42 protein-coding genes and 2 pseudogenes are annotated in these 45019 nt (G+C 61.3%); 22 read left to right on the forward strand and 22 right to left on the reverse strand.

Annotated features, from left to right (window positions below; all coding sequences use genetic code 11):
- Positions 1-8: 8 nt before the first annotated feature.
- Positions 9-317 (reverse strand): hypothetical protein, encoded by a 309-nt coding sequence (locus FJ960_RS29645; protein WP_181174346.1) that lies wholly within the window; start codon positions 315-317, stop codon positions 9-11.
- A 69-nt stretch (positions 318-386) separates the two neighbouring features.
- The gene (locus tag FJ960_RS28045; RefSeq protein WP_140718369.1) at positions 387-755 is read right to left on the reverse strand and encodes a hypothetical protein; all 369 of its coding nucleotides are present in this window, start codon (positions 753-755) and stop codon (positions 387-389) included.
- A 649-nt stretch (positions 756-1404) separates the two neighbouring features.
- Here FJ960_RS28045 and ligD (FJ960_RS28050) point away from each other — a divergent pair.
- The 11 genes and pseudogenes from ligD (FJ960_RS28050) to FJ960_RS28105 all read left to right on the forward strand — a co-directional run bounded on the left by ligD (FJ960_RS28050) (position 1405) and on the right by FJ960_RS28105 (position 12767).
- Positions 1405-3177: a DNA ligase D gene (gene ligD / locus FJ960_RS28050; RefSeq protein WP_140718371.1), complete on the forward strand. Its 1773-nt coding sequence runs from the start codon at positions 1405-1407 to the stop codon at positions 3175-3177.
- Positions 3178-3579: 402 nt separating this feature from the next.
- Positions 3580-3699, forward strand: a pseudogene (locus FJ960_RS30100) (Crp/Fnr family transcriptional regulator); the annotation flags it as partial.
- A 669-nt stretch (positions 3700-4368) separates the two neighbouring features.
- On the forward strand, positions 4369-5079 hold the full coding sequence (locus tag FJ960_RS28060) for a Crp/Fnr family transcriptional regulator (protein ID WP_246672989.1): 711 nt from the start codon (positions 4369-4371) through the stop codon (positions 5077-5079).
- Between the two features lie 110 nt (positions 5080-5189).
- Positions 5190-5684 (forward strand): annotated as a pseudogene (locus FJ960_RS28070) (plasmid partitioning protein RepB C-terminal domain-containing protein).
- A gap of 482 nt (positions 5685-6166) precedes the next feature.
- Positions 6167-6892: a GntR family transcriptional regulator gene (locus FJ960_RS28075; RefSeq protein WP_140718377.1), complete on the forward strand. Its 726-nt coding sequence runs from the start codon at positions 6167-6169 to the stop codon at positions 6890-6892.
- 2 nt (positions 6893-6894) lie between these two features.
- Entirely contained in the window at positions 6895-7929 is a 1035-nt protein-coding gene (locus tag FJ960_RS28080; protein WP_181174344.1) for an ADP-ribosylglycohydrolase family protein, read from the forward strand.
- Complete coding sequence (locus FJ960_RS28085) at positions 7926-8900, forward strand: PfkB family carbohydrate kinase (RefSeq protein WP_140718381.1); 975 nt, start codon at positions 7926-7928, stop codon at positions 8898-8900. Before FJ960_RS28080 ends, FJ960_RS28085 begins: the two co-directional genes overlap by 4 nt.
- Before the next feature lie 39 nt (positions 8901-8939).
- Positions 8940-10019, forward strand: coding sequence for an ABC transporter substrate-binding protein (locus FJ960_RS28090; RefSeq protein WP_140718383.1), 1080 nt, complete (start codon positions 8940-8942; stop codon positions 10017-10019).
- A gap of 26 nt (positions 10020-10045) precedes the next feature.
- On the forward strand, positions 10046-10915 hold the full coding sequence (locus FJ960_RS28095; protein WP_140718385.1) for an ABC transporter permease: 870 nt from the start codon (positions 10046-10048) through the stop codon (positions 10913-10915).
- Positions 10915-11703, forward strand: a complete 789-nt coding sequence (locus FJ960_RS28100; RefSeq protein WP_140718387.1) for an ABC transporter permease — start codon at positions 10915-10917, stop codon at positions 11701-11703. The genes FJ960_RS28095 and FJ960_RS28100 overlap by 1 nt, the downstream gene beginning before the upstream one ends.
- Positions 11703-12767 (forward strand): ABC transporter ATP-binding protein, encoded by a 1065-nt coding sequence (locus FJ960_RS28105; protein WP_140718389.1) that lies wholly within the window; start codon positions 11703-11705, stop codon positions 12765-12767. The genes FJ960_RS28100 and FJ960_RS28105 overlap by 1 nt, the downstream gene beginning before the upstream one ends.
- Positions 12768-14326: 1559 nt before the next feature.
- Here FJ960_RS28105 and FJ960_RS28115 read toward each other — a convergent pair.
- Positions 14327-14605, reverse strand: coding sequence for a hypothetical protein (locus FJ960_RS28115; RefSeq protein ID WP_140718391.1), 279 nt, complete (start codon positions 14603-14605; stop codon positions 14327-14329).
- A 178-nt stretch (positions 14606-14783) separates the two neighbouring features.
- On the opposite strand from FJ960_RS28115, the gene FJ960_RS28120 reads away from it, so the two are divergent.
- Positions 14784-16127: a phospholipase D-like domain-containing protein gene (locus tag FJ960_RS28120; RefSeq protein WP_246672991.1), complete on the forward strand. Its 1344-nt coding sequence runs from the start codon at positions 14784-14786 to the stop codon at positions 16125-16127.
- Between the two features lie 230 nt (positions 16128-16357).
- Here the strand turns inward: FJ960_RS28120 and FJ960_RS28125 are convergent, their stop codons facing one another.
- The 7 genes from FJ960_RS28125 to ligD (FJ960_RS28150) form a co-directional block, all read right to left on the reverse strand.
- Positions 16358-16597: a hypothetical protein gene (locus tag FJ960_RS28125; protein ID WP_140718393.1), complete on the reverse strand. Its 240-nt coding sequence runs from the start codon at positions 16595-16597 to the stop codon at positions 16358-16360.
- 144 nt (positions 16598-16741) lie between these two features.
- Positions 16742-17176: an FAD-dependent oxidoreductase gene (locus FJ960_RS28130; RefSeq protein ID WP_181174345.1), complete on the reverse strand. Its 435-nt coding sequence runs from the start codon at positions 17174-17176 to the stop codon at positions 16742-16744.
- A gap of 150 nt (positions 17177-17326) precedes the next feature.
- Positions 17327-17791: a hypothetical protein gene (locus FJ960_RS28135; RefSeq protein ID WP_140718397.1), complete on the reverse strand. Its 465-nt coding sequence runs from the start codon at positions 17789-17791 to the stop codon at positions 17327-17329.
- A 506-nt stretch (positions 17792-18297) separates the two neighbouring features.
- Positions 18298-18432: a hypothetical protein gene (locus FJ960_RS30230; protein ID WP_281406157.1), complete on the reverse strand. Its 135-nt coding sequence runs from the start codon at positions 18430-18432 to the stop codon at positions 18298-18300.
- Positions 18433-18496: 64 nt separating this feature from the next.
- Positions 18497-19351: a PRC-barrel domain-containing protein gene (locus FJ960_RS28140; protein ID WP_140718399.1), complete on the reverse strand. Its 855-nt coding sequence runs from the start codon at positions 19349-19351 to the stop codon at positions 18497-18499.
- 796 nt (positions 19352-20147) lie between these two features.
- Complete coding sequence (locus FJ960_RS28145; RefSeq protein WP_140718423.1) at positions 20148-21854, reverse strand: DNA polymerase/3'-5' exonuclease PolX; 1707 nt, start codon at positions 21852-21854, stop codon at positions 20148-20150.
- A 91-nt stretch (positions 21855-21945) separates the two neighbouring features.
- On the reverse strand, positions 21946-23838 hold the full coding sequence (gene ligD / locus FJ960_RS28150) for a DNA ligase D (protein WP_140718401.1): 1893 nt from the start codon (positions 23836-23838) through the stop codon (positions 21946-21948).
- Between the two features lie 746 nt (positions 23839-24584).
- Between ligD (FJ960_RS28150) and FJ960_RS28160 the strand changes: the two genes are divergently transcribed.
- The 9 genes from FJ960_RS28160 (at position 24585) to FJ960_RS28200 (ending at position 33194) form a co-directional block, all read left to right on the forward strand.
- A complete protein-coding gene (locus tag FJ960_RS28160; protein WP_140506207.1) occupies positions 24585-25688 on the forward strand; it encodes a GSU2403 family nucleotidyltransferase fold protein in 1104 nt (367 codons plus the stop codon).
- A gap of 817 nt (positions 25689-26505) precedes the next feature.
- The gene (locus tag FJ960_RS30105) at positions 26506-26931 is read left to right on the forward strand and encodes a hypothetical protein (protein ID WP_246672993.1); all 426 of its coding nucleotides are present in this window, start codon (positions 26506-26508) and stop codon (positions 26929-26931) included.
- 117 nt (positions 26932-27048) lie between these two features.
- Positions 27049-28083, forward strand: a complete 1035-nt coding sequence (locus tag FJ960_RS28170; protein ID WP_140718403.1) for an ABC transporter substrate-binding protein — start codon at positions 27049-27051, stop codon at positions 28081-28083.
- Between the two features lie 10 nt (positions 28084-28093).
- Positions 28094-28861, forward strand: coding sequence for an ABC transporter permease subunit (locus tag FJ960_RS28175; protein WP_140718405.1), 768 nt, complete (start codon positions 28094-28096; stop codon positions 28859-28861).
- On the forward strand, positions 28861-29547 hold the full coding sequence (locus tag FJ960_RS28180; RefSeq protein ID WP_140718407.1) for an ATP-binding cassette domain-containing protein: 687 nt from the start codon (positions 28861-28863) through the stop codon (positions 29545-29547). Before FJ960_RS28175 ends, FJ960_RS28180 begins: the two co-directional genes overlap by 1 nt.
- The gene (locus tag FJ960_RS28185; protein WP_140718409.1) at positions 29544-30719 is read left to right on the forward strand and encodes an ABC transporter substrate-binding protein; all 1176 of its coding nucleotides are present in this window, start codon (positions 29544-29546) and stop codon (positions 30717-30719) included. Before FJ960_RS28180 ends, FJ960_RS28185 begins: the two co-directional genes overlap by 4 nt.
- On the forward strand, positions 30707-31669 hold the full coding sequence (locus tag FJ960_RS28190) for a PQQ-dependent catabolism-associated beta-propeller protein (RefSeq protein ID WP_140718411.1): 963 nt from the start codon (positions 30707-30709) through the stop codon (positions 31667-31669). Before FJ960_RS28185 ends, FJ960_RS28190 begins: the two co-directional genes overlap by 13 nt.
- On the forward strand, positions 31666-32391 hold the full coding sequence (locus FJ960_RS28195; protein ID WP_140718413.1) for an ATP-binding cassette domain-containing protein: 726 nt from the start codon (positions 31666-31668) through the stop codon (positions 32389-32391). Before FJ960_RS28190 ends, FJ960_RS28195 begins: the two co-directional genes overlap by 4 nt.
- Positions 32388-33194: an ABC transporter permease gene (locus tag FJ960_RS28200; RefSeq protein WP_140506191.1), complete on the forward strand. Its 807-nt coding sequence runs from the start codon at positions 32388-32390 to the stop codon at positions 33192-33194. Before FJ960_RS28195 ends, FJ960_RS28200 begins: the two co-directional genes overlap by 4 nt.
- On the opposite strand, the gene FJ960_RS28205 is transcribed toward FJ960_RS28200, so the two are convergent.
- The 11 genes from FJ960_RS28205 to FJ960_RS28255 all read right to left on the reverse strand — a co-directional run bounded on the left by FJ960_RS28205 (position 33195) and on the right by FJ960_RS28255 (position 43263).
- Positions 33195-33611: a c-type cytochrome gene (locus tag FJ960_RS28205; protein ID WP_140718415.1), complete on the reverse strand. Its 417-nt coding sequence runs from the start codon at positions 33609-33611 to the stop codon at positions 33195-33197.
- The gene (locus tag FJ960_RS28210) at positions 33592-34470 is read right to left on the reverse strand and encodes a cytochrome c oxidase assembly protein (protein WP_140718416.1); all 879 of its coding nucleotides are present in this window, start codon (positions 34468-34470) and stop codon (positions 33592-33594) included. Before FJ960_RS28210 ends, FJ960_RS28205 begins: the two co-directional genes overlap by 20 nt.
- Positions 34467-34685 carry a hypothetical protein gene (locus tag FJ960_RS30110; RefSeq protein ID WP_246672994.1) on the reverse strand — a complete coding sequence of 73 codons (219 nt, stop codon included), beginning with the start codon at positions 34683-34685 and terminating at the stop codon, positions 34467-34469. The genes FJ960_RS28210 and FJ960_RS30110 overlap by 4 nt, the downstream gene beginning before the upstream one ends.
- A 122-nt stretch (positions 34686-34807) precedes the next feature.
- Positions 34808-35413 (reverse strand): cytochrome c oxidase subunit III, encoded by a 606-nt coding sequence (locus FJ960_RS28220; protein ID WP_027145372.1) that lies wholly within the window; start codon positions 35411-35413, stop codon positions 34808-34810.
- A complete protein-coding gene (ctaD, locus tag FJ960_RS28225; RefSeq protein ID WP_140718417.1) occupies positions 35410-37383 on the reverse strand; it encodes a cytochrome c oxidase subunit I in 1974 nt (657 codons plus the stop codon). The genes FJ960_RS28220 and ctaD overlap by 4 nt, the downstream gene beginning before the upstream one ends.
- The gene (gene coxB / locus FJ960_RS28230; protein WP_140718418.1) at positions 37380-38393 is read right to left on the reverse strand and encodes a cytochrome c oxidase subunit II; all 1014 of its coding nucleotides are present in this window, start codon (positions 38391-38393) and stop codon (positions 37380-37382) included. Before coxB ends, ctaD begins: the two co-directional genes overlap by 4 nt.
- Complete coding sequence (locus FJ960_RS28235) at positions 38390-38923, reverse strand: c-type cytochrome (RefSeq protein WP_140506179.1); 534 nt, start codon at positions 38921-38923, stop codon at positions 38390-38392. The genes coxB and FJ960_RS28235 overlap by 4 nt, the downstream gene beginning before the upstream one ends.
- Positions 38920-39759 carry a substrate-binding domain-containing protein gene (locus FJ960_RS28240; protein ID WP_140718419.1) on the reverse strand — a complete coding sequence of 280 codons (840 nt, stop codon included), beginning with the start codon at positions 39757-39759 and terminating at the stop codon, positions 38920-38922. The genes FJ960_RS28235 and FJ960_RS28240 overlap by 4 nt, the downstream gene beginning before the upstream one ends.
- On the reverse strand, positions 39740-41491 hold the full coding sequence (locus FJ960_RS28245; protein ID WP_281405567.1) for a methanol/ethanol family PQQ-dependent dehydrogenase: 1752 nt from the start codon (positions 41489-41491) through the stop codon (positions 39740-39742). Before FJ960_RS28245 ends, FJ960_RS28240 begins: the two co-directional genes overlap by 20 nt.
- Positions 41492-41613: 122 nt before the next feature.
- Positions 41614-42396, reverse strand: coding sequence for a heme-binding protein (locus FJ960_RS28250; protein ID WP_181165883.1), 783 nt, complete (start codon positions 42394-42396; stop codon positions 41614-41616).
- A 639-nt stretch (positions 42397-43035) separates the two neighbouring features.
- Positions 43036-43263 (reverse strand): hypothetical protein, encoded by a 228-nt coding sequence (locus tag FJ960_RS28255; protein WP_140506173.1) that lies wholly within the window; start codon positions 43261-43263, stop codon positions 43036-43038.
- A 373-nt stretch (positions 43264-43636) separates the two neighbouring features.
- On the opposite strand from FJ960_RS28255, the gene FJ960_RS28260 reads away from it, so the two are divergent.
- Positions 43637-44533 carry an SIR2 family protein gene (locus FJ960_RS28260; protein WP_140718425.1) on the forward strand — a complete coding sequence of 299 codons (897 nt, stop codon included), beginning with the start codon at positions 43637-43639 and terminating at the stop codon, positions 44531-44533.
- Between the two features lie 132 nt (positions 44534-44665).
- On the opposite strand, the gene FJ960_RS28265 is transcribed toward FJ960_RS28260, so the two are convergent.
- On the reverse strand, positions 44666-45019 hold a 354-nt coding region (locus tag FJ960_RS28265), incomplete at its 5' end, for a metallophosphoesterase family protein (RefSeq protein WP_140718420.1).

Consider the following 45019-nt stretch of genomic DNA (forward strand, 5'->3'; position numbering starts at 1 on the left):
CGCGCTGATCAGCCCGGCCCATGCCGGAGAGCACGGCGACCAATGCCGCCAGCTACACCACGCCGCGGGACACGATCATCAGACCCGTTGCGTAATAGTTCGAACGTGACTTTTACCACAAAGAGCGGTTTGCTGGTACCCTCATGTACATGCAAGGCGACCTCTCGGAAGGTGCCGTCCGGCATTTTGTCCTTTGCTATTTCCAGCAGCGCCCTTGCTGCCTCATCTTCAGCGGATACCAGGCTCGGAAGGTCGGTGCCTTCGGTGTCCGGGTAGGCGGTTCCGTTATCGGTTAGATCGAAATAATAAAGCACCATTGGAGTCGAACAAAAAGGCGTACCCTTTGTTCCTTCGACCCTAAGCTCCACCGCGCGGTGGTTAGCGCCTTACTTCCTGATGATCCAATCCACCAACGCAGGCTCGACACGCTCGGACCCGGTAAACTCGTGAACCAGGTACTGAGCGACGGCGCGCCATTGAGACCTTGGCGTCTTCACTTCCACGACCAAATCCTCAAAGACCTTGCGGACGATGTCTGCATCCCACGCGGATACCCGGTGGTGCTCAGCGTCTCTGAGTGCCTCCCCTATCTTGCGCTGGCGAAGCCGCTTTAGAAGCTCGCGTGATGCCGCGATTGCGCGCCGGGTTTGGGCTATGTCACCGCGAAGTGAGGTAATGTCGGCCATAGAACGGTGCTGAGACAGGAAGCTGGCGTCAATCATCGCCTGCGCCATGTCTATATGGCTTACGATCATAGCTACCTCCCAATAGCTAAGACTCTAGCTGTGTAAGCTAATGCAGCCCGTAAAGGATTCAAATGTCGGTTTGATACCAAGGGAATAAGGGTGTGGCCCAGCTCAGTGTGGCTTCCCTGTACTCGTCGACGGAAATTCGAGGATTGTCGCAGGTCACTCCGGCTGCAGAGGCTCATGGCTAGGCACTTTACGCCAGAAGACTTGACGCAAATCCCGCCGATCGACCGGCTGACCGCATCCGGGACAATTCTAGGAAACGGGCACCTCGTGGAGGACGATCTTAGAGTGCAGCAGCCCCTGAGCTGCGCATCAAAATTCATGGAGCAAGTTAGCCAAAACCGATCACCCTCCCGGTCAGCGCCTCGTTGCTGACGTCAAAAGCGGCCGTTTCGCGGCCTCTCTCCCTTTTTGGCCTGACGGACGAATTAGCTGCCGGTGTATCGCACAAGTCCACCAATTGAGGATTGTATTAAAATGATACACCCGCGTACCGACAACCGGGGCACGCGCGGAGCTGCCCGACGTAGGTCGCGTGGCGCGGTTCTCCTCCCTTCAGACTGGCTCCGCAAGCCCGTTATATGCATTTTTGCTAAAGTTCTCGGAACTGATTGCCGTCGCACGGTTTGAGGGTTCCGGGAGTCGCGAGCACATGAGCAGGACCGAAGACCGGCTGTCGTTCATCGAGTTTCAATCGCCGACGCTGGTGGAGAAAGCTCCTGATGGCGGCAACTGGCTTCACGAGATCAAGTACGACGGCTACCGGACTCAACTTATCCTCGAAGGTGGAACAGCGCGAGCCTTCACCCGGCGAGGCTACGACTGGTCGCATCGGTACAAGAGAATTGTTCAGACGGCGGCGAGCCTGCCGGTGAAATCCGCGATCATCGATGGTGAGGCTGTGGTCTTAGGCGATACCGGGCTGCCGGACTATCAAGCCTTGGAACGGGAGCTAGGCAGTCCGAACTCGTCGAGGCTCATGTTCTACGCGTTCGACCTGCTTCATCTCAACGGGCGCGATTTCCGGCAGCAGCCGCTTTCGGAACGCAAGGCTGCGTTGGAGAAGCTGCTCAAAGATACAGCTCCGACCCTGACCTATGCCGAGCATCTGGAGGTAAGCGGGAAGGACATGTTCGCCCACGCCTGCAAGATGGGGTTGGAGGGCATCGTCTCCAAGCGCGCCGATTCCCCCTATCGCTCCGGCGTCCAGACAAGCTGGGTCAAGATCAAATGCATCAAGAGCGACACCTTTCCCATCGTGGCTTTTGTCGAGAAGCTTGGCGCTCACCCGCGTCGCATCGCCTCGCTCTACATCGGCAGGCCTGAAGGCGACCGGCTGGTTTATGCCGGGAAGGCGCAGAGCGGCTACAGCTTGATCACCGCGCGGCAGGTCCGCGAGCGGCTCGACCCGCTGATTATCGACAAGTCGCCATTGTCGGAGCCGATCGACAAGCCCAAGGCCACATGGGTTAGGCCGGACGTTCTGGCCGAGGTGCAGTTCAGCGGCGTGACCGACCGCGGCATCTTGCGGGAAGCGGTATTCAAGGGCCTTCGTGAAGACCTCGTCACGATCCCCGCAAAGCCGCCCGCCCCATCTAAGCGGCGGCACGAGGCCAACGAACGCGGTGTGCCTCGTGAGAACATCCTGCAGCTGCTGCCAGACGCGGTGTCGCCTTCCAAGCATGAGCTTAGGGGCTACTGGGAGCAGGTTGCCGACCAAGCTCTGGTTCATCTCAGCCACAGACCGTTGAAACTGGTCCGGCATGCCCATGGGGCGACTTTCTATCACAAGGGCCCCTTGCCCGACATTCCGAGGGCCGTGCATCAGTTACGCGTCCAGAAGCGCGAGGGAGGCGAAGGAGTGCGCGTGTGGGTCGACGATCTTGCTGGTCTGCTCGGGCTGGTCGAAATGGATGCGGTGGAGCTTCATCCTTGGAACGCCACCATTGATGACATCGATCGCGCCGATCGCGTGGTTCTCGACCTCGACCCAGGCGAGGGCGTCGAATGGAAGCAGGTGATCGAAGCGGCCCTGGCGCTTCGCGACATCATGGAGGCTGCAGGTCTGAAGAGTTGGCCTAAGGTCACCGGCGGCAAGGGCATCCATTTGATGGCGCCTATTGAACCAAAGATGACCCACGACAGCGCCCGGCAACTAGCCAAGTCGCTTGCCCGAAGTCTTATCAACGTTCAGCCCGACCGTTACCTTTTGTCCGCTGCACCGGCAGCACGAACGGGACGCATTTTCATCGACTACCTTCGCAACGGGAGAGGCAACACGGCCGTAGGTGCGTTCTCCCCACGAGCCCGCCCCGGGTTTCCAATCGCGCATCCAGTGACATGGGCTCAGGTTGAGCGGTCCATTCGGCCCGACGCCTTCACCATGGATCATCCGTTCAGGGCAGCCACTAGGAAGGCAGCCTGATCCGGCGAGGACCGGAGCAGCGAACCTGGATCAGAAGTGGGAGCTGCCGTCAGCAAATCGCAGCGAACCTCAAAGTTCCGCACGAGCTAACAAACCACGGGTTCGTATCGTAGCCGAGACGCGGTTTTCGTTTTCGGTTGGAGGCAATGCGGCTCTCCCGACGAGTTGGCGGGCTTGGGGATCGGTCCAGCCGCGATTCTCACCGCGTTCTTTGGCGGGTTATTCTGCCTGAGCGCATTTCTGGCTTTGGGATTGCTCCTCAGGGTGCAGGGTTCTCACCGACAGCACTGGCTGGGATCGTTTCCGCCAGCATTGCTGGCGGGTTGATCGGATCAATGGCAAGTAGACAGGGCGCGGAACCTTTCGAGGGGATCGTCTTAGTGACGGCGCGCATCAACGGCGCTAGCGACGGTGTTTTGGCTCTCTACTCTGATGGACGCAGCGAGCTATCGAGAGTGGGTCACCAACGTTGGAAGGCGCGACGCCTATGCTCGGACGGCGCACATTGTGTGCGAACTCATCGTCAGCTCGGTGTTACCCTCAAGTTCCGCTCACCAATGCTTGCCAGGTTCTACCCGTTTGGTTGAGGCGCGAGAGGTGGCGTATTCGGGTCCGGGCAACCAAGGGTCGACAATTGACCACATCGAGAGGGCCGATCGCCAACGCTGCCATAACGTTCCACGAGTTTTGCGAATCCGTAGGCGAACGCGAAAAGAAGCGCCAAGAAAACCACTATTCGGACGGCCATAAGGGATTGTAGCAGATCGGCACTGGCGCAGCAGTCCGCAAAAAAGCCTGCAACAGGAAGTGGGGCGACAGACGCCGGTTGGCGGGATAGACGCCGGTCGCCTTCAAGGATGGGGACCATGGATTCAGCAAACTGCGTCGCGATGGTCCTCGGACAAGTAGAGGCGATTCGCACAAGAATAGCAATTGGCCCGAAGTGCCTCTGTCCGGTCTTAAATCTCTGGGACAGATGGCTTGGCGAACGTCCGACGGAAGGAATAGCCTGAAGGGTAATGCCATAGGCTAGCTTGACGGTGATGTGCGGCCACTGGCTTTGCAAGCCGCTCGCGCTTTTTTAGCAGGCGCGATCGCCGAAAAGCGCCGGGAACATTAGTGCCCCATGCAAGTTCGGCATCTAACTCAATCCGGTCACTGAATTTGGCACATGTCCCTTCCCCGAACATTATGATCCGCAAGCTCCAGAACATCTCTGATCTCACGCAGTCAGACATCGCCGTTTTGGAGAGCATCCAATTCCAGACACGGGACTATCATGCCGATCAGGACATTGTGCGCGAGGGTGATCGTCCCACCAATTCATTCGTTGTCTTGGACGGTCTGGTAGGGTCCACCAAGCTTACAGGCGAGGGCAAGCGGCAGGTCACTTCGTTCTTTGTTCCGGGAGACATTCCCGATCTCCATGGATTGCATCTCTCGGTTTTGGATTGCACGTTCTCACCTCTCACGCGCGTCCGCGTGGGCCTCATGCGGCACGATGCCTTGCGGGCCATTTGCGACCAACAACCTTCCATAGCCACGGTGTTTTGGCGCTCGACTCTGATCGACGCAGCGATCTATCGAGAGTGGGTCACCAACGTTGGAAGGCGCGACGCCTATGCTCGGACGGCGCACATCCTCTGCGAACTCATCGTCCGCCTTCGCTCCGTGGGGCTCATCAGCGACCATGTAGCGGAGCTTCCGATCACGCAGGCGGAACTTGCCGATGCGGTAGGCTTATCCACCGTGCACGTAAACCGAACGCTTCAGGAACTTCGACGCAACGGGTTGATTGTCACCGAGGGTTCGCGATTTCACGCCGTTGATTGGGCCGGGCTCATTCGAGCAGGAGATTTCGACACCACCTACCTGCACCAAAAGAACGCGAGAACGTTGTGAGGGCGGGCTCGATGGCGAGATATTTCTTTGACGCCGGCGACAGCAATGCGGTCATCAAAGGTGAGGTAGGCATCGAATGTGATGGGATCGTGGCAGCACGTCGTGAGGCCATGGAAGGCCTGATCTTCGGCTTGCTGCGGCATGTGCTTCCGGCCAGGCAATTGGGGATCGCGAGGCTGATGATTGCCATGGACCGGGTCACATTCACATACGGGAAGATGCTCGTCGCCCTTACGCCACAGGGGATGCTGGCCGAGGGTTTTAATCCGGCGATGATTGCCAACGTGTCTGAAGATTAACTGGGAGCGCTGACGCCGGAGCTTGGCAGGCTAAGCCATGAGTTTCTGGGCGCTGTGGAACGACGTGGCTCTGTGAGCCTGGAACTGTTAGCGACCGGCCGCTACTTTGACCGGCTGATGGATAATTCCAAGGTGGTACGATATTTGGCTCATAATTTCCCGGCCAATTTGACGAGTTTTACAGCCTGTCGATGCCCGGCTTCAAGTCACCAGTTCGCTTTTGGCGTAATGCTGCTGACCTTTGCCCGTTGGCCTCACTCCCAACCGGAGAATGCTTCCATTCAACGTCCGGGTCCGTGCATGTAAGCAATCGCTTGTAGGGAAGGCCACGCGCGAAAGCCAGCTTATAGCGCGGCCACGCAAGGGCTGGACGTCGTGGACAAAGGTCTGGGCGATCACGACATCGAAAGGTGCTGGTGGGAGGCCGCGTGCTGCGTTTCCTGAAACTCAACGTCTCATGCTAGTTCGACGGCTCGGAACTGGTCAGCATCTGGCATTGGGATATCCGCAGGAAAAGTGGACTATGAAGATCGGGCCGACCGACTGGCAGCCTTTGCGCAGTCAACAGGCTGGCCCGTGAGACAGAGAGGCAGGCGAACTCGACCTATACCAGGAGCGGGTCCGAGCAGCGGTCCCTGGAGGCCGTAGCGAGGCGCTCCCGACCACGCCTGGGAATGCTGCGTTCGGCCGGCTCGCGCAAATACTGCGGGCAGGCAGTGCCCCGTTGACGGTTGTTCTCAGATAAGCTATTGAACAGGACCATACAGGTTCACTGAACAGGTATCAATATGGCTCGTCGCGCGATGCAACGCACTCCCGGCACGGGCAAGCCCGAGCAGATCGCCACGGTTCTGGAGCATGAGATACGCTCCGGCCTGCTTGGGTTCGGCGACCGCCTGCAGAGCGAAAACGAGCTCGTCCAGCGCTTCTCCGTCAGTCGCAACACAGTCCGCAAGGGGCTCGAAGAATTGTCGAGCCGGGGGCTCATCACAACCAAGGTCGGCATAGGATCCTTTGTCACCTTCGACGGCATGCCGGTCGATGACGCGATCGGCTGGTCGCGTGCGCTTGCCAATGCGGGCGCCAATGCCGAGACCCGCACATTGCGGCTCGAGATTATCGAGGACGCGGAACTTGCGGCCAGGCTCGGGGTTGGGAGTTGGTCCTTCATCGCCGTCGATCGCGCCCGCACCAATGCCGATGACGGCCACGCCATCTCGATTGAGCGCAGCCGCCTGCCGCTGTCGCCCGAATTGGAAGACATACCGCTGCGCGGCTTGCGCGAAGGCTCGCTGCACCAGACGCTGCGCGGGGCAGGACTTGTTCCCGATCATGGCGAGGAATGGGTCGACGTCGAAATGCTGAGCGCTGCCGACGCCGCGATACTCGGTTGTGCGCCCGGCACGCCCTTCCTGCGTACACGCCGCCTGACGCGCGCCGCTGACGGACGCGCCATCGAATTCGTCACCAGCCTGCTCAATCCGGCGCATTTCGCGCTCCATCTGGAGTTCTGAGCATGGCGGACGCTGCCTTGATGGATCGGGCAATGGGGGCGCTGATCGGCGGGGCGCTTGGCGATGCGCTGGGCATGCCGACACAACTTCTGTCGCCGTCTCGCATCGCCGAGCTCTACGGCCATGTCGAGGATTTCGTCGCGCCTGCCGCCGATCACCCGGTGTCGAAGGGGCTGCCCGCCGGCACGGTTACCGACGACACCGAACAGGCGCTGCTGCTTGGGCGCATACTTGTCGAGTCCGGCGAGCGCTTCGACCATGCGCGCTGGGTCAACGCGCTGCTCGACTGGGAGCGCGACGTCAAGGCGCGTGGCAGCTACGACCTGCTTGGTCCGTCGACCAAGCGCGCCATCGACGCCATCAACAGCGGTGTGCCCGCCGACGATGCCGGCCGCGGCGGCGACACCAACGGCGCGGCGATGCGCATCGCGCCGGTCGGCATCATGGTGCCGCCGGAGCCGCTCGATGCCCTCGTCGCCAAGGTCGCGCAAACCTGCCGGGCCACGCACAACACCTCGATCGCCATTTCATCGGCTGCCGCGGTCGCTGCCGCTGTCAGTCTCGGTATTTCGGGTGGCGACTGGCGCGCCGCTTGCGGCCACGGGGTCGCAGCGGCAAGACTTGGCGCCTCGCTCGGCCATTGGGTCACCGGCGGCGACATCGCTGCGCGCATCCTCTGGGCACAGGACCTTGTTCGCGGCAAGGGTGAGAAGGAAGCGATCAAGCTGATCGTCGACCTGGTCGGCACGGGCGTCGCAAGTCAGGAATCGGTGCCGACGGCATTCGCGGTGCTGGAGGTCGCGCAAGGCGATGCATGGCGGGCTGCGGTCATCGCAGCCAATCTCGGCGGCGACACCGACACGATCGGGGCGATTGCCGCCGGCATGGCCGGCGCCTGCGCCGGTCTGTCGAAGCTGCCGCAGGATCGCATCTGCGAACTGCATGGTATCGACGTCGCTGACGTCCGCACGTTGGCTCTCGATCTGGTCGCCGCGCGTCATTCCAAGACTGGCCCAGGCAAGGAGGACGCCGCATGAGGGGACGGCTCGTCCATGTCGGCAGCGCCGTGGTCGACTACGTCTACCGCATCGATGCCTTGCCGGCGGCGGGCACGGAAAAGACCGCGACGAGCTACGCACGGGTTGCCGGCGGCGGCTTCAACATGATGGTCGCGGCAAGTCGCACCGGCATGAAGGTGGTATTCGGCGGCCAACTCGGCACCGGTCCGGACGGCGACTTCCTGCGGGCCGCTTTCGCGGCCGAAGGCATCGAGACGCTGACGCCGCCGTCGCCCTCGATGGACAGCGGCAATTGCGTCGCCATGATTAGCGGCGACGCCGAACGCACCTTCGTCTCGTGGCCAGGGGCCGAGAGCCAGCTCACGCTGGCCATGATGGCGCCTGTCACGATCATGGCGGGGGACTGGGTTTTCACCTCGGGCTACACGCTGAGCTATCCCGACAGCCGCGATGTGCTCGCCGACTGGATCGAGGCGCTACCGGCCGGCATTCCTTTGGTCTTCGACCCGACGCCGGTGATCGCCGACATTCCGCGGCCAATCCTGAACAGGGTGTTGGTGCGGACGACCTGGCTGAGCTGCAACACCAACGAGGCCGCCGAAATCGCCGGCACCGGCGATGCCCAGACCGTCGCGATCCGATTGCTCGCCGAGCACTGCCCCAGGGCCGAAGGCGTCGTCATCCGCGCCGGTGCGCATGGCTGCCTCGTGCGCATAGCCGATGGCGGCACTCGCGCGGTGCCCGGTTTCGAGGTGGGGGCCGTCGATACCAATGGCGCCGGCGACACGCATATCGGCGCCTTCGTCAGTGCCTTGTCGCGCGGCATCCCGCCCTGCGAGGCGGCCCGCTACGCCAACGCTGCGGCAGCCCTTTCAGTCACCCGCCATGGCGGGTCCTCGGCACCCACGCATGAAGAAACCCAGGAATTCCTGACCCAGCACGCCCAAGCAACGACGGCGCATGGCCGGGAGGAAGCGACTGCAACTTAACAAGTCCATCAACCGGGCAAACAATGAGAGGAAGAAAACATGCGCATGCCCAGACTGACCGCTTTTCTGACGGCGACCGCCGTCTTCGTCTCAGCATTCATGGTTTATGCATTCCCTTTGGCTGCACAAGCGGCCGAGGAAGTGCATGTGCTCAACTGGAAAGGCTATGGCGCCGACGAGCCGTGGGCGGTCGCCAATTTCGAGAAGGCGACCGGCTTCAAGGTGGTCAACGACTTCTTCAACTCCGAACAGGAGATGCTGACCAAGATCCGGACCAATCCCGGCCTCTACGACGTCGTCATGATCAACGCCGCCTTCAACGACCAGGCGATGACCGGCAAGCTGATCCAGCCGATCGATGTCTCAAAACTCTCCAACTATGCCGACATCGCCAAGGACAAGGCCGGTTCGCCGATGCTTGACCATGACGGCAAGGTCTATGGTGTGCCCTGGGTGTGGGGCCTGACAGCGCTGGCCATCAATGACAAGTCGTTCGACAAGCCGCCGACGAGCATCGCCGAGATGTGGAACCCAGCCCATAAGGGGCGCGTCATCATCCGCGACGACGCCGTCGAGGCGGTGCAGTTCGGTGCGCTGGCTTCGGGACAGAACATCAACGACATCAAGGATATGGAAGCGGTCAAAGCGAAGCTCACCTCGCTGATGCCGCAGATCAAGACCTTCTGGAGCTCGGAGAACGACTGGAACCAGATGGTCGCCTCCAACCAGATCGACATCGGCACCTATTGGAGCGGCTCGGCCGATCGCGCCAAGACGCATTTCAAGTTGCCGGTCTCGCTGGTCATCCCGCAGGAAGGCTCGGTTGCCTGGCTCGACGCCTTCTCGATCCCGGTCGGCTCCAAGAATGTCGCCGGCGCCGAGGCCTTCATCAACTACATGATCGATCCGAAGTTCTACGTCGAATGGGTCACCAAGGTCGGTGCTCCTGTTTCCGCCAACACCAAGGCGGTCGAGGCACTGCCCGGGGATGCCTTCAACCGCAAGGTGATGGGTGATCCGGAGGTCGCCAAGCGCATCCAGTTCCAGGCGCCGATCACCGACGAGCAGCGCGAGAAGTACCTGGCGCTATGGCAGGAGCTGAAGGTCAACGTGAAGTAACGGGCCTCTTTCGGAGGAGAGGCAAAATGGCTGACCAGCTTGCGATCGGTTCGCGCCGTGGATTGAGGCCCGCCCTGCCGCTTCTCCTGCCCGTCTATCTGTGGCTGACGGTGGCGATCTTCTTGCCGCTGTCGGCGATGGTGTTCTTCTCCTTCATGACCGACCTGCCCCTGGCCGGGAAGGAGTGGTCGTTCACGCTCGGCAACTACACGGCCTTCTTTTCGCAAAGCCTCTATTCGAAACTGCTACTCGCGTCGCTGCGTCTCGGGCTCGAGGTCACATTATGGTGCGTCGTCATCGGCTACCCGGCAGCCTATGTGCTGGCCAAGGTGCTGAAGGGCCGCAGCCGCGAGGCGATCTTCCTGCTCGTCATCCTGCCCTTCTGGTCGAACGGGCTGGTGCGCATCTTCTCGTGGGCCATGGTGCTGCGCGAAGGCGGCATTCTCGATACGGCGCTCAACGCGGTGCTGCCGTTCAAGATCAACATCGATCTGATGTATTCCTATCCCGCCGTCATCATCGGCCTTGTGCACTCCTACGTGCCCTACATGGTTCTGACCTGTTACCTGACGCTGCAGGCCATCGACGACTCGCTGATCGAAGCCGGCCGGTCGCTCGGCGCCACGCGGCGGCAGGTGCTGTGGCGGGTGATCATCCCGCTGTCGATGCCTGGCCTGATCGCCGGTTCAGCGCTGATCTTCGTGCCGGTGGTAGGCTCCTTCATGGAGCCACGCATCCTCGGCGGTCGCACCGGCACCTTCTACGGCACAGTCATCGAGGACCAGTTCGTCGCCGTCTTCAACTGGCCGCTGGGTGCTGCGCTGTCCTTCATCCTGCTGGCGGTCGTGCTGATCATCCTGGCGCTGGCCGCTCCAGTTTTGCGGAGGGCAGGCTGATGGCGACGACGCGCATCCTCGAATGGCTGGGGCGCTTCTACATCGTACTGCTGCTCGCCTTCCTCTATCTGCCGATCATCATCATGGCGCTGATGTCGTTCAACACGTCGCCCTTTTACCAATTGCCGTTCGAGTGGACGACGGACTGGTACGCTTCGCTCTGGCAGAACGACCAGCTGATCGCGGCGACCTGGAACAGCATCGAGATCGCCGTCATCACCACGATCATCTCAACGGTGCTGGGCGTGATGGCTTCGCTCGCGCTCTACCGCTACGAATTCCGCGGCAAGAAATTCCTGCAGGCGCTGCTCTTCCCGCCTATCGCCATTCCGTGGCTGATCACCGGCACGGCGATGCTGATCTTCTTCTTCGGCGTCGGCATCGGTCGCGGGCTCGTCGCCATCCTGCTCGGCCATGTGGCGCTGGCGCTGCCTTATGTGATCGTCGTCGTCTCTGCCCGGCTGCAGACCTTCGCGCCGGAACTCGAAGAGGCGGCGCGTTCGCTCGGTGCCAACCAGTGGCAGGTGACCATGCGCGTCACGCTGCCCTGGATCATGCCTGGTGTGATCGCCGGCGGGCTGTTTGCATTCGCCGTGTCGTTCGACCAGTTCGTGGTCTCGTATTTCCTGTCGACGCCCGGCCAAACGACGCTGCCGGTTGAGATCTATGCCGCGATCCGCAAAGGCTTCACGCCCGAGATCAATGCGGTCTCGACGATCATCATTGTCGTATCCATGGCGCTGATGCTGCTGACGGCACGCTTCTTCAAATTCGGCGGAGAGAAATAATGGCCGGCGTCGAGGTAGCTAACCTCTCCCGCAGTTTCGGCGCGCACAAGGCGCTGGACGATGTCTCGATCGATTTTGCCGATGGCGGCTTTTACGCGCTGCTCGGCCCCTCGGGCAGCGGCAAGACGACCCTGCTGCGCCAAATCGCCGGCTTCGACTTTCCGGATACCGGCCGCATCGCCATCGGCGGTGAAAGCGTCGAGCGCGTGCCGGTCGAAAAGCGGCGCATCGGCATGGTGTTCCAGAACTATGCGCTGTTTCCCAATATGAGCGTCGCCGACAACGTCGCCTTTGGGCTTTCAGTGCGCGGGGAAGCGAAGGCGACGATCGCCACGGAAGTGCAGCGCGCGCTCGACCTCGTCCAGCTCGGCAAGCTCGGCGGCCGCCGGCCGCATCAACTCTCCGGCGGCCAGAGGCAGCGCGTGGCGCTGGCACGCTCCATCATCACCAAGCCGCGCGTGCTTCTGCTCGACGAGCCGCTCGGCGCGCTCGACAAGGCGCTGCGCGTCGACATGCAGATCGAATTGAAACGCATCCAGCGCGAGATCGGCATCACCACCATCTTCGTCACCCACGACCAGGAAGAGGCGCTGACGATGAGCGACCGCATCGGCATATTGCGCGACGGCCGGCTGGTACAGGAGGGGCCGCCCGAAGAAATCTACGACCGGCCGCAAAGCGAATTCGCCGCGACCTTCCTCGGCGACGCCAACATCTTGCGCGGCGATGCGACCGGCAACGGCATAAAGCTACCGGACGGCACAGCGATCGCTGCCTCTGTCGGCGCGTCCGTGCCCACGGGTGCAAAGGCGAGCTGCGCCGTGCGGCCGGAGCGCATCCAGATCTCGACTGGCGCGGGGAAGTCTGATCACGCCAATGCCAACACGCTCAAGGGCCAGATTTCGAAGCGCATCTTCGCCGGCAACAACAGCACCTATTTCGTCGAACGCGGTGCCCAGACGCTAAAGGTGATCGTGCAGAATACAGGTGCCGAAAGGCTGGCCGAGGGCCAGGAAGTTGTGCTGAACTGGTCGCCGGAGAGCACGGTACTGATCGCTGCCTGAACTCGCCGATCGCGTGGCATCAGGAGAGGCCTAAATCTCTGGAATGCTCTCGCGGAAATCTCCTGAAGCCGCGGCTGGTGGAGTTCGTATAGCTGTACCACTGACAGAGCAGGGCTCTCCAGGGAGCGTCATGCATAGGTGAAGCTCATCTGATTTGGAGAGGATCGGAGCCCGAGAACGTCCGCACGTGTTAGACTAGCTCGAACCAAGCGTGGGGGAGGGAACCGACGAGCTGGTGGAGCGTGTGAGCGCTACCGAGAGCGCGGTCTCAATGCCAATATGACCAGCGTCAAGGAAGTGACGGCCGAGGTGACGCGCTGGAACTTATGGGGCTGGGGGGCACTTGGCGTCACCCGCATGGCAGCCGCGGCCCTGGCCTCCCCGTCACCGCATATTGCTCGGATATCTGGCGCGTGCTGCTGGGAGGGTGAATTTGGAAGGGCGTATGACTGTTCCTCGATAGAGCCATCACAGTTCGTGTCGAGCGGCGCATGCGGGCTGCGACCATCTTGCCGTCATCAAGTTCGGCGCACGAACGGGCCGCGTACCCATCGCAACGGTGCGGTCCAGCGCCAGCTGGTTGTCGTACCGATGTTTGTCCACGTCCCGAACGCCCCAAAGGCAGAATGCGTCCGCCGCGGGGGAGAGTTCAAAACTGCAAACCGAAGCGGAACATCAGAGCTCTCTAACGGTTCTATCTTGGTCGATTTCCAAGGTAGAGGGGCGGCCGTGTCAGCGTTTGAATTCGTGTATTTTTCTGGTTTGACGGCGAGTGATCTCCTAGGCGGCGTTGTCTCCTTGTTGGCCTGTTGTGTGCTCTACAACGTTATCGCGGAGGATCGTCCGCACCGGTAGCGCGGGAGCCGAGCGCCTGGCCCGCTGGCTTCGCAGCACGTCCCGCGCGAGCGGTGTGCCTATCGACCTGCGCGCAAGAGCGCTCAACGCTTCGAACGCCTCGCTCACCCGCTTCTGCGGTGCTTCCAGGGAAGGATAGGCCCGGTCGAGTTCTACTCCGGAGGTCGCCAAGGCTGCATCGCGATCCAAGAGATTACGCTCGCTGACATCGACCGACTGGGCGATGAAGGTCCCCAGTTGACCTCCGTAGTCCCGGTTGACCTCCGTGAGTGTCGACGAGCCTATTCAGCAACTCGGCATCCCTTGCCGCCATAATGTCGGCGCAAGGTGCATAGAACGGACGGGCCTTGCGGACCCGACTTGGATTCCGCGCGAGCCAGCCAACAGTTGCCGGCAACGGAGGTGTGATCAGGCCCTGCACACGCGCGGCACGTGGATAGGCACTTTCGAAGCGCGCAAACGTCTCGAAAATCTCCCGCACCGCGGCTGGCGCCAGTGAGCCGGCCTTCGCCTGGAAGCGCTCGAGCAATCGCCCCTCGGCGCCTGAGGCGCGAAGAACCGTGTTTCCAGATCGTCCAGGCCTTCAAATATCATCTGCTCAAAGGCGGGGTTGGCCAGCCAGGCCGGGAAGCCGCGCAAGACCATCCCAAAGTTGATAGTCGAAGCCAACCTGGGCAATCTCGCCGCCTATGCTCGGGTATCGGTCAGAGCATCGCTTCCCTGCAGCGGGCCCGCGACTTCAACGAGAAGATCGCGGCCGTCACTGCCTCGCGGCCTTCACCGGCGGCCTTGCGAAAGAGGTTCTCGGCAACCTGTCGTTGGCCTTGGTCTGAGGTGATGAAGTTCCTATCGATGTCCTTGCGCAGAGTCTTGGGATCGATGCCGATCAAACCGGCAATGTCGGGTTCCGGCACGCGGTAGCCGGGCCAAAGCCTCGACCTGACGGCGATGAAACCATCGGGTGTATGCCGCGGCCTGGCCATCAGGCAGCCTCCTGAGCCCGCTCGGCGGCAGCCGCAGACGCAATCAGGCCGCTGCTCATGAACGATGCTGGCGGCGAGGTTCATCCTCTACAATGGTGCCCACTTGCTCGTATCGGCCTTACGAGGGGTGGAACCCGCATCAATTTCAATAGTTCTTGGCAGGTCAAAGGGGACCAAAGTGCGGCCTAAAAGTTTCGGTGCATTGTCGGCTTTCAGAAATGCCGTCCCGACCGGACGGAGGTTCGCCCGTTGCCTCGACGCTCTCAAGTATGTCGCGGTGGCAATTGCCACGTGTTTCTTCACCCTGGTGGCCATAAACCTCACAGCCGAACCGCGTGTCCTGCGATCCATCGTGCCGCATCGTTTTGACGCGACCGATCCACAATTCGCGCGAAGCATGGCCGCTTATTCGCAAGGACAGGTATTCGAGGCAAACGCTGTGCAAACGCTGGTCAATGGAGATGAGATCTTCCCAGCGATGCTGCAGGCCATCCATGCGGCTCGGTCGACCATCGACATGGAAACTTACATCTACTGGTCCGGAACGGTCGGCTACGAGTTCGCCAATGCCTTGGCCGCGAAAGCGCGGAAGGGCGTCGAGGTTCGTGTGCTGGTGGACGGGGTCGGCAGTCTGCCATTCGACGAGGATCTCATCCACATCATGACAAGCGCGGGCGTGCGGTTTCAGCGCTACCGGCCTATCTACTGGTACACGCTTGACCGGGTGAATAACCGGACGCATCGGAAGCTGCTGATCGTTGACGGACGGTTCGCCTTTACCGGCGGGGTGGGTATCGCAGACAACTGGCTGGGGGACGCCCGCAACCCTGATGAATGGCGCGACACCCACTACCAGATCGAGGGCCCTGCTGTCTCCGCCTTCCAGGCAGCCTTCGCTGAGAACTGGCTCGAGACCGCGGGCGAGACTTTGCAGGGAGAGAAGTTCTACCCGCCACCGGAAGCAGCGGGAGCACTAAATGCTCAACTGGTGCTATCTTCTCAGCCAAATGGCTCCGAAGGCATGGAGCTGATGATGTTGGCTGCGATAGCCGCCGCCAAAGAACACCTTCGGATAGGGATGGCCTATTTCGTCCCCGATAACATTGCCTTGCAGCAAATATTGGACGCCAGAAAAAGAGGGGTGGCGGTTGACGTCATCTGTCCCAACGGCCTGACAGATGTTCCCATCGTTCGAAAAGGCTCTCGCTATTTCTGGGGTGATTTGCTCAAGGCCGGAGTTCGGATTTATGAGTTCCAGCCCACCATGTACCACCCCAAACTCCTGATCGTTGACGATGTATGGACGAGCTTTGGTTCAACCAATCTGGACGAGCGGTCTTTGCGGCTGAACGACGAAGCCTCTCTGAACGTCTTCGGCCGGGATTTTGCGCGCACGCAAATCGACTTGTTCAACGAAGACCTCAAGCGATCAAAGGAGATCAGTTTGGACGAATGGCAATCGCGTCCATTGAGCGAGAAGGTCACGGACTGGATGGCCAGCAGGCTGCATTCACAACTTTGATGTTTAGTCCCGGCACTTGCTAAAGCTAATTGAATTTGGAGCGTCTCGTTTGTGATGCCACGCCTTGCATATGAACTCTAGGGTAGTTTGCCGCTCATGCTGGAGACATGATGGCTCCGAGTAAATGATCTCACAGCACATGGGCTGAGGCTCGCGGAGGACTTTTGCGGTTGTGGGTCCGACACTGGTCGAACTCGCACGTTATCGACCCGCCACGGTCAGGCCCGACTTCATCGAAAAGCTGCCGGTGGACGGCCTTTCAAGCAGGATATGCTGGTCGCGACGGAGATGGCCCCAGGCCCCATCACCCCGCGCTGGCGATGGATATTCGGCTCAGAGGAAAGCGGCATGGCGTCGACGCGGCCCCCCGCCCAATGGCGCAGTATGCGGACCTCGCCCAGCTGGGGGAACATATCCAGGCAGATGTTGGCCATGTTAGCCATCACCGGAAAATCGACCTTGAGCGACATACGTGGCCGTTCGTGCACTTCCGTGCCACCGACCACCTCGCCGCGCGAGGTCTGGTGGAAATACGCCAGGCTATCTATGAGCGCGATCGCCGGCTTTATGAAGGTGCTCCAGTGCCATCGCTTCGATGCGCATGCCGAATCCGTTCACGGCACATCCGCCAGAGATGCGATATCGCGGTTGTTGGGGCCGGCGCAGGCAACGACGCATTCCGCTTCGATCCGATGCTCCCCAACCAGCACGGCGGTCACCCTCGAGGCAGTTCGCACGATCCCCGTGATTTTTGTGCGATATCGCATCTCGATCTGATTGCGATGGCAGAAAGCGAGGAGTCCCTGCATTGCGGCATGGTGCGGCGCCACCCCCTCCGCGTCTGGTGCTGTACTGCCCTGACGCGGGATTTGTTGATTGCCGGGAGGAGCTCGTCGATTTCGCGACGGGACAGCCATCCGGCTCTTCACGCCGAAGCTCTGCTGAACCTTCAGCCTTCCAGGAGCATCGCTTCGCTTTCTCCCGCCCGGAGATGCAAGCGATAGGAAGCCCGGTCGGATGAGAATGAACCGGTCGGAGCCCTTCATCATGCCATTTGCCGGCTTTCGCCCGGGCATATCCGTACTTGACGCTCGCCCGCTATTGTCACAGGTAGCGATGTCGGGGTCCAAGATATACCGTCGTTCGTGTGCTTGGACCTTTTCCGGTCACCTGCCTATTTCAGCTTGCTCGGTCGCCTCTTACTCCCTCGCGTGAGTTAAAATGCGGAATACCGGCCAATGGGCAATCGCTTCGCGCAATTTGCTGAAAAGCTTGCCTTCTTTGTTGATGGCAGACCGAACTTGAACGGCAGCCCATCCGGCTTTCATCGTCCCGCCGACATGGCAATGGCAGACAATAGCGTGCAACTGCCAATCCGTAAGCTCGAAAAAGCGCTTCGCTTCGCCATACGTATCGTTCTTCAGCCCTTCAGTCGGCAAAGTTGGATCGGCGAAAGCGATGCTCAGCGCGGAGCCGAGGGACTGGGTTTTGTCGCGCACGTCCAAGGTCATGTATTCCGTCCCGGGGAAGGCGGCGAGGCACCGCTCGGGATTTCGCTCGAGCAGCATGGCCCAGTGTTCCAAACGCTGGCGCCGCGTCATACCCGGAAACGATGCTTCGACTTCCGCGACCCCATGCAGTTCCGCAAGTGTCTGATGTTTCATGGCCGTCTCCTGTTGGCGAGGCGCTCCGCCTGCAACAGGCCGAAGTAGCCTCAGTCGTCCCTATGCAGGCGAACCTGCAGTCCGTCGGGAAGTTCCACTGGCGAGAAAATTTGACAATGCGGCTGCTCCGATTTCCCGCTGTCTCGGTACGTTAGACCATCCCATGCAACGAGTTACTTCGATGCTTGGACCAAACGCCGGAGCAACGGGTAATCCTTCAGATCCTTATAAGGCGTGAGATCTAAATCCCCAGGCAGCGAAGCTGTTCGTCATCGATCGCTTTCTCATGGATCTTGATAACGCTTTGGTAGTGCCGCCAGGTCAGGCCAGCCCCTTTGACCGCGTCTCTTCGCGCGCGAAGCGATTAAATAGACGTGCAGATGATGAAGGCGCAACTCGTCCAAGAGCTTTTCAACAATTTCGTGGCACACCGGAAACGGTTCCAGGCGCACGTCCTCGCCTCTCCATCTGATGGTACGCCGGCAGGTGTCGGTCGATGTAAATTTTCATTCCATCGCTGCTTTATCCAGCAAAAACTGGTGGCTGACCTTAGCTCGTCGATGAAGCGCGGGTGCGACATCAGACAGAACGAGGTCGCTGATATCTTCAGAGCTATGACGGACCTCGTCGGCTAGTTTCACGTCCGCTCCTGCTATTTGGCTGCCGAAGCGCCCGCCCCAAGGCGAACGCTTCGAGATGACTTTTTTACTTATTGACGATGATACGCTGCTTGTCGCGGTTTTGTGCGTAAGTTGCCTTGTCGTAGGCAGTCTGCGCCTCCAGCTGGTCCTTGGTGAAGTTCGTATAGAGGTAACGGTTGCCGTTTTTGTCGGTCATGAACTTGAGGTTCTCCATACCGACGGCGACCTCCTTTTCGCCGATGCCCAGAAAGCCGCCTACATCAACGATTATCGAGTCGACCTTCTTGTCACCGGTCAGGATAACGTCGCCGATCTCGCCGACCTTCGCATCATCTGCGCCATAGACGTTGGTTCCGATCAAATTCGCGGCACTGATTTTGTCTGACGGCATTTCGGTCAAGGTCGACTTGTCGATCGAGGCCGTCGCAGTCGTATCGGTTTTGCCATTAGCCGCTTGGCTGTCGGCCATGCTGTTGGTCGGCTGGGCCGTTGGGATTGCCGCAGTATTGTAAGCCTTCGTATCGAAATTAGGCTGAGCTTTAAGCTCATCCTTGGTCGTCTTTGCGACCAACCAGCGATCGCCCTTCTTGTTGATCCATTCAAGCTTGTTGAAGTCGTAGGCCACATTTTTTTCGCCCACGCCAAGGAAACCGCCGACGCCAATGACGACGAGTTTGGCGTTCCCGTCCTTGTCCAGGACGATGTCATTAACATCGCCGATCTTCGTCGCGTCATCGGCGCTGCTGTCATAGACCGCGGCTCCCATGATCTTCGAGACGAGTTTGCCATCAATGACCGGGGCAACAGCCTCCGTCTGGGTAGCGGGCTTGCTGGTATTTGCGGCCTGTGCACCGGCCGTGCAGAACGCTGTCGACATGAGAGCAGCCGTCGCTATCGTAGTTAGGATCTTCCGCATCATTGTGAAATTCCTCCTGTTGCCTGGTTGGCGGCGTCGGTAGCTGCCAACGCCATTTCGACCAACGAAAACAAGGCCCCTAGGTTCCGGGAGTAGGTCTATGGTCCTAACGATATAGACTGAAGGCTCATGCAGAACCTGATGCTACGTTGGCGATAGGGGCGCCATCCCTGGGCCCGCAGGCGGCATAGCATCCCAGGCGGCGTTTCGCGCGGCGCCCGGTCCCCAAGCTGGCTCTCTCATATTTTGGATCCGAACGGGACTCCGAGTTGGCCAGTTCGCCAGCACCTTCACCCCGCGACGGTCGCTCGCGCTGCGCTACGCCAACGGCTCCGCGCCAGCGCCCGTCGCTCCACCCGCCCAGCAGGGCATACCCAACGCCGGAAACGAACTCAGAATTGGATAGAAACTGGGGGCAACGTAACGTTCAGCTCATATCCGGAACGCCAGGACCTCCGGTTGGATTTGGAGCCGGTGCATAGCTCCGCCTGTAGCGATGAAGTACAGCCGAACCGCATCGACCTGATTGACAAGCCCGGCCATGACAGGCCCACGACTTTGCCAGACGATTCCGAACCTGGTCCACTGGTTCCTCGCATCCAAAACGTAAAACGCCGGTCTAACGCCGAAAAGCAGAGCGCTTCTGCATGCTCTCGCTTAAGCTGCGAGGGGCATGTTGACCGCCACAAGAAAGAGAGCGTTATGAGGTTCTTTCATCGCGTTGCCAGCGCTCCGAGGGATCACACCAGGCAGCGACTGGTAGAACCGTTGCCTGTTTGCAGCCGCTAGAGCTCGGGCCTCATGCGACAGCTTTCCGCCCAGGCGAGCGGCGCTTGCCGTCGGCCTTTGACGCGGACTTGCGCTTTGAAAGGTGCGCAAGCAGAGCTGCCAAACCCAGCGCATTGAGAACCCGCGTCCTGGGCACTCCTCCCTTGCGGGCCATCTCGACACCCCAATGCATGTGGTCGAGTTCACGGATTGAATGAGCGTCCGGATTGATGCTGAAGATGCAGCCGTAGTCGAGCGCCCTTTGATGCCACCGCCAGTCGAGATCGAGCCGCCACGGATGCGCGTTGATTTCGACAGCGACGTCATATTTTGCGCACGCTCTGAGGACCTTGGCGACGTCCAGCTCATAGCCGGGACGACGCAACAACTGGCGACCGGTCATGTGCCCGATAATTGTCGTGAGGGGATTCGCGATTGCCTCAATGATACGCTCCGTCTGCTCTTTCTTAGGCAACTTGAAGCGGCTGTGCACGCTCGCGACAACGAAATCAAACTGCTTCAAGACGTGGTCCGGATAGTCAAGCGAGCCGTCGGCCAGGATGTCTGCCTCGATGCCCTTCAGGACACGGAATTTACCACCGTACTTCGTGTTCAGCCGATCCGCGTCGCGGTGCTGTTCAGTGATCTCCTGCAGTGTGAGCCCGCCCGCGTAGTGGGCAGACTGCGAATGGTCGGCGACACCAAAGTATTCAAACCCGCGCTTACGTGTCGCTTCAGCCATTGCCTCAAGCGTTTCGGTGCCATCGGATGCGGTCGTGTGAGAATGCAGGATGCCATGCAGATCTCCGTCCCGGACGAGGGGTGGTAACTGCTGGCTCGCTGCCCGCTCAATCTCGTCCCTGCCTTCGCGCAGTTCCGGTTCGATGAACTGCAGGTCCAACGCGTCGTAGATTTCCTCCTCTGTCGCTGCTGCGATCAGCTTTCTCGCGCGATAGAGCCCGTCGGGTTTGAGGGCGAACCCTCTCTCGGTCGCGTACATCTTCAACTGCTCAAGATGGGCGGCCGAACCGGTTGCTTTGAGAAGGCTCGCGCCAAAGTGCTTCTTGTCTGTGACCACAAGTGTGAGGGTGGACTGCTCGATCGCGGTCCGCTTCTTCCCCATTGCGACCAGTGCGAGGTCGATGACCAGTTCGCAACCGCGCCGGAAATCACCGGCAATTTCCACGCGCGAAAACTCGGGATGCTCTTGCTTCACCAACACGACAGCATGTTCGAGAAGAGCGGCGGCCTTGTGCAGGTGAAGTTGTGTTTCGCCGCTTCGCGCGATGGCCAGATTGTGCAGGATCTTTGTCTGAAGCGAAGCACCGAGGCCTTTGACTGGCCGGATTCGATCTGCCTTTGCGGCGGCTTCGAGCTCAGCCAACGAGTTCACGCCGAGGGCCTGATGAAGCTTCAGGATCTTGTCGGGCCGAAGCCCTGGTATGGCAAACAACTCCATCACACCCGCCGGGACCTCTTCCCGCAGCTTCTCAAGGCGTGGATGTGTGCCCGTTTCATAGAGCTTGCGCACAATATCTGCGATCGCGTTACCGATCCCCGGGATCCTGATGAGGGCGCCCGCGGCGATGATCCGGTCGAGCGGCTGCGACAACGCAGCCAGACTGTCTGCAGCGCGCAGATATGCTTTGGTGCGATAGGGGTTGTCCCCGCGCAGCGCCGTGCGATGTCCGTATTCCCTTAGGAGGCTGGCGACTGTCCGCGAATCGGTTTTTGCCATGGTCGAGGCAAACGGGGCCAATCTTCGCAGGTTCCAATCAGGCCAAGGCAACGAAGCCCTTATCCAGCCTTACTGCCTTCGCGGAGTGGGGCTACAAATTTGGCAATGATTGGTCGGCTCGCCCCCATCCCGCCAGAGATTTGCTGAGTGCGCGTTTCTTCAATTCAGAAGCGTCGCCGACGTGGAAATGCGAGGGCGCATCAATCGTCTTCATTTCCGCCCAGGTGATCGGCGCCGCGACCGGAGCGCCCGATCGGGACCTTGCGCTATAGGGCATGATCGCGGTCGCCCCACGCTGGTTGCGCAAATAGTCCACAAAGATGCGACCCTTCCGGCGCTTCTTCGACAACGCGGCCGTAAAGTGAGAGGGATCGCTTTGAGCGACCGCTTGCGCGAGGCGATGCGCGAAGTCTTTCACTTGCGGCCACTCGGCCTGAGGGGTGAGCGGCGCGATCACATGCACTCCTTTGCCTCCGGTCAGCATCGGGAATGTCGTAAGCCCCAATGACTTCAAAATATCACGAAACTGGAAAGCTGCGGCGCGGACAGCTTCAAAATCGAGACCCTCATCGGGGTCGAGATCGAAAACGAGGCGGTCGGCCTTTTCGATATCCTCGATCCGAGCTCCCCACCCATGCAGCTCGATCGTTCCCATCTGTACGCAGGTCATCAGCCCATCGGCATCGTCGACATAAAGGTATGGCTCCTCCTGGCCGTCCTTTTCAGTGATACCGACGTGGTGGACTTTGTCGCCAAAGCTCCCGGCATCATGCTTCTGGAAGAAGCACTTCTTGGCCCGGCCTTGGGGACACCGAACCAGACTGATCGGTCGACTCCCAACCCAAGGAAGCATGATCTCAGCGACGGCCGCGTAGTGGTCGGCGAGCTGACCCTTGGTGATATTCGACTCCGGATAGATCACGCGGTCACGATTGCTGATGGCGATGGTCTTCCGCGGCGACGTGGTCAGCTTGGCTGTGCGACGTTCCGTCTCCAGCATGACCGCCTCCGGCTTCTTGTCTTCGCGCAGACCGAGGTAGCTCGGATGTCTCAACGTTCCTTCGTTAGTCATCTCGGCGAAGGCAATCTCCGCGACCAGCTTGGGGCGAAGCCAGTGTGCTCCGCGAACTTCGGCTCGCGGCGCCGCGACGGTCGCGGCCTTCTGCTCGAGCGGTGCCATGATCTCCATGAGACGGAAAAGTTCAGCTGTATCGAAGCCGGTACCGACTTTTCCGGCATAACGCAGCTTGCCGCCATCATGCACTCCAAGGATCAATGACCGGAACGCGCGGACCTTTTCGGACGGCGTCCAACCGACAATCACGAACTCCTGCCGCTTGATGCACTTGATCTTGAGCCAGTTTCCGCCGCGGGCCGCCACATAATGCGAATCGGCGAGCTTGGAAACCACCCCCTCGAGCCCGGCTGCGCAAAAGCGGCCGAGCAGCTCTTCTCCGCGCCCCAGAATATGATCAGAATAACGAAGCACCGGGTTCTTCGCGGGCAAAATTCTCTGGAGCTTTTCCTTGCGTTCAAGGAGAGGATGCTTCGTGAGATCTTCGCCGTCGAGTTGAAGGAGGTCGAACGCATAAAAGTCGATAGTGGCTGGCGCACCCTTTAATGCGTTCTGAAGCGCCTGGAAGTTTGATCGTCCGTCGGCATCGACAACGACGGCCTCTCCGTCAATCAGGGCAGAGCGGACCTGGAGCTTGCGGGCCTCCGAAAGAATGGACGGAAAACGGTGAGACCAGTCCAGGCCAGATCGCGTGTAGGCACGCGCTTCGCCGCTGCCGACCGCAACAAGAATGCGATAGCCGTCGTATTTCATTTCGTGGATCCAGCGGTCGCCGGCAGGGACGACGTCCACGAGCGTTGCGAGCTGGACGGGCCGAAAAGTGGGCAGTGCCAAATTGGCTTGCTCACGCGTTGGCGACGTCGCTTGATGAGCGGTTGACCCCTGCATTGCCTTACGCGACGTTGGCATGACCACTCACCGCCCCATACCCAAGACGAAATGGCTTAATCGCGTCCAACGCGCGACTGCTTCTTAAGTTTCGCCGAGAAGCTTGGAGCTTGTTGCCATCATTGTCCCGCCTTATCAGCGCCTCGGCCTGCTCTCAGCTGAATCCGTACTGCCTGCCTCCGTCCACCATCTTCTCAGTTTACCCGCACAATGTCGCCGGGCCGGGCAAGAGCCAGAGTAGTCGCGGAGATCGCTTGAAGCGTCGCGGTGTCACGGGCCTATCGGCCTTCCGCACCAATTGGTGAAGGAAACTCCGGGTAATCGGTCCGCACCCACTCCTCAATGAGCCAGCCTTCATCGTCGAAACGAAAAATGTTGGACAAATCCCAGGTCACACGCCGGCGGTTCGGAGGCAAGGGGGGCCGACGGGCGACTGTGTGAATTCGCGGGCAAAGCGTCCCTCGACCCAGGTTTGGCAGGCGACATAGTCACCTTCGACGATGATGATGCCTCGAGGGATCTAGCGACCGTCGAATGCTATGGACTTGAAGTAGTTGGCAAGCCCGGCGTAGTCCACCTCGAAGCCATCCGGGCCGTGGAAACGGAACTTCTCCGTGTCGAAGCACCCGGCATCGATCGCCGCGCCTGTATGGTTGGCGATGTGGCAGCGTTATAAGACCTCTGCAATTGTCTTATAACGTCACTTGCGTCGCTTCAGCTCATGCCGCTATAAGAGAAACGCATTTTTCTTATAACGGAGCCGACGCATGAAGACGGTCGATCTCGTTTATCGCACGATGTATGCGGAACTCGTTCAGCGCTGCCTTGATGCATCGTTCGTAACCGACTTCTCCACGGCGGGAAATTTCGTCCGGGTTCCGGTGAAGGGGCGGGGCTATTGGTATTTTGAGGAAACCCAACCCAAGAAAACGCGGAAGTATGTCGGCCCGTCCGACGATCCCGAGATCGCGAAACGCGTTGAAGCCTTCCAAGAGATCAAGGAAGACCTCCGTAGCCGACGGAAACTCGTCTCCACGCTGACTCGCGAAGCAGGGCTGACCGCACCGGACCGGTTCACTGGCGATGTCGTTGAAGCCATCGGAGCAGCAGGAATCTTCCGCTTAAGAGGCGTGCTCGTCGGTACGGTTGCCTTCCAGACGTATGCGGGACATCTCGGCGTAAGATTGCCTGGTGCTTCATTGCAAACCGGCGATGCCGATTTCGCGCAGCATTACTCGACTTCGTCGTCAGTCGAAGACACCCTGCCGCCGATCCTGGAAATCTTGAGAGAGATTGATCCAACCTTCAGGGAGATCCCCCATAGATCGGATCCCGGACACACGACCCAATTCGAGAATGCAACGAGATACAAGGTCGAGTTCCTTACGCCGAACCGGGGATCGGATGACTACACCGACCGCGCCAGTCCGATGCCAGCACTGGGCGGAGCTTCGGCGCAGCCCTTGCGTTTCCTCGATTTCCTGATCCACGAGCCCATCCGGACCGTGATGCTGCATCGGTCAGGGGTGCCTGTAACCGTGCCGTCGCCGGAACGGTATGCAGTTCACAAGCTCATCGTCGCCTCTCGCAGGAAATCAGATGCAAACGGCGTCGCCAAGCGCGAAAAAGACGTCCATCAGGCCAGCCTCCTCGTCGAGGCACTGGAGGCGACCCGTCGCAAGGATGACCTTGCAACAGCGTTCTCGGAAGCGTGGGGGAGGGGGCAGCACTGGCGCGAGGCGATGCTGAAGGGGCTGGGCCTGATGCCGCCGAAGAAACGACAGGAAGTTGAGGACACAGTCAGAAAGGCCCTTGTCGAGATCGGCGAGGAGCTGGACGGCTTCGACTCGGCCGTGAACTCGAAGTCGTAGTCAAAAGGGCGAGGCTCGAAAGCCGCCCTTGTCGGTTGGATTGAAGAGGACCAGCGTTGATCAGGATCGCTTACGAGGGAGTATAACCTAGCTGTTGAGGTCTGTTCGCCGTGTGTTCGTCCAAAAAAGCGCATAAAGGCAGTCTGGAATTTGCAGAGAATTTCCAGAAGCCGCCATCTCTTCGCGGCCTCAGATTTGCCAGCATGGCAAAAGCTGCGAACGGATTCAATGGATTGGGTGACGCTGTCAGAGCCGTTTCGGCATCCAGGCTGTGCATTGTTCGAGGCGTTCCAGCGTAGCTTTTGGCCAACAAGCTGGTGACCCGCATTAAGCAAATTGGATTGCCTTTGGAACCAGCCGCATTGATCAATTCGGATTCAAGCAGGACTATCCGATCTCCCATCTGCTGAGCCTCCGTCAATCGTATTTCTCTAATCAGAGCCCAAGCTGCGCATATTCGACGTCACCATCCATGCAGCGTGGAGTAGCGCACGAAAACTAAACACCGGCAGATTTGAAAAACTCGCAAGAAGATGTCGCGCATCCCGGCTGATCACCCGCTGGTCATCCCCGCGAGGAACACCACCTGCTACCCGGGAATACGGCTGATCTGTGCCGTCTGGCACATCCTCAGCCTAGTTGCAGAAGAAACTTAATTGACTTTGTAACGACCGTTTCAGAGCCTTTATCTAAAGAAGCCGTGCCAATCTCCAACGAAACGACATGACGCCTCGCAGATGCCGGTCAGATTAATGTGCTCCCGGAGCGCTGTGCATCCGGCGGCTGCCCGCCCTTCCGCGCGGGTGCGGACGAGGATTTGCCGGAGAACGCCAAACCCAATGCGCTGCGTTTATCGCTCGCCGGTGTGCAGTTCGAACTCCAAAAGACTCTACATTTCCGACCAAGACGCCTGCTCACATCATTTGTTAAAGACTCAAGGGGCACGCGGAGTCATGTTGCAGCGTTCAATGCACATCTGCGGGACGGAGGAGCCATGTTGTTTCCGGGTCAAGTCGTCATGTCCGACGAACTGGAAATGCTCACCCGAGTCTGTCGGACCGCCTGCAACGAGCGGGATATTCCGCTCGACAGCCCGCAGGCACAGACACTCGCGTCCCATGTCCTGAAGCTTTTCCTGAACGGGCTTATGGGCGAGGAAGAGCTGCTAAGCGCCGAGCGGAACCGTATGAAAAGGCAAGCTCACATCGCCGCCTTGAATCAGCCGCCTGCTCCAGCACGCTAAATCCCGGACCCCGCAGCGACTCCTATTGGCGGCGCAGGCGTACCCGATGGTCAGCGCACCAGGAGGAACATTCCTGCCAGCCCGGCGTTAGGGGGGGTCCGCCACACCGGTGCGCTCGTGCTGATCTCGAATCCTCCACGTGAGTGGCTCACCCGAGCCGATTGGCCCGTTATATCGCGGCGCGCGGTTCTTGCAGCGCTTTCCTCCTTGATCGTGGCCGGTCCCACTGCAGCCGCGTCTGGGCAATCCCTCCCTGTCCGGTTTGGCGTGCTCGGATTTGGCACGGCCGCCTGGGAAGTCGACGTGGTCCAACGATATGGGCTGGACATTTCGCACGGCGTCTCTCTCGAGGTGCGGCGTCTTGCCAGCACGGAAGCCGGCAAGACCGCGTTGCTGGCCGGCAGCGTCGACGTCATCGTATCGGATTGGGTGTGGGTGACGCGCCAGCGCGCGGAAGGCGCCGATCTTGTTTTTGTTCCCTATTCGCGCGTGGTCGGCGCACTTGAGCTACCCGCCGGTTCCCCCGTCCGCAGGCTAGCGGATTTCGATGGCAAACGGCTCGGGGTCGCGGGCGGCCCGCTCGACAAGAGCTGGATCTTGCTGCGTGCGCTTAACCTTCGACAGTCGGGACGCGACCTCGCCGCGAGCGTGCAGCCTGTATTCGGAGCGCCGCCTTTGCTCGAACAGGAATTCCTTGCAGGCCGGCTCGACGGGTTGCTGACATTCTGGAACTTCGCGGCCCAGCTCGAAGCCGCCGGAGCCCAGCGGTTGCTGAACGTTGGACAGATTCTGGAGGGGCTGGGCGTTTCCGGCGAGCTGCCGATGCTCGGCTATGTCTTCCATGAAGACTGGGCGCGTGCTGATCCTGCGGTTCTTAGCGGTTTCCTGAAAACGGTAATGGCCGCCAAGTCGCTTCTTGCCACTTCCGACAGCGAATGGCACGCGCTGGCGCCGCAACTGGGAACAGATGATGTCCGGCTTCAGGCCGCCTTGCGCGACGCCTATCGGGATGGAATCCCCCGCCGCTTCGGCAGGAAGGAGCGCGACGACGCGGCGCGCCTGTTTTCAATTTTGGCCGATCTGGGCGGTGAAGCTCTGGTCGGCAAGGCGAAAGGCTTCGATCCCGGCATCTTTTGGAGCATACCCGCTTGAGACCGCATCCATGAGCAACAGCTTGGCCGCTTCCGCCAATGCCCAGCGATGGCAGAGCGTCGCGGCGCTGCTTGGTATGCTTCTGATCTGGCAGGCGGCGGCATCGGTGGTGGCCAGCCGGCTGTTGCCGAGCCCTTTGGAGGTCACCATCGTCCTCTTGCAAGAGGCGCTGCAGGGCGAACTCGCTTTTCACCTCGGCGTCTCGCTAACGCGAGTGATTGTGAGCCTTTCCGTCGCGATCGTGGTCGGCTCCGCGCTTGGCTATGCCGCCGGCCGCTCGCGTGATGCTGATCTTTGGTTGAAGCCATGGGTCGTTCTGCTGCTCAACGTGCCGGCGCTGGTGACCGTCATCCTCATCTATGTCTGGCTCGGTCTGGTCGAGACCGCGCTCGTGTTCGCGGTCGCGCTCAACAAGATCCCCAATGTGGTAGTGACCATTCGCGAGGGCGCCAGCCGGCTGGACAAGGACCTCACGGAAATGGCCGAGGTCTATCGTTTCACCGGAACGAGGTCGCTGCGCTACATCGTGCTCCCGCAATTGGCACCGTTTTTCCTCGTCACCCTGCGCAGCGGACTGGCATTGACCTGGAAGATCGTGCTGCTCGCCGAATTGCTTGGCCGCTCCAACGGGGTTGGATTCCAGCTGCAGATCTATTTCCAGAACTTCGACGTGTCCCACATCCTGGCCTATGCCATAAGCTTCGGAGTGGTGATGCTGGCCATCGAGTACGGCCTGCTCGGGCCTTTGGAAGGCCGACTTGGCGTGTGGCGGCGTTGATGCTGACCATCAGGATAGAGATGAAGACCTTCGCTATTCCCGGCCAGGGCCAGGGTAGGACCGTGTTCCGGGACTTCGCTCTCGATGTGCCGCACGGCCAGGTTTGTGTGATCGCTGGGCCCTCGGGAGTTGGCAAATCGACGCTGCTCTCGATCGTCGCAGGCACCGACCGCGAATTCCGCGGCGTGGTGGAGGGACGCGCGCTTCCTGTCGGGATGATGTTCCAGACACCGCGTCTGCTCCCTTGGCTGACCGTCTTGCGCAATGTCGAACTCGTGATCCCCGGGCGGGAGCAGGAGGCATCGAGGTGGGTTGCCGCCGTAGGCCTTGAGGATCACGCAAACGAATATCCGCAGCGTCTCTCCGGAGGCATGGCCCGGCGCGTGGCGCTCGCCCGCGCGCTTGCCGTCGAGCCCGCGCTGTTGCTGCTCGACGAACCTTTCGCTTCGCTCGACGAGGCGACGGCGAACACGATGAGCCTCCTGCTGCGTGAGGTTTTCAATACCCGGCCGCCCATCGCGCTTATTGTCACGCACAATTTGGCCCAGGTCTCGTCGCTGGCCGACCGCTTCGTCGTTCTGGAAGGCTCGCCGGCAGCTATCGTGCGCGATGTCGGGATTGCGCGGGGTGGCGGACCGGCTTCACCGCGTGGGCCGGCCAGCTTGCAGGCAGGCGGAGCGGAATGAGACTGGTGCTGTCGATCGTGCTGCTCCTGTTGGCCGCTGCCCCCGGCTCCGCCGCACCGCAGGCCATGGTGGTCGGCTATATCGGCCAGGAGCGCACGCCACCCCTGCCTTTAGGACCGCTTGACCAGCCCGTCAGCGATGACGGCCTGCAGGGGGCCCGGCTGGGCATCGCCGATGACGGCGGCACCGGCCGCTTCCTCGGCCAGCATTTCCAGCTCGAAGAACGCGTGCTGAAGCCAGGCGAAGCGCCCACCGAAGCAATCGCCAGCCTTGCCGCGAGCGGCGTCACTTTCGTCGTGGCCGACCTCGATGCGGCCCCGCTGAACCAGGCTCTCGCAGCACCCGGAGCAGACAAGATGCTGTTGTTCAACAGCCGTGCGCCGGACGATGCGCTCCGCCAGCAGCACTGCCGCAAGAACCTCCTGCATACCGTTCCAAGTCGCGCCATGCTCGCCGACGGCCTCGCGCAATATCTCATCTGGAAGCGTTGGCAGCACTGGTTTCTGCTGGTCGGCCCGCATCCTGCTGACGAGGCGCTGGCTGCAGCGTTGCGCCGCGCGGCGACACACTTCGGCGCCGAGATCGTCGTCGACAAGCCTTGGACGTTCCGGCCTGCCAATGGTCGTGCGGACACGGGACATGTCACGCTTCAGACCGAGATACCGGCCGCCACCCAGGTCGGCGATTACGACGTGCTGGTCGTCGCCGACGAGGCGGACGAGTTCGGCGCCTATCTCGAGGGCCGAACCGCGCTACCACGGCCGGTCGCCGGGACGCAGGGGATCGTGGCGACCGGCTGGAGCGCGGTCAACGAGGAATGGGGCGCAACGCAACTTCAAGACCGCTTCCGCAAGCAGGCCGGGCGCTGGATGACGGCTTACGACTACGCCGGTTGGCTCGCCGTGCGCAGCGTCGGAGAAGCGGCAACACGCCTGCGCAGCCTCGATGCTTCGGCGATCACGGCATATTTGCGCAGTGACGACTTCCTTCTCGCCGGCTTCAAGGGGCAGGGGCTCAGCTTCCGGTCATGGGACGGCCAGATGCGGCAGCCCATCCTGATAGCGGGGCCGCGGCTGCTCGTCTCCAGCTCACCGCAACCGGGTTTCCTGCATCAGCGCACGCCCCTGGACACGCTGGGCGTCGACCTCGAGGAGAGCGCATGCAGGTCGTGATCCCAATCCTGCTGTCGGTGTTGATTGTCGCCGGACCTGCCGCAGCGGAGACGATCTACGTATCGAACGAGCAGGACAACACAGTGGCGGTGGTGGAGGGCGCCGGCATGAGCCTCTCCACGGCCATCAACGTTGGAAGGCGCCCGCGCGGCATGGCGCTTTCGGTCGACAAGAAGCTGCTCTTCGTGGCTGTGGGCGACGACAACCGGATCGACATTGTCGATCTCGCCAAACGGCAGGTGACCGGCCAGCTCCCCTCAGGAGTCGATCCGGAATTTTTTGTCGTGCATCCTGACGGCAAACGCCTGTTCGTCGCCAATGAGAATGACAATCTGGTCTCAGTCGTCGATATCGCGTCCGCCAAGGTGATCGGTACCGTTGACGTCGGGGTCGAACCCGAGGGTATGGCGGTCAGTGCCGACGGCCATTACGTTGCCTGCACCTCTGAGACCACCAGCATGGTGCACCTCATCGACGTCGGCACGCTCGACCTCGTAGACAACCTCCTGGTCGACACCCGTCCCCGCGCGGCGTCGTTCTCGCCGGATGGGAAGCAGCTTTGGGTGTCTTCCGAAATACGCGGAACCGTGACCGTCTTCGACACTACGTCTCGTGCTGAGGCCGGCAAGGTCCAGTTCGAGGTTCCCGGTATCCGCCGCGAGGGCGTCCAGGCGGTAGGCATCGAAATGACCCGCGACGGCGCCACTGCCTATGTGGCGCTTGGTCCGGCCAACCGGATTGCCGAAGTCGATACGAGGACGCTGGCCGTGCGCCGCCTCTACCTCGTCGGCCAGCGCCCGTGGCATGTGGCGCTGTCGGATGACCAGAAGCGCCTGGTAAGCGCCAATGGCAATTCCGGGGACATCTCGTTCATCGATCTTGAAGACGAGGAGGTGGTGAAGTCGGTGCCGGTGGGACGCGGCCCCTGGGGAGTGGTGATCGGCCCATGAAGGCGCTGTCACTCGAAGGTCTCGGACACAGCTTCGGACAGCGGCGGGTTCTCGAAGCCGTGTCGTTCTCGGTCGCGGAAGGCAGAATGTGCATACTGCTCGGACGCAACGGCGCCGGCAAGACGACGTTGTTCTCGCTGGTCACCGGCCTCTATCATGCCCGATCCGGCCAGATCGATGTGTTCGGCCACTCCATGCGGGCCGATCCGGCCGCCGCACTTGCCCAGATGGGTGTTGTCTTCCAGCAGCAGGCGCTCGACCTCGATCTCACCGCCGCCGAAAATCTGCGCTATCACGGCGCCCTGCACGGGCTGGCGGCCGGCGTCTGCGAAACGAGGTTGCGCGAAGAACTCGAACGGCTGGAGGTCCTTGACCGGTGCGACGAGCCGGTCCGTTCACTGTCGGGCGGTCAGCGGCGACGTGTCGAAATCGCGCGCGCCCTGATGCATCGGCCCCGCATCCTGCTGCTCGACGAGCCGACGACCGGGCTCGACGTGCCTGGGCGCCGGGCGATCGAGCAGCATGTGCGCGCGCTCTGCCGGGAACGAGGTATTGCCGTTCTCTGGGCAACGCATTTCCTGGAAGAGGTGTCGGCCGACGACGACCTGGTGGTGCTGCATAAGGGCAGGCTGCGTTGGGCTGGCGGGGCCGGCCGCGTCGCGGCGGATCTTGCGGTCGCCAGCATGGCCGATGCGTTCGATGTGCTGACGGAGGCGGCATGAAAAGGCGTCACGCGCTGCGGGCCATTACAGGCATACTGCGCCGGGAGATGTTGCGAACGCTGCGGCAGCGTGGCCGGCTGCTCTCGGCGATCATACGGCCGTTGGTCTGGCTCGCCATCTTCGCCGCCGGGTTCCGCTCGGTGCTTGGCCTGTCGATCACGCCGCCCTACCAGACCTACGTGCTCTACGAAGTCTATGTCGTCCCCGGACTGGCGGCCATGATGCTGCTCTTCCATGCCATGGCAAGTTCGCTGGCCATGGTCTACGACCGCGAGATGGGCAGCATGCGGCTGTTGCTGACGGCACCGCTTCCGCGCTGGTACCTACTTGCCGCGCGGCTGCTTGCGAGCGTCATCGTCAGTCTGCCGCTGGTCTATCTGTTCCTGCTGATCGCGCGCTATTGGGACGTGCGCCCCCCAGTTCTAGGCTATCTGGCCGTGTTTCCGGCGCTCGTCCTGTCCGGCCTGATGCTCGGCGCGTTTGGGTTGCTGGTTTCGTCGATCTCGACGCAGATGGAGAACTTCGCCGGCGTGATGAACTTCGTCATCTTCCCGACCTTCTTCGCCTCGACGGCTCTCTATCCGATATGGCGACTCGCCGAGGCTGGGCCGGTGCTGGCAATGATCGCCGCATGGAACCCGTTCAGTTCGGCGGTCGAGCTGATACGCTTCGCCCTCTATCTGCGCTTCGATCCCGTTTCGGCTCTCGTCGTTCTCGCTTGCCTCGTCGGGTTTTTCCTTGGGGCAGTGGTCGGCTATGACCCCGGTCGTGGCTTGTGGTCCCGGCGCGGCGGCGAAGGCTAATCATCTGAGGGCATAGAGATAGGCGGCGATATCGCGCGCCTGCTGCTGCGTAATCCTTGTCGATGGCATCGCCGTGTGCGGATTGATCTCCCTGGCCTCTCGTACCCAGCGGATCAGGTTCTCGGGATTGTTAGCCAGCACCCCGCCGATAAAGACCCGGTCGGCAAGGCTGGAATCGAGGCTCGGACCAACCTGGCCTTGTGCCCCTGGCACGCCGGGGATTGTATGGCACCCCGAGCAGCCATTCGCGGTCATGATCGGAATGGCGCGCGCGCCCACGCCACCGGTCGCAACGTCCGATTCGTGCCGAACACGATCACGCCGGTCCGACCACAAGGTCGCCCCGGCGACGGCGGCGGTCAGCAGCAGGATGGCGGCGAGCGCGCCGCCGGTCATCCTAGCCAGGCCGGAGCCCATCGGTGGCCTCCCTGATTCCGCTCTTGCTTATCCAAAGGCCGGCGAGCAGCAAGGCGGCTCCGCCATAGATCAGGCCAGCCGGAACCCACATCACCAAGCCGGCGAGCTGCTGGTCCTCGATCGGGGTCAGTCCCCAGAGCGCCGCGCCAGCGGCATTCTGCGGATACCAGAGTTTGGGCGACAACAGCAGCAGCACGCCAAGTAGACCCGTGTGCAGCGAGGTGAAGAAGAGATGCATGACCGCGCTGCCATAGGCCTGCTGGCGGCCGGAACGCGGCAGAATCACCCACCAGAACAGCAGGGCTGTGCCGAGGAAGCTCGCATGCTGGGCATAGTGCAGGACGCCCTGCTGAAGCGCTGCCTCGAACAGTACGGGGACGTGCCAGATCCAGATCGCGATACCGTGGATGGCGGTTGCGTTGAGGGGACGGCTGGCAACGGCCCAGACCGCCTGGAGAAACTTGCCGTGCGTGAGCATTCCCGTTCCTCGGCGGAATGCGGCCGGCAATGCCCATATCAAGGCTGCGCCGGGGCAGGCGGCGACAAGGAGCGGCGCCGCCACCGCCATCAGCAGTTCATGCTCGATCATGTGGGCGGCAAACACCCGTTCGCCAAGCGCATGGATCGGGCTGACCAGCGCTCCCGTCAGTAGGCTCCAGCCGGCGACGAACAACAGAGCTTGTCGCGTCCGCTCGGGGCGGCCCCGGCTGCTGCGGCGCCACAGCCGGCTCGCTCCGATCGAATAGATGAGCGCGATTGTGGCCAGAGGGAGCGTGATGGGAAACGCAAGTGTCCATCCCGCTTCGGGCGCGCCGGCGCCATAGCAGATCGATGTTGAGAGGAAAGCCTCGAAGCTCATCGCAGGCACTCGTCAAGGATGAGCGCGGCGCTCCCCTGCATGACGATGACGAGGGCAAAAAGCAAAGCCGCAAGAATGCCGAGATCGGCGACGAATTGTTCGGTGCTGCGCGTGCGCTCCGGCTTGAAAGCCGCGCCCCCCTGCCGCTTTGCCCGCCAAGAAAGCATGCCGCCGAGAAGCGAAAGCAAGGCAAGCAGCAGTGCGATTGGAAGCACGACCGGGACCTGGCGATTGCATTGCCAGGGAACAAGCGCGTAATTCAGCTGCGTCGAAATTGCCCAAGCCGAGGGCCCCGACAGAAGGCCACCCCAGGACGTTCCCAATTGCAGCGCGCGCATCAGCCTAGCCTCGGTACCCAGTAGATGAGCAGGTAGATCGGGATCCAGGTGAGCACCACGAAATCCCAGTAGAAGACGTTATCGCCTACGTCGCCGAAGCGCCGGCCGCTGTAGCCATGGCGTGTGAACATCAGCACCGTCAGCACGATCGTGTCGCCGACATCGGTGATCAGGTGGGTGGTGTGCAGTCCAAGCAGCACCCAAAGCATCGAGCCGTACGCGTTCGTGTCCCAATAGATATTCAGCGCCGGGAACTCGAACCAGCGCACCACGAGCGGGGCGAGACCGAACAGCGACATCACCACCATGCCGATCCGCACCGGTACAATGGCGCAACGCTCGGCGTAGCGATTGAGAATGTGGTTCGGCACCAGGCTGGCGATCAGCAGGAGGGTGACGATCGTTCCCGGCCAATGGTTAGGCTCCGGGGCGCTCAGACGCCAGTTGGGCCACGACATTGCCAAGTAGAGATAGGCGCCGGCCGCCAGCGCGAAGCCCGTCCCCTCCAGCGCCATGAAGCCGAGCGTGCCCCACCAGGTCGGGCTGCGCGGACCATGTCCAAAGGTGGGAAGCCCGGAAAGGTCGGCGACGGGTCGCTGGTTCATTCCTCGTCCTCCGGATCGCCTTTGGGCCAGAACCAGCCGACCAGCGTGACCGCGATCGGCACGGCGCCCCACACGACCGCCCACGGCGTGAAGATCGAGTAGAGGAAAGTGCCGCCCACGGCGATCGCCGCAAGCAGGGGCCAGATTGACGGCGTCGCCGATTTCTCGCGGATGTCGGGATGGGCTTCCGCCACCGTCGAGATGAGCAACTCGCGCACGTCGACGCGCAGGCCGGTTGCGACGGGAAGCGCGTCTCGTTCGGCCCACAGCGGCTCAACGTTTGTCACGATCGGGATGCGTGTGAAATTATAGCTTGGAGGCGGCGAGGACGTTGCCCATTCCAGGGTGCCGGCATCCCAGGGGTTGTCCCCGGCCGGTACGCCTTTCAATACGCCGTGCACGAGGTTGAAAGTGAACAGCACGAAGCTCAAGAAGAACAGCACCGCGCCGGCGCTGATGAGCAGGTTGATGTTGCCCCAGCCAAGCTCCGCCGGATAGGTGTAGACCCGGCGCGGCATTCCCCACAGGCCGACCAGATGCATCGGGAAGAAAGCCACGTTGAAGCCGATGAAGGCCAGCCAGAAATGCCAGCGTCCAAGACGTTCGCTCATCATGCGGCCGGTGATCTTGGGGAACCAGAAATAGGCCGCGCCCAGCAGCGGGAATACCGATCCGCCGATCAGCACGTAATGGAAGTGGGCGACGACGAAATAGGTGTCGTGCACCTGCAGGTCGAGCGGCACCGAGGCGAGCATGACGCCGCTGAGCCCGCCGATGACGAAGATGAAGAAGAAGCCGAAGACGAACAGCAGCGGCGTGCGGATCACCGGTCTGCCATCCCACAAAGTCGCCAGCCAGCAGAAGATCTGCAGGCCATTGGGTATGGCGATCAGCATGCTGGACGCCGTGAAGAAGCTCGCCCCCAACTTCGGCAATCCCGTCGCAAACATATGGTGCACCCAGAGGCCGAACGACAGGAAACCGACCGCGATCAACGAAAGGACCAGCCCGAGATGGCCGAACGTCGGTCGCCGGGCAAAAGCGGGAATGATCGAGGAGACCATGCCTGTCGCCGGCAGGAAGATGATGTAGACCTCGGGATGGCCGAAGAACCAGAACAGATGCTGGAACAGCAGGGCGTCGCCGCCCTCCGCCGGATTGAAAATGTGGGTTCCGACAAGCCGGTCGAGAATGAGGAAGGTCGAGGTGATCATGACTGCCGGCATCGCGAAGACCACGACGAACGAAGTGACCAGCAGTGCCCAAACATAAAGCGGTATCTTGTCCAGCGACATGCCGGGTGCGCGTTGCTTGAACACGGTCACGATGGTGGCGACGGCGACCGCAAGCGAGGACACTTCGGTATAGGTGATCATTTGCGCCCAGACATCGGCGCGCTTGCCGGGAGAGAATTCGGGACCGGACAAAGGCACATAGGCGAACCAGCCGACGTCCGGTGCCATGTTGAGGAGGAATGAAACCCAGGCAAAGACGCCGCCCGAAAGATACACCCAATAGCCGAATGCATTGAGCCGCGGGAAGGCGATGTTGCGGGTGCCGACCATCAGCGGCACCAGATAGATCCCCGTTGCCTGCACGATAGGCACGGCGAACAGGAACATCATGGTGACGCCATGCATCGTGAACAGCTGGTTGTACAGGTCCGGCCCGATCAGCCCACGCTGCGGCCCTGAGAGTTGGATTCGCATGGCGACCGCGTTCAGTCCGCCAAGGCATAGGAAAATGAAGGCCGTGATCAGATAGCGCCTTGCGATCACCTTGTGGTCGACGCTCGACAGAGCGCCGATGATGCCGGGCGGCGTGCGCCATGCCCGCGCCAGCCAGCGGTGCAGGCTGGCGTCGTCCATGCCGGTATCACGCGGTCCGTCATGCTCGGGAGCAACGTCGCCTTCGGTGGCGGTCTCCCGTTCCGGCAGGTCGCGTTCGCTCGTCAGATCCGCGCTGCTCATTTCAGACCCTCGAGATAGGCGACGATGGCGTTGAGTTCGTCGCCGTTGAGCTCCACCACCGGCATGTGGGAGCCGGGCTTCACGCCTTGCGGATCCGCTATCCAGGCCGCCAGATTGCCGCGGCTCATCATCAAGGTACCGGCAGCGATGGTTTGCCGGCTGGCTACATGCGTGAGATCAGGCGCGACGGTTCCTCCCGCTGGAGTGCCGCCGATCCTGTGGCACATCACGCAGGGGCGCTTGAGGAACAGGTCCGCGCCATTTTTGGCCTCCCCATTCGTCGGGGGCCCAGCCGGCTGCAACTGGTCGTTCCACCAGGCGTCGAACTTTGCCCGCGGCTCGGCGATGATGAAGGTGCCCATATTAGCATGCTGCGCACCGCAGAACTCGGCGCACTGGCCGCGATAGACGCCGGGCTTGTCGGCCATGATATCAAGTACATTGATATGACCGGGGATGAGGTCCAGCTTGCCGGCCAAACTCGGGATCCAGAACGAGTGGATAACATCGGTCGAGGTCAGCAGAAGCCGCACGGGCTCCCCGGCGGGAATGTGGATCTCGTTAGCCGTGGTCAGGATGCGGCTCGGCGTGGCATCTTCGTAGCGCACCTCCCACCACCATTGGTGGCCGGTAACGCGAATGGTGAGCGCAGCGTCCGAGCCGATCGCCGCTAGCGTCCTGTTGGCGAAGAAGCTCAGCAAGGTCAGCCCGACCACGATCGCGGCAGTCAGCCCGACGGCGATCACGACGACCCGCAACTTGCGATGGTCGGCGCCCGCGTCGAGCGCGAGCGGCTCGGAACGTGTGCGAGGCCGCATCAACAGCGGCGCGGCAAGCGCGATCATCACCAGGACCCAGATCACTGCGCAAAGCGCGGTGAAAAACCAAATGAGCCATGCCAGCTCACTGGCAGCGGGACCTTTCGGATCGAGCGCTGATTGCCATCCCGAGCATCCCTGCAGAAACAAGACGCAGGTGGTGCCGAACCCGGTCGACGCAAGGCGTTTCACGGTGATTTCCCCAGTGTGGCGGCGTCCGGCAGGCGGTTTTCCGACGGATGTGGCATCATGTCGTCATTGCGCTGCGGGGCGGCGGACGAGGGCGCATTGCCGCTCAGCGAGCGGACAAAGGCGGCAAGCTCCCAAATCTGGTCATCGGGGATCTTGTCGCGGAAGCTCGGCATGCCTTTTGGCCGACCATCGCGGATCGTAGCGTGGATGCTTTCGATCGAGCTGCCGTAAAGCCACTTCTGGTCCATCAAAGCCGGCCCCATGCCGCCGCCGCCATTGGCATGACAGCCCGAACAGTTGAACCAGCTGAACAGCCGCTTGCCTTCGCTGAGGTGGAAGGCGTTGGCCTCGAAACTCGCCGCCTTGTTATCGCTGGCGGAAGCCCGCTGTCCGCCGGGTTCCAATGTCGTCACAGGCGTCGGCTGCTCGCCCGATCCGAGCGAATTTTGCGGGCGCGTGTCCCGCTCCTCGCGCTGGCATGCCGCAAGCGTCAGGAGCGCAAACAGGAGCATGGCGGCGCCCGGCCTCATCGCACTGGACTCCCCGAGCCGTCGAGCCGCGGCACGCCATATTGCGACAGCAATGCGTCGATCTCGGCCTTGTGCCTGGCCAGCGCGCTATTCACATCGCCACGTAGCACATCGTCCTCGCGCCTAACGCCCATCGAGATGTCGTAGATCATGGGCAACTGCGGTCCGTCGATGCGAGGGGTGACCGGCGTGATGCGCAGCGGCACTTTCTGCTTCTGGGCGAAGTAGCCGGCGAGCGGGCCCCAGACGACGGCAAGATCGATCTCGCCGGTCGCCACCGCTTCAACGATGCGCGCTGGGGGGTTGGGTGCGGAGTAGTCGCCATAGACCGGGTAGCCGACGAGGTGCCCGACGATGCCACGGCGGCCAAGCGCCTGAACGGGGGGCGAATTGGCCCCGTCGTCGCCGATGAGTTGCACGCCGATCCGCATAGCGCGCAGTTGCGGATCGTTGAAGGACGCCACATCCGGACCGTCCTGGCGGGTGACGAAAACATAGGATGAGCGATAATAGGGTGTGGTGGTGCGCAGCATTTCGAGGTTGGCAGGCGTGCCTGGTACGAGATCGCAAAGGCCGGCTTTCAGCGTGTTGCGCACGAAGCCGCGGCGCTGCGCCCACCAGGTGTAGGTCAGCTTGGCACCGAGATCGGCGGCCACGATCTCAACGATCCTGTTCTCGAAACCCTGACCGGCCGCGTTGGAAAATGGCATGTTGTTCGGATCAGCGCAGACCCTCAGTTCACGGGCATTGGCTCCCACCGGCAAGAACAGCAAGGCGAGCGCGGCCATGCCGAGCGCCAGGCGCGCGGCCCAGTGTTCAGGGCAGCCGGAACACATAAAGCGTGCCTCCCGCCGTTGTGGCCTCCTTGAGGTCCTTCATCGCGTTGACGAAACCGAGCGCGGCGGTGGCGTCGCGCGGATCGAGATCGCCCGATACGATCGCGCCGGCCCAGCCGCCGACACCCGACAGGATCGCTACATACTGACGTCCGTCGGGACCGCGATATGTGATGGGCTGGCCAATGATGCCGGACGCCGTCTTGAACTGCCAAAGCAGATCGCCAGTCTTGGCGCTGACCGCCTTGAACCAACCTTCCATCGTCCCGTAGAAGACGACATCGCCAGCCGTCACGACCGCGCCGCTCCACACCGGGAAGTTCTCCTTGAGGCTCCAGGCGGGCTTCTGCGCAGCGATGTCCCAGGCGGTGAAGGCGCCCCGGTTGCCACCGGGTCCAGGGATCATGCGCACGTTCATGCCGACATAGGGGGTGCCGGCGATGTAGTTCACCTCGACGCCTTCTTCGTCCATGCACAGATTGTTATGCGGAATATAGAGCAGCCCGGTCTTCGGCGAGAAGGCGGAAGGCTGCCAGTCCTTGAGCCCCGACGCGGTTGGGCAGATGTCGCGGACGACTTTACCGGTCCCGGTCTTCTTGTCCGGGTTTTCGATCAGACGGCCGCTCTTGAGATCGACACCCTTGCTGGAATTGACAGGGCCGAAAGGTTTCGCGGACAGCACTTCGCCCGTGGTCCGGTCGAGGATGTAGAGGTAGCCGTTGCGTTCAGGCCGGACCAGCACCTTGCGCGGCTTGCCCTGCCAGTTCATGTCGAGCAGGACCTGCTCGTTGATCCCATCATAGTCGTGGAGGTCGTGCGGGCTCCACTGATAGAACCATTTCGCCGCGCCGGTATCGGGATCGCGGGCGAAGATGCCTGACGTCCATTTGTTGTCACCGGGCCGCAGATCGGGGTTCCACGGTCCAGGATTGCCGGTGCCGTGGAAGATCAGGTTGAGATCCGGATCGTAGGAAATCCAGCCCCACATGTTGCCGCCGCCGATCTTCCAGGCTTCCGGCGGCCATGTTGTGACGCCAAGGTCCTTGCCCTTGTCCATGTCGTAGTGCGGCTTGAAGTCCGGGCCGATAAGCACGTCCTTGTCCGGCCCGGTGCCGTAGGCCGTCCAGACGACGTGACCGTCGCCGGCGTCGAGCGCCTTGACCCAGCCGCGGACGCCCATCTCGCCGCCTGAATTGCCGACCAGCACTTTGCCTTTCACCACCAAGGGCGCCATGGTGATGGTCTCGCCGATGTTGATGTTGCCGATATGGGCGTTCCAGATCGGCTGACCGGTGTTCGCGTCGAGCGCGATGGTGTGCCCGTCCAGTGTGTTGAAGAAGATGCGTCCGTTCGCGAAAGCGGCGCCGCGATTGACGACATCGCAACAGGCAACCCCTTGCGCCGCCGGCTCGGGATTGGGTTCGAACTTCCATTTCATCGGCGCACCCGGCTTGGTGAGATCAAGCGCGTAGACGATGTTGGGGAAGGGGCTCACGATGTACATCGTGCCGCCGACGACCAACGGCGCCGCTTCCTGGCCCTTATTGACGCCGGTCGAGAAGGTGAAGGCCACCTGCAGGTTCTTGGCGTTGCCTTCGTTGATTTCCGTGAGCTCGCTGTAGCGGGTCGACGCGTAGTTCTTGGCGGGCATCGTCCACTGCCCGTCGTCAGGTGGCGCAGCGGAAGGCGGCGGCGAGATCGCCGGCGTTGGCGGAGCTTCCGAAGCGGCCATCAGTAAGGGAGTGGACACCAGCAGCAGCATCGCAAAGATGCTCGCAAGACATTTTCTGGGTGCCGCCGAGCGGTTGGCGCATACCGCGACAACGCAGGGCGCGACAGGTTGGGCTGTTCGCTTCATTTCGGCGTCGAGCCTCCGACGCCAGAACCAAGTTCGGCCGCGACATCGGCCTCATGCCCGGCACAAAGCGGGTGGCCCCACCCGGAGGCGCTTTTGCCACCGGGATCGAGATCATAGATAATGGCATCCTTGCGATTGGGATTGACGCCCGCCGGAACTTTGTCGAGGCCGAGCGCCGCGCGAACGCGCCAGGCGACATTGTGGTCGGCGCAGGAGGAATCGCCACTGACGCCAAGTGCACCGACGACCGTTTTGCCGTCGTATAGAGCCAGGCCTCCGCCAAACACGACAATGCCGCCGATCGGCTTGCCTAGCAGCGGATCTTGGGCGCTACCGAAAGTCTTGGCATCCCCGGCATAGGCTGCCGCCTGGTTGACGGGATTGGTGGCCTGCAGACCGAACAGCGGCCCACCCGGCTGCACCCCTGCATAGAGGTTGGCGGTCGAGAGCGCCATGTTCGCCAAGCTGAGCCCATTGGCTGTATTCGCCTTCTCGGCGGCGATGAGCCGGCTGCCCGGCCATTGCGCATCGACGGCAGGTCCACTGAAGGCGACGGCGCAGACCGTCCCGTCGCGGGCGACGACGGCCGCCCATTCATTGGTCTCGAAGCCGCCATTCGCCGGGCCCCCGCTTGCCTTGACATTGGTCTTCAAGGCTGCGAGCAGCTTCTCGTGGTCGGCTGGGCACGGCGCTTGGGCTCGCGCAGGGTTTTGTGCCAGCCCGACAATGGTCAGGATCAAGAGGCACAGAGATGGTAAGGGAAACTGGCGACGGTCCATGGCTCCTCGAAACACCTTCTGCATGGGAGTTGATCCGCTCTTGGGCACCGAACGAACAAGGAGCTGCTTTGTTCCTGATGCGTGGAGCGACAGTGTTGCAGGCATTAGGCGCGCGAAGCAGCCGGGGCTGGCCTGCCCTTGAGTGGTCTGCCAATGCAGGTGCCCTCAGCGCTCTTGGTGAGAGCATATCTTTCCTCTTCTGCAGCCCGCCAGTGACCGGAAGAGCCGGCTTGACCGCCGGACTCTGATGATCGCAGCCAAGGAACAAGCAGAACTGCCCTGCGTTGGACAGCCGATGGAGCAGCTTCGATCAGATTTGGCCGCGATGGTTCAGCCTGGTTACTGGTTGGCCGTCGTGCTTTTGTTGATCCCTTACGCAGTGGGCGTTTTCTTGCTGGTCAGGACGTGCCATTGCCTTTGACTTGACCCGCCGGCCTTGAATTGTGAGCGCCAGGGCAACAGGTACAGCCCCGCTATTGACGGAATTCGGCGCAGTTTCGTGTTGGTGTTCGCGTGACGAGCTGTGTGGGGCCTTCGTGACGCGCTATCGGCACCTGATCCGAAGAGCCACCTCCAGTCTCTTGAGGAGTCTCTGTCACATCGTGCGGATTTGTCGAGGTAACCTGTGTCCTGCTGGCGCTATGCCGCCTGTGCAGGCTCATTGAGGTCGAAATCGACAATCTGGCCTCGGCTGACCGCAGCTCTTGCAATGAGCGTGGCCAGTTCATAATCAGAAGCGAGGCAACCCCGGAAAACTGTGCGTATCGCGACGACGGCCGCCGATACCGAAAGCGGCCAAGGTTTGCCTCTCCTGCACTCAATATAGTGCTGGATAAGATAGTCCAGATCGCGGTGCTTTTGGCTCATCTCAGCCTCCTTTCCTCGCGAATGTACGGGACCGGAACTCGCCCGCACTTAGATTTGTTAATGGCTATAAATTTTTGCCCAGGAATAATCAGCCAAGGTGCTCGGCCACGGGCAAGCTCGATCCTCTGATCGGAACCTCACATCTCTGCTGGCTTCCGGGTTGTGCCTTCGGCGCGAACGGCTGCCCTGCTCCAACAGACGTCGTCACCAGACGCGCCAGCCCCGACGGCAAGTTTCGGACTGCACCGTGGGAACACAGCGTCGCTCTGCTGGTTTGGTCGCGGACGATGCCAGTGATCCGAAAGAGAATGTCAATGCCTTCTGCCACGGCTGCAACTGCTTGGAGCGCCTCATCCAGCATCGGCTCCTATCTATGACCGATGGGCTCGCATCACTGGCAAAAGCGATCGGCCGCGGTAGCGCGATCCTGTTTGTCGGAGCGGGTGTGTCGATCAGCGTTGGGCTTCCATCCTGGGAAAAGCTGATCGAGCAGATGGCAAAAGAACTTGGGATCGATGAGGAATTTTCGATGCGGCGCGACCGTTTTCAAACTCTGGCCGAGTACTATCGGATTAGGCATGGCAGCATCGGACCACTGCGCAGCTGGATGGACAGGAACTGGTCGGTCGCCAGGGACCGCATTGAGACATCGGAGTTGCATCGCCTCATTGTGATGCTCAATTTCCCCATTATCTATACCACGAACTACGACCGGAACCTGGAACTGGCTTACGAAATATACGGTCAGCGATACGTCAAAGTGGCCAATGCACGCGATGTAGCGCAAGCCCGGCAGGGGGTCACCCACATCGTGAAATTCCATGGCGACTTCGACGATGATTCGTCGCTTGTCCTGACCGAAACGGACTACCTCGATCGGCTTTCCTTCAATTCCCCACTCGATGTGCGGTTTCGTGCGGATGCACTTGGTAGCACGATCCTCTTCATAGGCTATAGCCTTTCCGACCCGAATATCCGGTTGCTGTTGCACCGCCTTTGGCAAACCTGGCATCGATCCGGCTATGAAAAAGATCGTCCTCCCTCGTTCATCTTCATGGCCAGCCGAAACCCCGTGGAGGAGGCGGTGCTTGGACACTGGGGCATTTCGGCGGTCGTCGGCGAGGTCGATGATCCGCAGGCTGCCCTGGTGAACTTTCTCAGGCAGCTGGTGGAGGCGGTCGGGGAGGAGGCGAAATTTGGACGGGCGGACCCCGGTGGAACGATGTCCGCCCGGCAGACGAATGGAGCCACCGGCTCGGGGGGAAGTTAGGCGGGCCTCTTGAACGAGCCGCGAGAGGCAGAGAATTCCGTCCGAAATTTCAACATCAATTTCGGTCCGCAGCATCCACTAGGAGACGGTCGGATATAGGCGCGGACGTATGTTATGCGTCGCTGAGTTGGTTCAGCCTCCTACCAAGCTCCGCATCGAGGGCTGTATGCTGCCCCGAGTAATGTCGACCGTCGCAAGGGTGACAGGCAGCTTGAACCGCCGTGGGCCAGCGCTGCCCGGGTTCAAATAAAGCACGCCATCCACTGTCTCCATCCTCGCAACATGCGAGTGACCGGACACGATCAAGTCGATGCCTTGGGCAACCGGGTCGATCTGCAGCGTCTTGAGATCATGAAGCACGTAGATTGCTCGCCCGGCGAGGCGTACGAGCTCGGTTTCCGCGTATGGCAGCGCCCAGCCACCGGTGTCTACGTTTCCTCTGATCGCGGTAACCGGCGCGATACAGCGAAGCGCCGTGATGATCTC

It is taken from the genome of Mesorhizobium sp. B2-3-11 (genome assembly GCF_006442215.1).
GTDB classification, from domain to species: Bacteria; Pseudomonadota; Alphaproteobacteria; order Rhizobiales; family Rhizobiaceae; genus Mesorhizobium; species Mesorhizobium salmacidum.

Bases quoted from the DNA above. Each gene is read 5' to 3' on its own strand.
- FJ960_RS29645 (WP_181174346.1), bottom strand. From the start codon at position 317: ATGGTGCTTTATTATTTCGATCTAACCGATAACGGAACCGCCTACCCG.
- FJ960_RS28045 (WP_140718369.1), bottom strand. From the start codon at position 755: ATGATCGTAAGCCATATAGACATGGCGCAGGCGATGATTGACGCCAGC.
- ligD (WP_140718371.1), top strand. From the start codon at position 1,405: ATGAGCAGGACCGAAGACCGGCTGTCGTTCATCGAGTTTCAATCGCCG.
- FJ960_RS28060 (WP_246672989.1), top strand. From the start codon at position 4,369: ATGATCCGCAAGCTCCAGAACATCTCTGATCTCACGCAGTCAGACATC.
- FJ960_RS28075 (WP_140718377.1), top strand. From the start codon at position 6,167: ATGGCTCGTCGCGCGATGCAACGCACTCCCGGCACGGGCAAGCCCGAG.
- FJ960_RS28080 (WP_181174344.1), top strand. From the start codon at position 6,895: ATGGCGGACGCTGCCTTGATGGATCGGGCAATGGGGGCGCTGATCGGC.
- FJ960_RS28085 (WP_140718381.1), top strand. From the start codon at position 7,926: ATGAGGGGACGGCTCGTCCATGTCGGCAGCGCCGTGGTCGACTACGTC.
- FJ960_RS28090 (WP_140718383.1), top strand. From the start codon at position 8,940: ATGCGCATGCCCAGACTGACCGCTTTTCTGACGGCGACCGCCGTCTTC.
- FJ960_RS28095 (WP_140718385.1), top strand. From the start codon at position 10,046: ATGGCTGACCAGCTTGCGATCGGTTCGCGCCGTGGATTGAGGCCCGCC.
- FJ960_RS28100 (WP_140718387.1), top strand. From the start codon at position 10,915: ATGGCGACGACGCGCATCCTCGAATGGCTGGGGCGCTTCTACATCGTA.
- FJ960_RS28105 (WP_140718389.1), top strand. From the start codon at position 11,703: ATGGCCGGCGTCGAGGTAGCTAACCTCTCCCGCAGTTTCGGCGCGCAC.
- FJ960_RS28115 (WP_140718391.1), bottom strand. From the start codon at position 14,605: ATGGCCAGGCCGCGGCATACACCCGATGGTTTCATCGCCGTCAGGTCG.
- FJ960_RS28125 (WP_140718393.1), bottom strand. From the start codon at position 16,597: ATGTCGCTCAAGGTCGATTTTCCGGTGATGGCTAACATGGCCAACATC.
- FJ960_RS28130 (WP_181174345.1), bottom strand. From the start codon at position 17,176: ATGATGAAGGGCTCCGACCGGTTCATTCTCATCCGACCGGGCTTCCTA.
- FJ960_RS28135 (WP_140718397.1), bottom strand. From the start codon at position 17,791: ATGAAACATCAGACACTTGCGGAACTGCATGGGGTCGCGGAAGTCGAA.
- FJ960_RS28140 (WP_140718399.1), bottom strand. From the start codon at position 19,351: ATGATGCGGAAGATCCTAACTACGATAGCGACGGCTGCTCTCATGTCG.
- FJ960_RS28145 (WP_140718423.1), bottom strand. From the start codon at position 21,854: ATGGCAAAAACCGATTCGCGGACAGTCGCCAGCCTCCTAAGGGAATAC.
- ligD (WP_140718401.1), bottom strand. From the start codon at position 23,838: ATGCCAACGTCGCGTAAGGCAATGCAGGGGTCAACCGCTCATCAAGCG.
- FJ960_RS28160 (WP_140506207.1), top strand. From the start codon at position 24,585: ATGAAGACGGTCGATCTCGTTTATCGCACGATGTATGCGGAACTCGTT.
- FJ960_RS28175 (WP_140718405.1), top strand. From the start codon at position 28,094: ATGAGCAACAGCTTGGCCGCTTCCGCCAATGCCCAGCGATGGCAGAGC.
- FJ960_RS28180 (WP_140718407.1), top strand. From the start codon at position 28,861: ATGCTGACCATCAGGATAGAGATGAAGACCTTCGCTATTCCCGGCCAG.
- FJ960_RS28185 (WP_140718409.1), top strand. From the start codon at position 29,544: ATGAGACTGGTGCTGTCGATCGTGCTGCTCCTGTTGGCCGCTGCCCCC.
- FJ960_RS28190 (WP_140718411.1), top strand. From the start codon at position 30,707: ATGCAGGTCGTGATCCCAATCCTGCTGTCGGTGTTGATTGTCGCCGGA.
- FJ960_RS28195 (WP_140718413.1), top strand. From the start codon at position 31,666: ATGAAGGCGCTGTCACTCGAAGGTCTCGGACACAGCTTCGGACAGCGG.
- FJ960_RS28200 (WP_140506191.1), top strand. From the start codon at position 32,388: ATGAAAAGGCGTCACGCGCTGCGGGCCATTACAGGCATACTGCGCCGG.
- FJ960_RS28205 (WP_140718415.1), bottom strand. From the start codon at position 33,611: ATGGGCTCCGGCCTGGCTAGGATGACCGGCGGCGCGCTCGCCGCCATC.
- FJ960_RS28210 (WP_140718416.1), bottom strand. From the start codon at position 34,470: ATGAGCTTCGAGGCTTTCCTCTCAACATCGATCTGCTATGGCGCCGGC.
- FJ960_RS28220 (WP_027145372.1), bottom strand. From the start codon at position 35,413: ATGAACCAGCGACCCGTCGCCGACCTTTCCGGGCTTCCCACCTTTGGA.
- ctaD (WP_140718417.1), bottom strand. From the start codon at position 37,383: ATGAGCAGCGCGGATCTGACGAGCGAACGCGACCTGCCGGAACGGGAG.
- FJ960_RS28235 (WP_140506179.1), bottom strand. From the start codon at position 38,923: ATGAGGCCGGGCGCCGCCATGCTCCTGTTTGCGCTCCTGACGCTTGCG.
- FJ960_RS28240 (WP_140718419.1), bottom strand. From the start codon at position 39,759: ATGTGTTCCGGCTGCCCTGAACACTGGGCCGCGCGCCTGGCGCTCGGC.
- FJ960_RS28245 (WP_281405567.1), bottom strand. From the start codon at position 41,491: ATGGCCGCTTCGGAAGCTCCGCCAACGCCGGCGATCTCGCCGCCGCCT.
- FJ960_RS28250 (WP_181165883.1), bottom strand. From the start codon at position 42,396: ATGGACCGTCGCCAGTTTCCCTTACCATCTCTGTGCCTCTTGATCCTG.
- FJ960_RS28255 (WP_140506173.1), bottom strand. From the start codon at position 43,263: ATGAGCCAAAAGCACCGCGATCTGGACTATCTTATCCAGCACTATATT.
- FJ960_RS28260 (WP_140718425.1), top strand. From the start codon at position 43,637: ATGACCGATGGGCTCGCATCACTGGCAAAAGCGATCGGCCGCGGTAGC.